Annotated in this window: 66 protein-coding genes and 1 pseudogene (2 of these 67 cut by a window edge); 25 read left to right on the plus strand and 42 right to left on the minus strand. The window is 39.8% G+C overall.

The window, feature by feature from the left end; translation table 11 throughout:
• The 3 genes from ACRYKC_RS03020 to ACRYKC_RS03030 all read right to left on the minus strand — a co-directional run.
• On the minus strand, nt 1–413 hold the start of the coding sequence (locus ACRYKC_RS03020; RefSeq protein WP_433805187.1) for an ABC transporter ATP-binding protein. It extends 1,345 nt beyond the left edge of the window; only the first 413 of its 1,758 coding nucleotides appear in the window; it begins with the start codon at nt 411–413; its stop codon lies off the left edge, out of view.
• 446 nt (nt 414–859) lie between these two features.
• Nucleotides 860–1,312: a redoxin domain-containing protein gene (locus ACRYKC_RS03025; protein ID WP_433805188.1), complete on the minus strand. Its 453-nt coding sequence runs from the start codon at nt 1,310–1,312 to the stop codon at nt 860–862.
• Nucleotides 1,313–1,402: 90 nt separating this feature from the next.
• Nucleotides 1,403–1,945, minus strand: coding sequence for a peroxiredoxin (locus tag ACRYKC_RS03030; RefSeq protein WP_433805189.1), 543 nt, complete (start codon nt 1,943–1,945; stop codon nt 1,403–1,405).
• 314 nt (nt 1,946–2,259) lie between these two features.
• Here ACRYKC_RS03030 and ACRYKC_RS03035 point away from each other — a divergent pair, with 314 nt between their 5' ends.
• A complete protein-coding gene (locus ACRYKC_RS03035; protein ID WP_433805190.1) occupies nt 2,260–3,108 on the plus strand; it encodes a mechanosensitive ion channel family protein in 849 nt (282 codons plus the stop codon).
• A gap of 43 nt (nt 3,109–3,151) precedes the next feature.
• Here the strand turns inward: ACRYKC_RS03035 and ACRYKC_RS03040 are convergent, their stop codons facing one another.
• The 6 genes from ACRYKC_RS03040 to cbpB all read right to left on the minus strand — a co-directional run bounded on the left by ACRYKC_RS03040 (nt 3,152) and on the right by cbpB (nt 8,790).
• Nucleotides 3,152–4,441: a hemolysin family protein gene (locus ACRYKC_RS03040; protein ID WP_433805192.1), complete on the minus strand. Its 1,290-nt coding sequence runs from the start codon at nt 4,439–4,441 to the stop codon at nt 3,152–3,154.
• Nucleotides 4,442–4,494: 53 nt separating this feature from the next.
• A complete protein-coding gene (locus ACRYKC_RS03045) occupies nt 4,495–4,737 on the minus strand; it encodes a YkuS family protein (RefSeq protein ID WP_433805193.1) in 243 nt (80 codons plus the stop codon).
• A gap of 76 nt (nt 4,738–4,813) precedes the next feature.
• Nucleotides 4,814–5,929: an N-acetyldiaminopimelate deacetylase gene (locus ACRYKC_RS03050; protein WP_433805194.1), complete on the minus strand. Its 1,116-nt coding sequence runs from the start codon at nt 5,927–5,929 to the stop codon at nt 4,814–4,816.
• Between the two features lie 52 nt (nt 5,930–5,981).
• Nucleotides 5,982–6,701 (minus strand): 2,3,4,5-tetrahydropyridine-2,6-dicarboxylate N-acetyltransferase, encoded by a 720-nt coding sequence (gene dapD, locus ACRYKC_RS03055; RefSeq protein ID WP_433805195.1) that lies wholly within the window; start codon nt 6,699–6,701, stop codon nt 5,982–5,984.
• A 70-nt stretch (nt 6,702–6,771) separates the two neighbouring features.
• Nucleotides 6,772–8,247, minus strand: a complete 1,476-nt coding sequence (locus tag ACRYKC_RS03060; RefSeq protein ID WP_433805196.1) for an MDR family MFS transporter — start codon at nt 8,245–8,247, stop codon at nt 6,772–6,774.
• 87 nt (nt 8,248–8,334) lie between these two features.
• Nucleotides 8,335–8,790 carry a cyclic-di-AMP-binding protein CbpB gene (gene cbpB, locus ACRYKC_RS03065; protein WP_433805198.1) on the minus strand — a complete coding sequence of 152 codons (456 nt, stop codon included), beginning with the start codon at nt 8,788–8,790 and terminating at the stop codon, nt 8,335–8,337.
• Between the two features lie 256 nt (nt 8,791–9,046).
• Here cbpB and trhA point away from each other — a divergent pair, with 256 nt between their 5' ends.
• Nucleotides 9,047–9,685: a PAQR family membrane homeostasis protein TrhA gene (gene trhA, locus ACRYKC_RS03070; protein WP_433805701.1), complete on the plus strand. Its 639-nt coding sequence runs from the start codon at nt 9,047–9,049 to the stop codon at nt 9,683–9,685.
• Nucleotides 9,686–9,732: 47 nt separating this feature from the next.
• Here the strand turns inward: trhA and ACRYKC_RS03075 are convergent, their stop codons facing one another.
• The 6 genes from ACRYKC_RS03075 to fadH form a co-directional block, all read right to left on the minus strand.
• The gene (locus tag ACRYKC_RS03075; protein WP_433805199.1) at nt 9,733–10,167 is read right to left on the minus strand and encodes a DUF5392 family protein; all 435 of its coding nucleotides are present in this window, start codon (nt 10,165–10,167) and stop codon (nt 9,733–9,735) included.
• Nucleotides 10,168–10,739: 572 nt separating this feature from the next.
• Nucleotides 10,740–11,549 carry a DUF2935 domain-containing protein gene (locus ACRYKC_RS03080; protein ID WP_433805200.1) on the minus strand — a complete coding sequence of 270 codons (810 nt, stop codon included), beginning with the start codon at nt 11,547–11,549 and terminating at the stop codon, nt 10,740–10,742.
• A gap of 131 nt (nt 11,550–11,680) precedes the next feature.
• Complete coding sequence (locus ACRYKC_RS03085; protein WP_433805201.1) at nt 11,681–12,016, minus strand: hypothetical protein; 336 nt, start codon at nt 12,014–12,016, stop codon at nt 11,681–11,683.
• Nucleotides 12,017–12,086: 70 nt separating this feature from the next.
• Nucleotides 12,087–12,236 carry a hypothetical protein gene (locus tag ACRYKC_RS03090; protein ID WP_433805202.1) on the minus strand — a complete coding sequence of 50 codons (150 nt, stop codon included), beginning with the start codon at nt 12,234–12,236 and terminating at the stop codon, nt 12,087–12,089.
• A 112-nt stretch (nt 12,237–12,348) separates the two neighbouring features.
• Entirely contained in the window at nt 12,349–13,923 is a 1,575-nt protein-coding gene (locus tag ACRYKC_RS03095) for a BCCT family transporter (RefSeq protein WP_433805203.1), read from the minus strand.
• Between the two features lie 303 nt (nt 13,924–14,226).
• Nucleotides 14,227–14,994: a 2,4-dienoyl-CoA reductase gene (gene fadH, locus ACRYKC_RS03100; protein WP_433805204.1), complete on the minus strand. Its 768-nt coding sequence runs from the start codon at nt 14,992–14,994 to the stop codon at nt 14,227–14,229.
• Between the two features lie 158 nt (nt 14,995–15,152).
• Between fadH and ACRYKC_RS03105 the strand changes: the two genes are divergently transcribed.
• From ACRYKC_RS03105 to ACRYKC_RS03115, 3 genes are all read left to right on the plus strand, one after another.
• Nucleotides 15,153–16,007, plus strand: coding sequence for a metallophosphoesterase (locus ACRYKC_RS03105; RefSeq protein WP_433805205.1), 855 nt, complete (start codon nt 15,153–15,155; stop codon nt 16,005–16,007).
• Between the two features lie 223 nt (nt 16,008–16,230).
• A complete protein-coding gene (locus ACRYKC_RS03110) occupies nt 16,231–16,698 on the plus strand; it encodes a YkyB family protein (RefSeq protein ID WP_433805206.1) in 468 nt (155 codons plus the stop codon).
• A 73-nt stretch (nt 16,699–16,771) separates the two neighbouring features.
• Nucleotides 16,772–16,984 carry a hypothetical protein gene (locus tag ACRYKC_RS03115; RefSeq protein WP_433805207.1) on the plus strand — a complete coding sequence of 71 codons (213 nt, stop codon included), beginning with the start codon at nt 16,772–16,774 and terminating at the stop codon, nt 16,982–16,984.
• Nucleotides 16,985–17,241: 257 nt separating this feature from the next.
• Here the strand turns inward: ACRYKC_RS03115 and ACRYKC_RS03120 are convergent, their stop codons facing one another.
• The 4 genes from ACRYKC_RS03120 to ACRYKC_RS03135 all read right to left on the minus strand — a co-directional run bounded on the left by ACRYKC_RS03120 (nt 17,242) and on the right by ACRYKC_RS03135 (nt 19,561).
• Nucleotides 17,242–17,643 carry a hypothetical protein gene (locus tag ACRYKC_RS03120; protein ID WP_433805208.1) on the minus strand — a complete coding sequence of 134 codons (402 nt, stop codon included), beginning with the start codon at nt 17,641–17,643 and terminating at the stop codon, nt 17,242–17,244.
• Between the two features lie 67 nt (nt 17,644–17,710).
• Nucleotides 17,711–18,409: a DNA alkylation repair protein gene (locus ACRYKC_RS03125; protein WP_433805209.1), complete on the minus strand. Its 699-nt coding sequence runs from the start codon at nt 18,407–18,409 to the stop codon at nt 17,711–17,713.
• Nucleotides 18,410–18,428: 19 nt separating this feature from the next.
• A complete protein-coding gene (locus ACRYKC_RS03130) occupies nt 18,429–19,280 on the minus strand; it encodes a patatin-like phospholipase family protein (RefSeq protein ID WP_433805210.1) in 852 nt (283 codons plus the stop codon).
• A gap of 134 nt (nt 19,281–19,414) precedes the next feature.
• Nucleotides 19,415–19,561, minus strand: a complete 147-nt coding sequence (locus ACRYKC_RS03135) for an FbpB family small basic protein (protein ID WP_433805211.1) — start codon at nt 19,559–19,561, stop codon at nt 19,415–19,417.
• A 107-nt stretch (nt 19,562–19,668) separates the two neighbouring features.
• Here ACRYKC_RS03135 and ACRYKC_RS03140 point away from each other — a divergent pair, with 107 nt between their 5' ends.
• Nucleotides 19,669–20,829 carry an aminotransferase A gene (locus ACRYKC_RS03140; protein ID WP_433805212.1) on the plus strand — a complete coding sequence of 387 codons (1,161 nt, stop codon included), beginning with the start codon at nt 19,669–19,671 and terminating at the stop codon, nt 20,827–20,829.
• A gap of 431 nt (nt 20,830–21,260) precedes the next feature.
• On the opposite strand, the gene ACRYKC_RS03145 is transcribed toward ACRYKC_RS03140, so the two are convergent.
• Nucleotides 21,261–21,422: a Spo0E family sporulation regulatory protein-aspartic acid phosphatase gene (locus ACRYKC_RS03145; protein WP_433805213.1), complete on the minus strand. Its 162-nt coding sequence runs from the start codon at nt 21,420–21,422 to the stop codon at nt 21,261–21,263.
• 279 nt (nt 21,423–21,701) lie between these two features.
• Here ACRYKC_RS03145 and lepB point away from each other — a divergent pair, with 279 nt between their 5' ends.
• Nucleotides 21,702–22,223, plus strand: coding sequence for a signal peptidase I (gene lepB / locus ACRYKC_RS03150; RefSeq protein WP_433805214.1), 522 nt, complete (start codon nt 21,702–21,704; stop codon nt 22,221–22,223).
• 81 nt (nt 22,224–22,304) lie between these two features.
• On the opposite strand, the gene ACRYKC_RS03155 is transcribed toward lepB, so the two are convergent.
• The 3 genes from ACRYKC_RS03155 to ACRYKC_RS03165 all read right to left on the minus strand — a co-directional run bounded on the left by ACRYKC_RS03155 (nt 22,305) and on the right by ACRYKC_RS03165 (nt 22,984).
• Nucleotides 22,305–22,448 (minus strand): YvrJ family protein, encoded by a 144-nt coding sequence (locus ACRYKC_RS03155; RefSeq protein WP_433805215.1) that lies wholly within the window; start codon nt 22,446–22,448, stop codon nt 22,305–22,307.
• A 66-nt stretch (nt 22,449–22,514) separates the two neighbouring features.
• Complete coding sequence (locus ACRYKC_RS03160; protein WP_433805217.1) at nt 22,515–22,727, minus strand: DUF2922 domain-containing protein; 213 nt, start codon at nt 22,725–22,727, stop codon at nt 22,515–22,517.
• Nucleotides 22,728–22,759: 32 nt separating this feature from the next.
• Nucleotides 22,760–22,984, minus strand: coding sequence for a DUF1659 domain-containing protein (locus ACRYKC_RS03165; protein ID WP_433805218.1), 225 nt, complete (start codon nt 22,982–22,984; stop codon nt 22,760–22,762).
• Nucleotides 22,985–23,499: 515 nt separating this feature from the next.
• Between ACRYKC_RS03165 and ACRYKC_RS03170 the strand changes: the two genes are divergently transcribed.
• The 5 genes from ACRYKC_RS03170 to ACRYKC_RS03190 all read left to right on the plus strand — a co-directional run bounded on the left by ACRYKC_RS03170 (nt 23,500) and on the right by ACRYKC_RS03190 (nt 28,100).
• Nucleotides 23,500–24,000: a DoxX family protein gene (locus tag ACRYKC_RS03170; RefSeq protein WP_433805219.1), complete on the plus strand. Its 501-nt coding sequence runs from the start codon at nt 23,500–23,502 to the stop codon at nt 23,998–24,000.
• 95 nt (nt 24,001–24,095) lie between these two features.
• On the plus strand, nt 24,096–24,863 hold the full coding sequence (locus ACRYKC_RS03175) for a carotenoid biosynthesis protein (RefSeq protein ID WP_433805220.1): 768 nt from the start codon (nt 24,096–24,098) through the stop codon (nt 24,861–24,863).
• Nucleotides 24,850–25,509 (plus strand): lysophospholipid acyltransferase family protein, encoded by a 660-nt coding sequence (locus tag ACRYKC_RS03180; protein WP_433805221.1) that lies wholly within the window; start codon nt 24,850–24,852, stop codon nt 25,507–25,509. Before ACRYKC_RS03175 ends, ACRYKC_RS03180 begins: the two co-directional genes overlap by 14 nt.
• An 18-nt stretch (nt 25,510–25,527) precedes the next feature.
• Complete coding sequence (locus ACRYKC_RS03185; RefSeq protein WP_433805222.1) at nt 25,528–26,634, plus strand: glycosyltransferase family 2 protein; 1,107 nt, start codon at nt 25,528–25,530, stop codon at nt 26,632–26,634.
• Complete coding sequence (locus ACRYKC_RS03190; protein ID WP_433805223.1) at nt 26,631–28,100, plus strand: phytoene desaturase family protein; 1,470 nt, start codon at nt 26,631–26,633, stop codon at nt 28,098–28,100. Before ACRYKC_RS03185 ends, ACRYKC_RS03190 begins: the two co-directional genes overlap by 4 nt.
• 75 nt (nt 28,101–28,175) lie before the next feature.
• Here ACRYKC_RS03190 and ACRYKC_RS03195 read toward each other — a convergent pair whose 3' ends face one another.
• From ACRYKC_RS03195 to ACRYKC_RS03205, 3 genes are read right to left on the minus strand one after another with little or no spacing between them, the layout of a single operon-like run.
• A complete protein-coding gene (locus tag ACRYKC_RS03195; RefSeq protein WP_433805224.1) occupies nt 28,176–29,012 on the minus strand; it encodes a phytoene/squalene synthase family protein in 837 nt (278 codons plus the stop codon).
• A gap of 2 nt (nt 29,013–29,014) precedes the next feature.
• The gene (locus ACRYKC_RS03200) at nt 29,015–30,496 is read right to left on the minus strand and encodes a phytoene desaturase family protein (protein WP_433805225.1); all 1,482 of its coding nucleotides are present in this window, start codon (nt 30,494–30,496) and stop codon (nt 29,015–29,017) included.
• Entirely contained in the window at nt 30,493–31,977 is a 1,485-nt protein-coding gene (locus tag ACRYKC_RS03205) for a phytoene desaturase family protein (RefSeq protein WP_433805703.1), read from the minus strand. Before ACRYKC_RS03205 ends, ACRYKC_RS03200 begins: the two co-directional genes overlap by 4 nt.
• 258 nt (nt 31,978–32,235) lie before the next feature.
• Between ACRYKC_RS03205 and ACRYKC_RS03210 the strand changes: the two genes are divergently transcribed.
• Together ACRYKC_RS03210 and ACRYKC_RS03215 are read left to right on the plus strand one after the other, a co-directional pair.
• Nucleotides 32,236–32,442 (plus strand): hypothetical protein, encoded by a 207-nt coding sequence (locus ACRYKC_RS03210; protein WP_433805226.1) that lies wholly within the window; start codon nt 32,236–32,238, stop codon nt 32,440–32,442.
• A gap of 137 nt (nt 32,443–32,579) precedes the next feature.
• A pseudogene (locus tag ACRYKC_RS03215) lies at nt 32,580–32,660 on the plus strand (YjcZ family sporulation protein); the annotation flags it as partial.
• A 117-nt stretch (nt 32,661–32,777) separates the two neighbouring features.
• Here ACRYKC_RS03215 and ACRYKC_RS03220 read toward each other — a convergent pair.
• From ACRYKC_RS03220 to ACRYKC_RS03250, 7 genes are all read right to left on the minus strand, one after another.
• A complete protein-coding gene (locus ACRYKC_RS03220) occupies nt 32,778–34,136 on the minus strand; it encodes a TrkH family potassium uptake protein (RefSeq protein ID WP_433805227.1) in 1,359 nt (452 codons plus the stop codon).
• 141 nt (nt 34,137–34,277) lie between these two features.
• Nucleotides 34,278–34,706, minus strand: coding sequence for a YwpF-like family protein (locus ACRYKC_RS03225; protein WP_433805228.1), 429 nt, complete (start codon nt 34,704–34,706; stop codon nt 34,278–34,280).
• Between the two features lie 117 nt (nt 34,707–34,823).
• Nucleotides 34,824–35,837 (minus strand): GTP 3',8-cyclase MoaA, encoded by a 1,014-nt coding sequence (gene moaA / locus ACRYKC_RS03230; protein ID WP_433805229.1) that lies wholly within the window; start codon nt 35,835–35,837, stop codon nt 34,824–34,826.
• 27 nt (nt 35,838–35,864) lie between these two features.
• Nucleotides 35,865–37,127, minus strand: a complete 1,263-nt coding sequence (locus ACRYKC_RS03235; RefSeq protein ID WP_433805230.1) for a molybdopterin molybdotransferase MoeA — start codon at nt 37,125–37,127, stop codon at nt 35,865–35,867.
• A gap of 221 nt (nt 37,128–37,348) precedes the next feature.
• A complete protein-coding gene (locus ACRYKC_RS03240; RefSeq protein WP_433805231.1) occupies nt 37,349–37,483 on the minus strand; it encodes a hypothetical protein in 135 nt (44 codons plus the stop codon).
• A 106-nt stretch (nt 37,484–37,589) separates the two neighbouring features.
• Nucleotides 37,590–37,727, minus strand: a complete 138-nt coding sequence (locus ACRYKC_RS03245; RefSeq protein ID WP_433805232.1) for a hypothetical protein — start codon at nt 37,725–37,727, stop codon at nt 37,590–37,592.
• A gap of 362 nt (nt 37,728–38,089) precedes the next feature.
• Nucleotides 38,090–38,617, minus strand: a complete 528-nt coding sequence (locus ACRYKC_RS03250) for an HD domain-containing protein (RefSeq protein ID WP_433805233.1) — start codon at nt 38,615–38,617, stop codon at nt 38,090–38,092.
• A gap of 128 nt (nt 38,618–38,745) precedes the next feature.
• Between ACRYKC_RS03250 and ACRYKC_RS03255 the strand changes: the two genes are divergently transcribed.
• The 3 genes from ACRYKC_RS03255 to ACRYKC_RS03265 all read left to right on the plus strand — a co-directional run bounded on the left by ACRYKC_RS03255 (nt 38,746) and on the right by ACRYKC_RS03265 (nt 40,612).
• A complete protein-coding gene (locus tag ACRYKC_RS03255) occupies nt 38,746–39,495 on the plus strand; it encodes an SDR family NAD(P)-dependent oxidoreductase (protein ID WP_433805234.1) in 750 nt (249 codons plus the stop codon).
• A gap of 64 nt (nt 39,496–39,559) precedes the next feature.
• Nucleotides 39,560–39,898 (plus strand): hypothetical protein, encoded by a 339-nt coding sequence (locus tag ACRYKC_RS03260; RefSeq protein ID WP_433805236.1) that lies wholly within the window; start codon nt 39,560–39,562, stop codon nt 39,896–39,898.
• A gap of 153 nt (nt 39,899–40,051) precedes the next feature.
• A complete protein-coding gene (locus ACRYKC_RS03265; RefSeq protein WP_433805237.1) occupies nt 40,052–40,612 on the plus strand; it encodes an FAD-dependent oxidoreductase in 561 nt (186 codons plus the stop codon).
• Between the two features lie 439 nt (nt 40,613–41,051).
• Here ACRYKC_RS03265 and corA read toward each other — a convergent pair whose 3' ends face one another.
• Nucleotides 41,052–41,999, minus strand: coding sequence for a magnesium/cobalt transporter CorA (corA, locus tag ACRYKC_RS03270; protein ID WP_433805238.1), 948 nt, complete (start codon nt 41,997–41,999; stop codon nt 41,052–41,054).
• A 112-nt stretch (nt 42,000–42,111) separates the two neighbouring features.
• Between corA and ACRYKC_RS03275 the strand changes: the two genes are divergently transcribed.
• On the plus strand, nt 42,112–42,696 hold the full coding sequence (locus tag ACRYKC_RS03275; RefSeq protein ID WP_433805240.1) for a GNAT family N-acetyltransferase: 585 nt from the start codon (nt 42,112–42,114) through the stop codon (nt 42,694–42,696).
• A gap of 58 nt (nt 42,697–42,754) precedes the next feature.
• Here the strand turns inward: ACRYKC_RS03275 and ACRYKC_RS03280 are convergent, their stop codons facing one another.
• Nucleotides 42,755–43,681, minus strand: coding sequence for a manganese-dependent inorganic pyrophosphatase (locus ACRYKC_RS03280; RefSeq protein WP_433805241.1), 927 nt, complete (start codon nt 43,679–43,681; stop codon nt 42,755–42,757).
• Between the two features lie 107 nt (nt 43,682–43,788).
• The gene (locus ACRYKC_RS03285) at nt 43,789–44,184 is read right to left on the minus strand and encodes a hypothetical protein (RefSeq protein ID WP_433805242.1); all 396 of its coding nucleotides are present in this window, start codon (nt 44,182–44,184) and stop codon (nt 43,789–43,791) included.
• Nucleotides 44,185–44,408: 224 nt separating this feature from the next.
• Here ACRYKC_RS03285 and glnA point away from each other — a divergent pair, with 224 nt between their 5' ends.
• Complete coding sequence (glnA, locus tag ACRYKC_RS03290) at nt 44,409–45,719, plus strand: type I glutamate--ammonia ligase (RefSeq protein ID WP_433805243.1); 1,311 nt, start codon at nt 44,409–44,411, stop codon at nt 45,717–45,719.
• A 50-nt stretch (nt 45,720–45,769) separates the two neighbouring features.
• On the opposite strand, the gene rsgA is transcribed toward glnA, so the two are convergent.
• The 3 genes from rsgA to ACRYKC_RS03305 all read right to left on the minus strand — a co-directional run bounded on the left by rsgA (nt 45,770) and on the right by ACRYKC_RS03305 (nt 48,769).
• Entirely contained in the window at nt 45,770–46,810 is a 1,041-nt protein-coding gene (rsgA, locus tag ACRYKC_RS03295) for a ribosome small subunit-dependent GTPase A (protein WP_433805244.1), read from the minus strand.
• 212 nt (nt 46,811–47,022) lie between these two features.
• The gene (locus ACRYKC_RS03300; protein ID WP_433805245.1) at nt 47,023–47,802 is read right to left on the minus strand and encodes an ABC transporter permease; all 780 of its coding nucleotides are present in this window, start codon (nt 47,800–47,802) and stop codon (nt 47,023–47,025) included.
• Nucleotides 47,792–48,769, minus strand: coding sequence for an ATP-binding cassette domain-containing protein (locus ACRYKC_RS03305; protein ID WP_433805246.1), 978 nt, complete (start codon nt 48,767–48,769; stop codon nt 47,792–47,794). The genes ACRYKC_RS03300 and ACRYKC_RS03305 overlap by 11 nt, the downstream gene beginning before the upstream one ends.
• 388 nt (nt 48,770–49,157) lie before the next feature.
• Here ACRYKC_RS03305 and ACRYKC_RS03310 point away from each other — a divergent pair, with 388 nt between their 5' ends.
• Nucleotides 49,158–49,406 carry a hypothetical protein gene (locus tag ACRYKC_RS03310; RefSeq protein WP_433805247.1) on the plus strand — a complete coding sequence of 83 codons (249 nt, stop codon included), beginning with the start codon at nt 49,158–49,160 and terminating at the stop codon, nt 49,404–49,406.
• A 5-nt stretch (nt 49,407–49,411) separates the two neighbouring features.
• Here the strand turns inward: ACRYKC_RS03310 and ACRYKC_RS03315 are convergent, their stop codons facing one another.
• Complete coding sequence (locus ACRYKC_RS03315) at nt 49,412–49,762, minus strand: hypothetical protein (protein ID WP_433805248.1); 351 nt, start codon at nt 49,760–49,762, stop codon at nt 49,412–49,414.
• A 457-nt stretch (nt 49,763–50,219) separates the two neighbouring features.
• Between ACRYKC_RS03315 and nfsA the strand changes: the two genes are divergently transcribed.
• From nfsA to ACRYKC_RS03335, 4 genes are all read left to right on the plus strand, one after another.
• The gene (gene nfsA, locus ACRYKC_RS03320) at nt 50,220–50,957 is read left to right on the plus strand and encodes an oxygen-insensitive NADPH nitroreductase (RefSeq protein WP_433805249.1); all 738 of its coding nucleotides are present in this window, start codon (nt 50,220–50,222) and stop codon (nt 50,955–50,957) included.
• Nucleotides 50,958–50,979: 22 nt separating this feature from the next.
• Complete coding sequence (locus ACRYKC_RS03325; protein ID WP_433805250.1) at nt 50,980–51,702, plus strand: NAD-dependent protein deacylase; 723 nt, start codon at nt 50,980–50,982, stop codon at nt 51,700–51,702.
• Between the two features lie 98 nt (nt 51,703–51,800).
• A complete protein-coding gene (locus tag ACRYKC_RS03330) occupies nt 51,801–52,130 on the plus strand; it encodes a hypothetical protein (protein ID WP_433805251.1) in 330 nt (109 codons plus the stop codon).
• Nucleotides 52,131–52,230: 100 nt separating this feature from the next.
• Nucleotides 52,231–53,091 (plus strand): VOC family protein, encoded by an 861-nt coding sequence (locus ACRYKC_RS03335; protein WP_433805252.1) that lies wholly within the window; start codon nt 52,231–52,233, stop codon nt 53,089–53,091.
• A 39-nt stretch (nt 53,092–53,130) separates the two neighbouring features.
• Here the strand turns inward: ACRYKC_RS03335 and ACRYKC_RS03340 are convergent, their stop codons facing one another.
• The gene (locus tag ACRYKC_RS03340) at nt 53,131–54,351 is read right to left on the minus strand and encodes a cation:proton antiporter (protein ID WP_433805253.1); all 1,221 of its coding nucleotides are present in this window, start codon (nt 54,349–54,351) and stop codon (nt 53,131–53,133) included.
• A 652-nt stretch (nt 54,352–55,003) separates the two neighbouring features.
• Between ACRYKC_RS03340 and ACRYKC_RS03345 the strand changes: the two genes are divergently transcribed.
• Complete coding sequence (locus ACRYKC_RS03345; RefSeq protein WP_433805254.1) at nt 55,004–55,150, plus strand: hypothetical protein; 147 nt, start codon at nt 55,004–55,006, stop codon at nt 55,148–55,150.
• 78 nt (nt 55,151–55,228) lie between these two features.
• On the opposite strand, the gene ACRYKC_RS03350 is transcribed toward ACRYKC_RS03345, so the two are convergent.
• Nucleotides 55,229–56,519: the 3' portion of a penicillin acylase family protein gene (locus ACRYKC_RS03350; protein WP_433805255.1), read on the minus strand. It continues 1,100 nt past the right edge of the window; the window shows 1,291 of its 2,391 coding nt (coding positions 1,101–2,391); its start codon lies beyond the right edge, outside the window; the stop codon is at nt 55,229–55,231.

Genomic DNA, 56,519 nt, shown 5'->3' on the forward strand with positions numbered 1-56,519 from the left:
ATCAATTCAGAAAATCCGAAGGAAAGAAAAAAGCGGAACCCTTCTACATCTGCGGTCAAACGTGACATTAAGTCACCGGTTTTCGCATTATCGTAATATTTAAAAGAAAGACGCTGGAGTTTCTGATAAAGTTCATCACGCAAGGCATACACAGAACGAATTCCAAAATAATCTCCTAAGTATTGATGGAAGTAAGTGGCGACACCTTTGACAATCATCAAAACGATAAATATAGCACTAATGTAAGGGATAAGGTTGTATTGCTCTCCTATAATTACGTCATCAATTGTTCTTTGCAATACGATAGGATAAACAACAGTTATCGCTGTAACAAAAAGCAGTGAAAACAACGACCAAAGGAAAAACTTTTTATTCGGCCAATAAAACTGCTTTAACTTTTTAAAGGTATTCAAAGGTCTCCCTCCTCTAAAATAATTTTTAACGTAATTACTAATATATCGGGTATCGAAATATTTTTCCACCCATTTGATTCAATTTTTCCAAAATTTTATCGATTTCATCCTATGGTCTGAGGCCACTACTCATTCGTTTGCTGTATCTTCTATTTAATATCAATTATCACGACCCATATATTCCGCGACATAGGAGTATTCTTGAAAGCTTGGTTCGAGTTCTTTGGGCAATTTAGAGTCGTTGCCCCATCCACCATCACTCACACAAATGTTTCGAAACCGAGTATTCAGGATTGTGAGGCTAATTTTGATTAATTAAGATTTTTTTAACATTAATTATGTAGTTTCATTTCCTTTTGAAAACAGCTCTCTAAATAGAGAAAGTATAACAACAATAAAAAAAGCAATCCCTCTACTATTATGGGGATTGCTTTTAAAACATTCGTTTATTTTTGGTTGACTCCCAATACACGGTTTACACGCTTACGAAGCATTTTCATACCGCCACCTCCTGCTTGAAAGTGACGAAGGTTTCCTTCTTCATCAAAAACATAGTATGCAGGCACGTATTGGTTTTCAAACGCGTCCGTTAACGCGTGCTGGTTATCTACGTAAATCGGTTGGGTAATTCCATGCTCTTCTGCTACTTGTTTGATTTGGTCAAGGTCCAAATCTTTCTCAGAACGTGGCATGTGGACTGCGATAACATTTAAATCGTCTTTATACTCATCACGGAATTCATTAACGTTAGGCATCGCTTCCTTACATAGTCCACAGCTGACAGACCAGAAGTGAATCAATGTAGGCTTGCCTCCAACTAAATCCTCTTTCTTAAGGGGATCGCTGTTTAACCACTCGGTTGCTTCTGGCAGCTCCGGCATTGGTGTTCTTAGTTTCATGAAGAACATCCTCCTTTGTAATAGGTAGAGAAAAGGGTCTAACGCTCATGGTTAGACCCTAAAAACTTTGTGATTCAATTCTAATGATGCTTATAGGGTTTCTTGACCTGGCTTCCAGTTTGCTGGGCAAAGACCGCCAGTTTGGAGTGCTTGAAGCACACGTAATGTTTCATCAACATCACGACCAATGTTGTTGTGGTTTACAACTTGATACTGTAGCTCGCCTTCAGGGCTAATGATAAATAGTCCACGAAGAGCTACACCTTCATCTTCAAGAAGTACACCATAGTCGCGAGATACTTTGTGGTTCGTATCTGCCGCTAGAGAATAATGAAGGTCTCCAAGACCATTGTCCTCACGAGATGTGTTGATCCACGCTAGGTGCGTGTGAATTGTATCTGTAGATACCCCGATCACTTCTGCATCTAGATCCTCGAACTCATCGAAACGATCAGAAAGTGCTGTGATTTCAGTCGGGCATACGAATGTGAAGTCCATTGGGTAGAAGAAAAGGACTGTCCATTTGTCGTTTTTCATGTTCTCTTCAAGAGATACTTTACCAAATTCTTTGTTAGGAAGCACTGCATCCATTTCAAAGCGTGGTGCTTGTTTTGCTACCATACGTTCTGCCATTTGAAATCCCTCCGAAAAAAATGTTCATGTATTTTTTCTCACATACACTAGTATAACGAGCAGGCTGATTATAGTCAATGTTAAGTAATAGTAAATTTAATTTGCTGAAAATTAGCTGTTTACCTGCTCATTCTTCTAGTATGGATACATTTGGTTCTCATTAAACAATAATTAGTCAGGAAAGTAAAATCATTTGCATAGAAGACCCTTTCGACAATAATCTTGATTTATTTTACATTATTAATTGAAAACCTGCACACGATTCCGATATTCTATTAAAAGGGTACTTAGGCTATTTGGAAAGGAGTTCTATTATGAATTTATTTGAAGAAGGTTTTGTCTTCAACCCATCTGTGGTTGTTGAATGGCTGATCACAGGCGGTTTGAAAATTCTTGTTTTACTTATCGCTTTTGCAATCATTAAACCAATAGGTACAAAAGCAATAGAAGCAGCGATTAACCGAATGAGTACACAAAGAAAGTTATCTGAAAGAAGAAATAAGACACTCCAAAAACTTACTGTTAATATTTTCTCCTATTCGCTGTTCTTCATACTAGTGATTATGCTCTTAAGCACGATTGGTATTAATATTGGCCCACTTCTGGCTGGTGCAGGAATAGTCGGCCTGGCAATCGGGTTTGGCGCACAAGGGTTAGTGTCAGATATCGTTACAGGTTTCTTCATTCTTCTCGAGCGTCAAGTTGAGGTGGATGATTATGTTACAGCTGGCGGTTATGATGGAGTTGTAGAAGAAGTAGGTATTCGTACAACAAAAATACGCAGTTTTGATGGTACATTGAATTTTATACCTAACCGTAACATCTCAGGGGTTGCTAACCATTCGCGCGGCAACATGCGCGCTCTTGTCGATATTGGCATTGGTTACGATGAGAATATTGATGAAGCTATGAAGGTACTTAAAGCAGTTGCTGATCGTTTTACTGAGGATGAACGGTTTAAAGAAGGCCCTGATGTCCTTGGTGTTCAAAGCCTTGGTTCCTCTGACGTTGTTATCCGTATTCTTGGGAAAACGGCGAATATGGAACAGTGGGGAGTTGAACGTGATTTAAGAAAAGCAATGAAAGAGGCTTTGGATGAGGCAGGAATCGAAATCCCTTATCCACATCAAGTCTATGTAAACAAAAATGAGAGCGAAGAGTAGTCACTGACACACCAAGAGCCCGGTTATAGAACCGGGCTCTTTCTTATTCTGTAGCTTCCCATACTTCCACTTTTCTGATCTGTCCATTTTCCATATCGACGATCTTGAATTGAAGCTCTTCCCCGCTCACCACAGTCCCTTCTTTGGCATCATAATCCTTGGTATAGATCCAACCTGATATTGTGTCAATATCATCGTGACTCAATTCAACATCAAAGAAGTCATTAATGTCGGCAATCGAAGTTTTTCCTTCTAATAAAAAATGGCCATTCTTTAAACGCTTGATTTCTCGCTCTTCCCCATGATCAAACTCATCACGGATTTCTCCTACTATTTCCTCGATAATGTCTTCTACTGTCACAATACCTGCCGTTCCCCCATATTCATCCATAAGAACAGCAAGATGAGTGCGCTCTTTCTTCATTTTTACAAGAAGGTCATTAATGGGTACATTTTCGAATACCTTGAGTGCCGGACGGAGAAATGGCCTAAGTGTTCCTTGCTGCTCTACATCTTCATAAAAAAACTCTTTCATATGAATAATGCCCAATATGTGATCTTTATCATCATCAACGACGGGGTACCTCGTATAGCGATTATTTCTCATTACCCGAATGTTCGTTGAGATTGAATCGTTGATATCCAACACAGCCATTTCTGTCCTAGGAATCATTATTTCTTTCGCCGTTCTGTTATCAAATTCAAAAATGCGGTCAACGTACGTATACTCAGAACGATTGATCTCCCCTTGCTGGTAGCTTTGGGTCAAGATGTATCTTAACTCGTCTTCTGAGTGGACTTCATCTGACTCTTTTGCTGTCTGGAATCCAAACAGTCTTACCAAAATGTTCGCAGATCCATTCAGTAACCAAATCAATGGATACATTAATTTACTGTATAGAACGAGTGGTCTTCCCAACAAAAGAGTGATACTCTCTGCTTTTTGAATGGCAAGTGTTTTAGGAGCTAATTCACCCAAGACCACATGTAAAAACGTAATGACGAAAAATGCTATAGCAAAACTAATGGTATGAGATATACCCGAGGGAAGCTCGAATCCTTCTAATAATGGATGAAGCAACACCTCTAACGTAGGTTCTCCCAGCCAACCTAAACCTAAAGCAGTGATAGTAATTCCTAATTGACAAGCAGATAAGTAATAATCCAAATCATTTGTTAGTTTAATTCCAGTTTTGGCCTTTTTATTTCCTTCTGCAGCCCGGGCTTCCAGTCTGGTCTTTCTCACCTTTACGATTGCAAATTCACTTGCAACAAAAAAAGCGGTTAATACAATTAATAAGGCTACAGCCAAGAGCTTTATCGTAGTTTCCATAAACATTCCTCTCCCTATTCTATGTACTGGAGGCAAGAGCCTCCAAAAGGCTATCAGGAGAAACGACTATCAATTTCTTGACAAATTTCATCTGCTGTACGGCCATGAGCATTGATGACAGACCCTTGAGTTTCTGTATCCATGACCCCCATGACATTCTGATCTTGACCTGAAATGACACAGCAATCACAGCCAGCAGCGTCCTCCTGACTTCTAAGTTCTACTAATTCATACCCTTTTTGCTGTAGCGCTGAACGTATATCACTTAAATTCTGTTCAATTCCTATCTTTTTCACAACATCCACCTCCTGCTTAGAGTAAACGTACACCACTAGTGTTTACTTTCAGCTTGAAGGTATTCATGTTTACGTTTTACAGTTTTCTTAGCCCCTGTTCTACAATCTCAACACCTACAAGTAATGCCTCTTCCTTTGGGGTGAGTGTTGCCTGATGGAGCCCTGCTTCTGAGTCGACACCAAGCCAGAACATAAACCCAGGAATTTCCCTTAACATATACCCGAAGTCTTCTCCGGTCATCGCCATTTGTGCTTCTTGGTACCTATAGTCTGTATCCTCTACAAGTGTTTGAAATGCATCAACTGCAGCTTCATCGTTGAACACTTGATAGTAAGTAGAGCCATAATCAATAGAAATTTGACAATCATTAGCGATCTCATACCCTTGAGCGATTTTTTCAATTTCTTTTTTCACCCTCTCCATTGATTCGGGTGATAAAGTCCGAATGGTACCTTCAAGCCTTGCTGATTGCGCAATGATGTTTTGTACAGTCCCGCTCTCGATTTTTCCAATTGTAATGACAGCACTATCCAATGGATCGACTCTTCGGGCTACAATCTGCTGTAAATGGGATACAAAAGAGCTGGCAGCGATTACCATATCATGAGTTAAATGAGGAAAGGCAGCATGACCACCTTTTCCTGAAAAGTCTATAAATAGTTCGCTTGTGTTTGCAAATAAGAGTCCTGGCTTTGTGGAAACCGTTCCTACCGGTAAGTCAGGAGCAATATGCAAGGCAAAGATTTTATCTGGTCTGAAATTTTTCATAACTTCAGATTGCATCATCGGTTCTGCTCCGCCTGGTCCTTCTTCTGCCGGCTGGAACAAAAAAACGGAATGATGCTCTGCAGGACGCTTTGCTAACCTTGTCAATGCTCCTAAGGCAATTGTCATATGAAAATCATGGCCGCAGGCGTGCATCTGGCCTTTATGATCGGAAGTAAAGGCATAGCCGGTTTCTTCTCTTAGAGGTAAGCCGTCAATATCTGCTCGATAGCCGACGGTTTGTTCACCCATTGTTCCTTCCACTTTTACAATAATTCCTGTCTCCCATGTTTCCACTGTTAGGTGTTCCTGAGGTAGCTTTTCTATATAATCTAACAAATACCTCTGAGTTTTGAATTCCTGGAAACCAAGTTCCGGAATTCTGTGTAATTCTCTCCGTATTTTGATTAAATTCTCTATTTTCAACTATATCTCTCCCTTAAAAGAAAAGCCTTGCTCATAAGCAAGGCCTTACCGTTTAATTATCTAATTTGCGTAGTTCTTGTTTGATTTCAGTCTTTGATTTCGTTTGATCATCGATATCTTTAATCACTTTTGCAGGCGTTCCAGCAACCAATGTATTTGGTGGTACATCTTCTGTTACGATTGAACCGGCGGCTACCACAGCCCCTTCGCCTACAGTGACACCTTCCAACACGACAGCATTCGCGCCAATGACTACTCCGTCTTCAATAACGACAGGCTTAGCAGAAGGCGGTTCGATGACGCCAGCTAGAACAGCACCAGCTCCAATATGACAATTCTTTCCTACTGTTGCACGGCCACCAAGAACGACGTTCATATCAATCATCGTTCCTTCCCCTACTACTGATCCAATATTGATCATAGCACCAAGCATAATGACCGCTCCATCTCCGATTTCAACTTGATCACGGATGACAGCGCCAGGTTCAATTCGAGCGTTGACATTTTTCAAATCAAGAAGTGGAATTGCAGAATTTCTGCGATCGTTCTCAATCACATAGTCATCAAGCTGGTCAGCATTCGCTTCTAAAAGTGGCTGAATGACTTTCCACTCTCCAAACAATACACCTGATTTTCCACTGATGAAGTCTTGAACTTGGTTACCGAAGTCAATATCCTCAAGTTTTTCCCCTTTGACATAAACTTTTACCGGCGTGGACTTTTCACTATTTGAAATGAAAGAGATAATTTCATTAGCATCCATTTGTTTCACAACATCGTCCTCCTTATGTACTGATAAAAAATCTTTTCCCCTTTACTTTATCAAAGGATTAAGACTATTTTCAATCTTCTTGTTTAGGTAATTTCAGGATTAATAAGAAACTTATAATCGCTAAGACTAACAAACCTATATATACCATATGCAGCCCGCTGGCTAAGGCTTCCTGTAATATATTAAGAGCTTTTGAGCCAAGTGCTTCTCTATCTGCTTCCTTGAGCAGCTCATTCGTGGAATCGACTGTGTAGGAATCAGGCAGACTGGAAGCTTCAATATTCGCCTTGATTCGTCCGTTTAGAATCCCTCCTAAAAGAGCTGCACCGATCGCACTCCCGATTGTACGCATGAACATATTTGTTGCGGTGGCAATTCCACGTGTTTTCCATCCCACACTATTCTGGATCGATACGATAAACGAAGTGGATGAGAGCCCCATCCCAATACCAATAAAGAGAGATCCAGATGCAGCAAACCACGGTCCTTTTTCAGGACTTAACATGGAAAAGAGAATTCCCCCGATAATTAATGAAATCCCGCCAAGGATAGAGGTCGATCTAAATCCTATCTTTAATAAAAGATGACCTGCGGAAGTAGAGGCTATCGGCCAGCCGATCGACATCGTAGTTAAGGTAAATCCAGCAACTATAGCTGGCTGTTCCATCACACCCTGAACAAAAGCAGGGAGATAACTTGATACACCGATAAGGATCATCCCTGTTGTTAATGAAGTAAGGTTAGCGTAACGTATCGATGGAATCGACCATATATGAAAAGGCATCATTGGTTCCTGGGCTTTCCGTTCCTGCTGCATGAATAAGAGAAATCCTACCACTGCAACAGTGAGTAAAATCAGCATCGGAAAGGAAACCCATGCTATTCTGACTCCACCTTCAACAAGAACAACCATGATCGAACTAACTGTCAGAACCACCCAAATTGAACCAGCTACATCCACCGAGCGCCTTTCTTTAATGACTTTCTCATCAAAAAAGTAAATAATTCCTATCATGGCAAGGAGACCAAGAGGAATGTTCATCCAAAACACATAGTGCCAGCTTAAAATATCAACAAAAAAACCACCAAGCGCTGGTCCTGTTACTGCAGAGATTCCCCAGACACTTGCAAGGTAGCCTTGAATCTTTGCGCGCTCTTCCTTTGTATAAATGTCTCCCACGATGGTTGTTGCAATAGGCATCAAGGCACCTGCCCCCAGGCCTTGAATTAACCTTGCCCCGATAAGTACCTTCATGGATGGAGCCATGGCAGATAGAATAGCTCCTACAAGAAACAAACTAATTCCAGTAAGGAATATGGGTTTACGTCCGAAGATATCAGAGAGCCGGCCAAACAACAATACCGTTGCTGCATTCGTCAGTAAATAAGCTGAAAATACCCAGCTATATAGACTGAAACCGCCTAAGTCTGAAACGATGCTCGGCATCGCTGTAGAGACGATGGTCGCCTCTATCGCCGCTAAAAACATAGCAAGCATGATCGCAGCTAATATATAACCGCGATTTTTTATGTAACGATCTTCCATACATTTTCCCCTTCATCCAAAAAAATAGATGGCATCATGATGATGCCATCTATTCTAACATAGGTTTATTCTTTAGTGGTTGTAGTTTTATAGATGTTTCAGTGTTTCGTGATAATGCTTACTAAACTGCTTCAAAATCGTTCGGCGAGTTACGATTCCATCAAATTCTCCATCCTCATTCGTAACACAAACAAAAGGAAAATCAATCAATTTATGCAGTGCATCGATCATATTGTCGTCCAAATTTAGACAAGGTACATCTGTGTCCATAATTTCTTTAACTTGAATTTCCGACAGACGATTAAGTTCAAAGTCTTCAATACCCAATGTTTCTTCTAAAATTTTTGTTTTGCTGATAACCCCTTGAAATTTATACGTAGGGTCAAGAACCGGAACAGCTGAGTATCCAGACTTAACAAGGACAAGCAAAGCGTGTTCCAAAGGATTTCCTACTTGTACGTGGGCTACTTTTTCAGAAGGTATCATAATATCCGATACCTGAGGAATTTCTAATTCCAATCTTTCTTTTTCTAAACTTACCATAGTAATCTTTCACTCCTTTATATCGAGCAACTGAAGGAGCAGTTAGAGACGCTCTTGTGAACCATGAATAGTTTAACATACATCGAAACACATATCGACCTGCAAATTCCGACAAACCTCTCCTTACAAACTCTTTAGCCCTATTCTTTACCCCGAGCACCCAAATGGATAAACCTGTAAAATACATTTTCTCTTTGATAAGTTTTTTTAAAGGCGTATAATGGTAACAATCCAACGATATTGGAGCTGAAAAAGAATTATGACAACTCATACATTTTCAAAACGTGAAGAAATCGCGAATGCAATCACGCACGGCATCGGTGCTGTTTTAAGCTTAGCGATGCTCGTCCTCTTAATTGTTTTCGCAAGTATTGAAGGGAATGCCTGGCACTTAGTCTCTGTAACAATTTATGGAATCACCATGCTTTTACTTTATGTATCTTCGACGCTCGTTCATAGTTTCCCCCCAGGAAAAGCCAAAGATCTCTTTGAAATTTTCGACCATTCAGCCATTTACTTATTTATAGCTGGAACCTACACTCCGATTTTACTCGTCCCACTAAGAAGCACTCTTGGATGGACACTTTTTGGTATCGTCTGGGGAATGGCGATACTTGGGATCATATTTAAAGTATTTTTTGTAAAAAAATTCGTTATCCTATCTACCATTTTTTACGTGCTGATGGGCTGGCTAATTATCCTGGCATGGGGGCCATTGACTGCAGAAGTTCCAGCGGCCGGCATTACTTACCTAGTTGTCGGTGGCGTAATGTACTCCATAGGTGCAGTCTTTTACGTTTGGCGAAGCTTTACCTATCATCACATGGTCTGGCACTTGTTTGTTCTTGGAGGATCAATTCTCCATTTCTTCTCCATCTTCTTTTACATCACTTAATGAAGAAACGCTCAGACATTCGTCTGAGCGTTTTTTTAAAAAGGCAATTACTTGTTTGTTTTCAGACGTCGCTCTTCTTCCAAAAATTCCGCAAAAAGGTTTATGGATGAAAAGGGTTCCTTAACAACCGATTCCATGTAACTTTTTCTCTTATGTTCATGCATGACTTCAGTTTTCTGTATTCGTTCCTTAATAAATTGAACACTTGTGGCTTGAATATCTTGATATAGAAATTTAACTTCTTTTTGAAGCGCAAGACCAAACGCCCCTATGATGCTAAATAACAAGAGTGGCAGAATGTAAATCTGGTCTGTTTTTTGAGCCAAAAATAAACTGAGTATATTAATCAAAGAAACAGGTATGGCAATGAAAGATAGTAAGGCGTACCGTCTCATTTTCCTAAAGATCGGTTTGGTGACCCTATCCAGTTCTTTAAATTCATCTACAATATAAGCAGGTAAATGTTTATGTTTAGATTTCATGTGCTCCCAACTTTCTTTAAACTAATAGCCCTCATTTATCAACATTACCCATAAAAAAAGCGATCTATACTATAATATACAGATCGGCTTTTATATTTTATAGCACTTAATTAGTTGCCTCTTATCCAATAGACATATGAAAAAAATTTTGAACCTGCATTTTAAATAGAAGATTAATTTTAGCAGGTTATATTCTTTGCGCCTGGCTCTTCACGGTTTCTCACCCTACTTTGAAATCAAGTCATTAAATTTCCCGTTACAAACTTATTCTCCATTTTACCACTGTCACCATTCTTTATTTTATATTATCATTAAGCTTTGGCTGGATGCCGCTGCATTTGAAGAACATACTAATGTTTTTTTCGGTCGCTATTCTCACCAATATAGTTATATAAGTTCGCTTTTACCTGCATATCAAAAATATACCTAATAAAATGAATCGTGAACTAAAACACATCAAATAAGCTATACCCTAAGCTAACCTTAACAAGGGTTTAGCTGTTCTTTTTCTCCTAAAAAACACCCATCCATAAATAGATGAGCGTTTAGTTGGCTATGTATCTTATTGTAGTTTAAAAAGGATCCTCTGTCCTTGGTTGTGTCGGGTCACAAGCAGGGTATGGCTTCTGTGTAGATTCAGCCAATTTATACAGGTAATAGCATTCTTCACGAAACATGTGGTCAGCCATTAATCCCGAAAATGTACCTAACAAAGTTTCTGATAACTCCATTTCTTCTAACTCACTGAGAAAAGTTTTAAACAATTTCATTTCAAGTTCTACATCATTATTAAACCTTCCAAGAGCCGGAAATGAATTCAAATTAGTTCGTAAATATCCGGTTAGTTCTACTGATTTTAAATAAAATTGATTAAAATGCTTCATGAACTCTTCACTCTTCTTTTTCAGACGTTTCTCTACACCGTCTAACTGATCATTAATTGCACCTGCGTGGCCTGAAGCATCCAATAACCATAGCATATGGTGATGCAGTTCATGAAAAATTGGAGGAATATCTCCTTTACCAAGAAATCCGATAACTAATAAATACTCCTCAAGCTCATTAACCATATGATTGAAAAAAGTAGGAGATAAGTGGACACCAACCTTTCCCTTTAGTTGGCGTTCAAGTAGTGACAGCTTAAACTTGCGAAATTCACGTACAACTTTTCCTACTTGATTAGTAAACTCCTGTAAATCCCCCATCTCATCATTACGGACGGCTCTTAGGAATTGATCAAACACTTCTACATATTCTTTTGCCTTTTGGATCCCCGTTTCTTCCGATGGATATAAAGCATCTCGAATAAAGCGTGCATGATCGCCAAGGATTTGTAACCAAAACAAATGCTCAAATTTGGCACTCTCCCTATAATTCTTCATCTTTTACCTTCACCTCCTTCATCAATATATGATTTGGATTACAAATTTAATTACTTAAATATTCGCACAATAAAAGACGCCTGGGTCATTCCCCATTGGGCGTCCAAATAAATGGAAATTTTCCAAAAAACTCAGATAAACCACTGCTTACACTTTAGAATAATCTGTGAGATCTTGGATTTTCTTTTGGATTCTTCCAATTGTTTATTTATTTGATCGATTTCACTTCTTAAGTCAGTGACTTCTTTTTTCAGCTCTTCCATTTGTTTAGTATTAGATTTTTCATAAGACTGATTGAAAACTTTTCCCAAGTTTTTACTAAGATTGAGATCGTCATTACTTGATATTCTATCTAGAAACGATTGATCTTTAAACATAGAAGTTGCAAATTTCAACAGAGCATCGATATTGACCGTATTTTGGGACGACTCGGCTGACTTTTCATTATATTTTTTCTTCTCCTCCAAATTTTCCTTACTCCTTTTTCACTAAATAAATTGGGAAACGTCAGTGAAGTGACGTTTCCCCAAAAACCTATTAACCAATTGTACCGAGAATTTCATTGATACAATCAATAACAATTTGCTGTTGTTCAGGTGTTCCCAAAAGCACAGCAACAAGTAGCGCCACCAAGAATAGAAGCGCGATTACTACAGCAACTAAAGTCATTGCACATTCCCCTTTCATTTCATAAAAGTTTGTAAGTGACGTCGCTTACATTTAATAATCTATGAAATAAAAGAGAAACCGCTTGTACATCTGCCCCTTTTAATAGAAAAGACTCTTATCCCTGATAGATTTAACCTGTATTTGTGCTTTTACTTCTTAGATTTGTGTTCTTACTTCTTACATTATTTTTCCAAGCCTGATCAACATCTATCATCCGTTTCGCAGCGTAAATGAGTAAAAATTGCACGATGATGATTGGCAGTCCCATCAACCCTGAAATCACTTCAAGCGGTGGCAAACCTCCAATTCTCATCAGCACTAATGCCATGAGTGTAATAACAGCAGCAATGACGATTCGCAGCACTTTCGGTGGTTCAAATTTACTCATGTCCCTTGTACTTGTATAAGCTGCTACTGTATAAGTGGTAGAATCAAGCGTCGTTGTCAAAAAGATAAGCGCTACAATCATAAAAACAATAATGGAAAACTCGGCAATCGGCAAAGTAGATAGAATTTCAGGAATCGCCGCCATTCTTTCATTTTCTTCAACTAAATTTAAAACAGAAAGATCTCCATTCAAATACCTGTGCACACCCAATCCTCCAAGTACTCCTGTTGCAATCCACGAAATTAGCGTCGGAGCAAGAAGATACGTTAGAATCATTTCTTTAATTGTTCTTCCTCTTGAGATTTTGGCTGCAAACACACTATGCAGCATAGCCCATGTAGCACTATAGGCATACCAAAAAACCGTATTACTTTGAATGTGAGAAGCCTTTCCTTCGTACACGGAACCTGTGTTAAGAGAAATGTTCAAGTAATTAGATAATAGAAAATAAACACTATCTGAAAAATAATTCAAGATGAACACGCCTGGTCCTGCGATAAGAATGAATATAGCAAATATTCCTGCCAAGTACATATTCCATGTACTTAAACGTTTGATTCCTTTTTCAATTCCTAAGTATGCACTCAGTGAAAACAAGAATACCCAAACAATCGTGACAATAATGGTCATCCCAAATGTCACGTTCATACCTAATAGTGCGGATAAATTATGTGTAATTATTGGAGCTCCAAGTCCTAACGTAACAGAAGCACCAGCCAATATACTGACTAGGAAAAGAATATCAAGGACTTTTCCCGCCCATCCATCTGTCAGTTTATCTCCAAAAATAACACGACAGGCTTCAGAAATTCTCATTAACGGACGTTTACGGACATGCAAAATATATCCCATTGCAGGAGCGATCATTACGAATATAGCAAAAACCTGGAAACCCCAAAGAAACATGCTATAAGCGTTACCCCATAACAAGGCTTCTGTCGACCCAGGTTCGACTCCTGCTGGTGGATCATTTGCTACAGATGTCCACTGCAGCATGCCTGTTCGCATGATGGTCGAGCCAACTCCCATGGCGATTAAAATGGATGCATATTCGAAGAGTGTAAATCGGGGCTTCTCTTTCGGATCACCGAGGACAACTTGACCATATTTGGAAAAAGAGAAATATAGTCCTGCTGCAACGAGTATGATCCCGTACCATAGATACCCCCAGCTGAACACTTCTACAATATAATCGAATATAGAATTTAATAGTTTCAGTGACTCCGCTTCATATAATGTAAACGGTATACTGATGGCGATGATAATGATTAACGAAGGAACAAATATTCCATAGTCAATCAAGTTTTTCTTTCTCATGGAATCCTCCTCTTTTTTTCTTTGGTTTCCCACGCGTTCTCTTAATACCCCATAAATGTCTATTTATAACAGAAATTTTCTATTTTAATATAACTCTTTAGTTCAACACCGATGTTCAAATAGCAGGATAGGGGGCTTATTTACAAATCACGGTAAAATTCTTTTCTTACCAAAAAGGACTATATCTTATTGCAAGATATAGTCCTCTCTATTATTTGTTTTTTGTTAACAAATGAATTTCACATAACTTCTTCAATGCTTCAGATAAACTGTGCCCCTTCTCAATAGTAAGTCGACCTTCTATTAAAATGGGAATTTGTTGAGCCACTGGCCGCCATCCAGGGTAACTACTTCTCCGTTCATGTATGACGCCTCTTCAGACAAGATAAACCGTGCAAGACCTGCAATCTCTTCTGGTGTTCCCAATCTCCCAAGAGGTACTGAACTTAAGGTACGTTTTGCAGCTTCTTCTGATTCAAACAGCCGATCTGCTCCTCCTGTGCGCTCGATTGGTCCGGGTGCAATTGCATTCGCTCGAATGCCATACTTTTTACCCCACTCAACAGCAAGAGTACGTGTCATCGCTAGTACACCTGCTTTAGCTGATGCGGAATGAATGACCCCAGCTCCAGCATTCCACGCGTACGTAGCAACCATATTTAAAATCGAGCCTTTAATCTTGTTTTCAATCCAGTAATTACCTACCGCCTGACTGCAGTAGAATGTGCCATTCAGTACGATATTGATAACCGAATTCCAACCGTTAGGCGAGAGCTTTTCAGCAGGCACTATGAAATTTCCAGCTGCATTATTGACGAGGTGGTCTATTCTTCCAAAAGCTTCATGCGTTTCATCAACCATTCGCGTAACATCTTCAACTTCTCGAACATCCATTTGAACCAATAACAGCTGCTCTTCTTTTCCTTCTGCGATCTGCCGTTTCGCTTCTTCCAGTCGCTCCATGTTTCGACCTGTAATTGCAACTTTCGCTCCTTCATCTAAGAATCGTTTTGCCATATAAAGGCCCATTCCACTGGACCCTCCTGTTACAATGACTACTTGATTTTTCATTCCCATGACCTCCTAACTCTTCTCTCTCATTACATTCCACATAAAAAAATGAATTCCTGTTCATTTTTAAAGAAATATTTTCTATTAGGCATGTTATGAAGGTTGAATCATAGAATTCGTGGTATAATGACCAAGAATTTTAGAGGAGAGGTCACCATATGAAATTAACAAGGCGCAAGTTTATTAAGAACAGTTTGCGTAGTGTTTTCGGGATTATAGGCTTAACTGGTGCCAGCTATTATTATGCAAGATACGTTGAACCGAGGATGATTGCGATAAGGAATTTCACGTTAGAGAGTGTCAAAATACCAACTAGCTTGCATGACGTTAAAGTTCTTCAGTTCTCTGATACGCATGTTGGCTATCACTATGACTTAAAACAGTTTAAAAAATTAATAAATGAAATAAACAATCAAAAACCAGATTTGATCTTATTTACCGGAGATTTAGTTGATGCTCCGCATTTGTACGATTTTCCTGATGAGCTTCCCATTCTATTGAGCCAACTTTCCTCCCCGTTAGGGAAGTTCTGGATATACGGGAATCATGACCATGGCGGGAATGGGACGGAGAAAATTAAAGAAGTGATGAAAGCTGGGGGTTTCAAATTACTTCAAAATAGCCATACAAGAATTGGGGACAATAAAGGATCTTTTATTCTTGCTGGATTGGATGACGTGATGCTTGGAAGACCAAATATTGATGAAGCACTTCATCTTGTTGATCCGGATATATTCACGTTACTTATGGTACATGAGCCTGATGTTGCTGATGAAATTCAGCATTATCCGGTAGATATACAGCTTTCTGGTCATAGCCACGGAGGTCAAGTCCAACTTCCTATCTATGGGTATATGATTACACCTCCATATGCAGAGAAGTATGTAGAAGGAAGTTATCAGCTTGGTGATCGGCTGCAGTTATTTGTGAGCCGTGGGGTTGGGACTACACGGATGCCGTACCGATTCTTGTGCAGACCAGAGATCTCAGTTTACACACTGAAATCGAAGTAATTATAACAGTTTTGTGACAACCTTCCTTACCTTTATCAAAGCTTTTACAAACGTGATACGATAGCACTATCTAACAGGCAGATTTACTAACAGAAACGGGATCAAACCCGCCATAATTAGAAATGAATGGAAAAAGCGTAACTTTGACCTATATACCATTTTTTTGAAATTTGTTTAAAATAGACGTAATAGAGAAATAAATATGGATGAAAGGAGTTTACTAATGAAAGACCTGAAGACAACGAATCGTGAACTGGCCGAGGCCTTATTCATAGTGAATCGTCATGCAAAAACAGCACCCGAACCCAAACATCTGTATGACATTAAGAAGCATACAATAGACAAGCTTCTCGAGGAAAACCGCGCTAAAAAAATTGGCCTCCACTTTTCCGATCATCCCAAGTTCAGTCAGCAGCATTCCACTCTCCTCATTGAAATCGGTGGGTTCTACTTCCACATTCCAGCTAATAAAAGTGATTTCGATCAGCTTGAACATCTAGGCAAGGTAGATCATTCATATCGCAATCCCAAGCCTAAACTATCTCTTTCAAAAGCGAAACGGACACTCTATCGATATTTGGACTGGGAACAGCCTAAACCGATGACTCAATCCTTCCAATCCACACTGCAGCCTTCTTTTCTTGGACAAACTGATATCACTCCGTGGAACCAAAGAAGGAAAAAGAATTAACTATTCCTATCGTCCTCTAAATGTTTCATAACTATTGGAAAAAGGTATGAAAGAAATAGAGGAGGATGATACGATGTCGATGAACCATATGGAGGATTTCCTGTATCAATTAAAGGATTACATGCAGTATACTACCGAGCTTCGCTCATCTTATGAACACTTGTCAGAGCATGAGAAAAAGCTCGTTGTAGAAGCATCACCAACAAAACAAAGTCCTGAAGTAATGGCTAAACAAGCCTACGCCTGGCATGATGAGCTATTTAAATCATTGAATAAGTCAAGATGAGACAAGCCGCAGATCATGCGGCTTTTTCTATTTTTATCAATGATTACCAATGACTTTACTAGATCAATAACCATCATTTTGGAAGCTTGGACGCCAACTTTGTCACCCAAAGCATCTGTGACTCTGATTTCTATTTTCGAACTCGATGGTAGACCCTTTTTCATCTTCCAACGTTATAGTCGATCTGGAAAAGGAGACTTTTTTAAAGATTTCCATAAAAAAACCACCTGATTATAAGGCGGCAAATAAAAAGTAAATTATGCTGCTCGTTTTTTGGAACGTTTAGAAAAGTGAACCCACGTTCTTTTAATTACCTTCAAAAGCGAATATAGGACACCGTAGCTGCTGATTGCCAATAAACATAAAGGCCAATAATATTCCGGCAGCATTGATTCTTTCTGAACCATCGCATACCGATCCACAAGTTGAAGAAAAGCTAAAGCTAAAAGTACGCTTGTCGTATAGCTGGCCATCGTACTCCAGTGATTTAACATAATCCATTCAATGACTGGACGAACAACCCACATTAGCGAAGTCACCAATAAAAGCACTAATGAAAATTGAACATATTCGGGTTTTAGATTGAACACCTGCAATAAGTCTTCATCAAGTAATCCTAATGTCTGATCCAAAAAGGTAAAATCAAACCAATTGTTCATCATTGCTTCCTCCCATACATCCGCTTGCCTTACCATTATGGACATAGGGAGGAACGTGTAAACCCTCTTATTGATGAACCATCCCTTTATTCTTTAGCCACTTCAAACCTTCTCTCCGGCTCAAAGGCCGGCACTCTGTGTAATCTAAATAATTCACCACAGCTTCAGAATTTGTTTTGCTATACTCTCTTAGCGCCCAGCCTATCGCTTTTTCAATAAAAAATTCTTTTTCATCTTTTAGAACATCGATCGTCTCAAATAGAAGCTTTTCATTTGTTTGACCTTTATATTTAAGTTGATGCAAGATGCTAGAACGTCTCACCCATAAGTTCCTTGAGTGCCTCCATTTTTCTGTAATTGGCTTAAGCATGTCGGGATATTTCTTGAAGTATTCTCCACATAGATTAGAACCAATCATATCAACCGTATCCCACCATGACTTGGTCACGAGTAACTCCTTATAAATACCAATCTCGGATCGTGAAGCGCGCTTTTTGCCTTTTTCCAATAAAGCGAGAGCAGCGTATTGACACTCTCTTGCTGCTTCCTCAAATAATAACAATGCAGTACGTATTCGATCAGTTTGAGAAAGCAATTGATATTCTTTCAGTATCGGAGTTAACAATTTTTTTCGCTCTGGTGTCTTTATTCCATAGAACAGAAACTGATTTTTCATATACGCTTCCATGCCATCTCGATTTTCTTCATTTCTATGGTTTTGAAACGTATGTACAATTTCATTTTTTATTTGTTCAGGTACACCCACAACATTCAACTCCCAAGGTTTATTTTTGTAAAAAATCTACTAACCGCTCGGCCTGATTTTGAGCTTCGCTATAGCCTTGCATATAAAGGTGGTGAAGCCTCTCTTTATTCCTCTCAATACGGCTGACCTGAAGGGGTTCAGAGGGTCTTAAAACTAATGCCTCCCCGTTTTCTTCCATTTCTTTCACCCTTTTAAGCTGCTGATTATATCGAACATGACGATTCAACAGCGCTTGTGCAAAATAAGGAAACTGTCGGTATTTTCGGTTTAAATACCAGCTTAATTTCATTTTCTTCTTAATATAGCCGTCATTTCTTGTTAATACGATAATATGTTTCCGATTGCCCTGATCAACTGACGGCTGGATTGGAATTGGATTGGAAATACCTCCATCCATCAACTGCTTGCCATCATATGTAATACTTGGTGCGATCAATGGTAGAGAGCTGGATGCACGAATCACCTTTAATAGGCTTTCACGATCGGGAAAGCGATCGATAAATAAAGGCTCCCCGCTGTCCATATCAGTAGTTCCTACAGCGAATTTGGTCGATTGGCTGCTAAAAGATTCATAATCAAATGGAACTAGCTGATTTGGCAGTTTATCAAATATGAAATCCATTCCAAACAGTTGGCGATGAGTAAACATTCGTTTATACGATATGTATTCTGGGTGATCACCATAGCCAACGATAACTTCGTAGTTTCGCTTTTTTTGCTTCGCCACATAAGAACTTCCATTGCAAGCTCCAGCAGAAGCTCCGGCGACAAAAGGAATATGTATATCTTCATCCAATAAAAACTCTAGTACGCCGGCCGTATATGCGCCTCGCATACCTCCACCTTCCAATACTAACCCAACATCTTCCATCTAGAGGCTCCTCCTTTATTTGCCATGTACTTCCATTATATCAAATCAACAGTGGCGTATCATGAAGTAGAACTTAATATAAGTTTAAAAAAGCACCTGCATAGGTATGCGGGTGCTTTTGGCATGTGATATCATCAGTTTACATATGAAGTTGAAGACAATTTCTTAACGTGTTTTTCATCTATTTCACGTTCAATTTTATCTAAAGCTTCTTGGTCTTTTAGCAATTGTTGTTTATTTTGATCTACTAAATCTTCAAAAGAAATACGATTGGGTCTCATAATCAAACTCCTTTCAGATTAATACAATCAAATCATAACAGATTTCGACATTGAATATGTTTCAATTGTTTGAACATTTTGTTAAATCTATATAAAGAGGTGCTTCCATGGAACAATTGATCAACCAATATGTTAAAGACATCCAAATCTCAGGAATACGCCAGTTTTTTAATATGGTCGGACAATACGAAGATGTTGTGTCCTTAACAATCGGGCAACCTGATTTCTATACCCCTGATCATGTCAAAAAGGCTGCGATTCAGGCCATTCAGAATAACCACACTAGTTATACACATAATGCTGGAATCCTTTCTCTGAGAAAAGCAATTGAAAATCATGTTCAAGAAAATTTTCAGCTGGCTTACGATGCCGATACTGAAATCATCGTAACTGTCGGTGCTTCTCAAGCGATTGATGTTTCACTTCGAACTCTGCTTACACCGGGAGATGAAGTCATCCTCCCCGGTCCCGTTTACCCTGGTTATGAGCCGTTGATTCGACTTGCTGGGGCAACACCTGTTCACGTGGATACTCGTGGTAACCAATTTAAGTTGAATGCCAAATTGATTGAAGAAAAAATCACACCGAAAACCAAAGCGGTTATTCTTCCTTATCCATCCAATCCTACCGGTGTTTCCTTAACAGGAACGGAGCTCAAAGACATTGCTAGTGTGATTGAGAAGCATCAAGTTTTTGTCATCGCTGATGAGATTTACAGTGAGCTTGTTTATGAAAAATCACACGTTTCAATTGGTTCATTTTCTACCATCCGGGATCAAGTAATCATCATTAACGGAATTTCTAAGTCCCATGCTATGACCGGCTGGAGAATTGGATACATTCTTGCTCCTGCTTGGCTGTCAAAGCATATGCTGAAGGTACACCAATATAACGTATCCTGCGCAAGTTCTATCAGTCAGTATGCTGCACTTGAAGCATTGACTAATGGAAAGGAAGATCCTTCACGTATGAAAGCTGCCTATATGGAAAGAAAAACATATGTTGAAGAGCGATTAACTCAGATGGGGATTGAATACACTTCACCAGACGGCGCTTTTTATATATTCCCTAAACTACAGATTGAAGGGAAAACAACATTCGAACTTGCTCTACAATTAGTCAAGGAAGCCGGGCTGGCTCTCGTTCCTGGAGATGCGTTTTCACAATATGGAGAAGGTTACTTGAGACTTTCATATGCCTATAGTTTAGAAACACTCCAAGAAGGACTAAACCGCCTCGAGAACTTTCTCAACATAAATTCGGTATAAGCATTTGGGCAACTATTAGAATAATAGTACTCAGTTTCGTAATAAAGTGAGTTTGGAAGTTTCTGTTGACATAGAAAGATTAAGGAGGTACGAGTAATCACTTCCTTTCCATGGGCATGTGCTGAGCCTCCTTAGACTACGTCTTCCGGGGTCTCACCTATCATGTTAATCCCACAGGAATCTTCCGCGGAAGAAGGACATAGGCGAAGACCCCACAGAGAGCGAAGCGAACGAGAAGGCTTGCCGGTTCCCCCGCAGGAAAGCGAGTTGTTTTCCTGCCAACCCTAACACTTATCACGCAACGAACGTGAAAGTGTCGAACCTGAGTCTTCAGAATATGTAAGCTATATTGAGAAAAAGGCTTTGAATATAAGGTAACTCAGCTTTTGTTAAAGAAAAAAGACCATGGAACTTAAAAGCTCCATGGTCTTTCATACGTCATTACTTTGAATTAGAATCAGCAAGTCATCTAATTCCTGACTTAATTGAACGGTTTCTTCACTGGAAAAACCATTCTCAAGCGCTGCTTCACACATCTGTTCACGAAGCTGCTCGATTTTGACAAGTAGAGGATGATTTGTGGTTACTTGCACCTGAGGTTCCCCCTTGCTCTTTTCTATTTAATTTAATTGTATTGCACTTAAAAGAATGTTTGTTCGTCTAATGGTTTAGCACGAGAAAAATTATCTCAATTATCTATGACTTTGTAAAGATGGTTGATAAAACTTCTAATAATTCGACAATCATTCCGTTGTGTTAAGTGTGTATTAAATGACAACTCTCTGTCTTTTCTTTTACCTCACTTGTGATAAAATAAAGAGTGAAATGGACATCATTCTAAAGTCATGTTCATTAAGAAAGGAAGATCAAAAGTGTCAGAACAAGCTAAAAATGAATGGCTCGAGTGGATTAAAGCCATTGCTGTAGCCATTACATTGGCGTTTATTTTAAGGACCTTTTTCTTTGCGACTTCTATTGTCGAGGGAGCCAGTATGGATCCGACACTTGAGAACGGTGAGCGAGTCATGTTCAACAAGATCATTTATTATATAGATGAACCTGACCGCGGAGATATCGTCATCATTGAGAGACCTGTAAAAAGTTATGTTAAACGAATTATCGGCCAGCCTGGTGATTCGATAGAAATTAGAAATCATACCCTATTCATTAATGGTGAAGAACAGACGCAAGGTTATCTTAATGATGAAGCCATCGACGCAACCAGAGACTTTGGTCCTGTCGAGGTACCTGATGGTAAATACTTCGTAATGGGCGATAACCGTTCCATTAGTAAGGATAGCCGTAATGGGCTTGGGTTTGTTAAAGAAGAGGAGATAATCGGCCGAACCGAGTTAGTCATCTATCCACTTCAGGAATGGGGATTGACTAAGTAACCATATTCCCTCATAACCTGTTTGTAGGCTAGACAAATTAAAAACGCTCTACGTGGATCTAATTTCACGTAGAGCGTTTTCCTATTTTGCTGCAGTGATTTTTTCTGACAACTGGTGCAGTGTGTCAATCAAGAGGTCCAACTTCCCTTCCATGCGGTGCAGTAAATAGAATGTCACCGCAATAGGAAAACCGACATCTGTTATGAGTGCCAGCCATGTCTCCACTTCATCCACCTCACTTATAGAAGTGAAAAGCCGCTATGCGGATGGATAGCGGCTCTTCTGGTTAGATTAAAGTTCTACGTCAAAGACGTTACGTTCTACTATTCTTGCTTCTTTCTTCTCAACAAGATCGCCTCCGCTGGAGTAAAAGCAATTCTGAGCAAGAATCGCATCCATCGCTGCGGTGATCGCTGCTGGATCAGCAGGCTCGATTGGTTCATCTAACGAAATGGTAACCGTACGTCCCTCTTCATTCAAAAACTTAAGCTCTAACTTCTTCAAGTGGATCCCTCCTTTTCTATTCCTTTAAAAACTTAAAGATCTGCGATAACAAAACTATCGTTACGTTCTACTGTGTAGAGAATACGCTGCTGAAGCTGGGAAAGAGCAGTTGATACAGTATACAGTTGTTCTGGTGTTGAAGCTGGTTTAACATTGTTAAACGATTTAGTTCGGAAGGTTGGATTTCCTTCCCCATCAACTCCATTTTCAAAAACCATTTGAAGCTGTGTGCCTACTTTTTCAGAACTGATTGCCATGTTTAAACACCTCCTTTCATACTTATAATCGATGCCAGTATAAAAGAGGTGTCAAAAAAGATCGAACCGGATGCCCTATTCTGCATCTGGTTCGATCTTCAAATCAAGCCTATGAAATTATGATATCTGTTTTCTGTAATTAAGTACGGTTTAACCGTGGTCGAAGATACACATTCCGATCAATCCCAACGAAACAATAACACAGACCACAAACATAATGACCTCAGCCATACCTTCACCTCCTCGATCAACTTTATTTTATCAAAAAAATCGAATTACCGCTTTATCTATTATACATGATAGCATGTGCATTATACATCCTGAAATTCCCCCCTATTTTCCTTAGCAAACACTTTTTTTCACAAGAATGCCATATTGTTATGGCATTCTTGTGAAGTATTGAACAAACTATAGAAAAAACCTTAGATAGTAAAGTACACTATAACTGTAGCAAAGATCAACAGTACCTCACTAATCATGTGAAATACTGAACAAATTTACAAGGAGTGTTTAAGATGATTCAATGGCTTAGAGATAACCGAACCGCAGCAATTATTTTAACTGTTTTACGTGTTTACTTAGGGTACACATGGTTCATGGCAGGTATAGGCAAAGTAACAGGTGGATTTGAAACGGCCGGTTTTCTGAATGGAGCGATAGGTAAGGCCGAAGGTGCACATCCAGCTGTACAAAACTGGTGGGCAGTGTTTTTAGAAACTGTTGCCCTTCCAAATCATGAATTATTCACCTTTGTGGTCATGTGGGGAGAAGTACTTGTTGGACTCGGACTTATCATTGGATTATTCACCAACGCAGCTGCCCTAGGTGGAATCATCATGAACTTTGCCTTTTTGTTCAGCGGTACGATAAGCACAAACCCGCAAATGGTACTTTTGACCATTTTCGTTCTTATCGCAGGGGTGAATGCAGGTAAATACGGATTGGATCGCTGGGTTCTTCCACTTTTACAAAAACAAGTGATTGGCATTAAAAATAGACGTTTGGCTCATCAATAACATAATCATCCTGAGGATCTTTGATCCTCAGGTCTTTTTTTGTTTATTCGCAAACAGTTTGAGGTATCATGAAGGGAGAAACAAAGGAGGTACTTATGAGCTCTCTCATCTATCGATTCTTTATATTTTGGTACATTTGCGGTGTCATCCTGCTTGCCTTTGACCTCCTTCCTCCTTGGCTGGAATGGGCAAACAGTGTTTTCTTGATAACAGCTGGGATTGTAGCAGGTATCTATTTCTGTAAGCAATACGGGACCGCTGGTGGACTTACATACAGTTTGATAATCATTATCGTAAGTATCTATGTCGAACATCTTGGTGTTGCCTATAATTTCTTATTTGGATCTTATAGTTATAACACGAATTTCGGCATAAAAATTTTTGATACACCTTTAACGATTGGATTTGCTTGGCTTTTGATTATGGGGTGCTCGCATGAATTAGCGAAAGTTATTACCCAGGATATTGGAAAAACTGCAAGGCCGATTGCTTTTATTCTGGTAGGTGCATTGATTGCTGTTACAATGGACCTTATTCTTGATCCCGTTTCTTTTAAAGTTAAAGAGTATTGGTTATGGCAGGAACCTGGTTTTTACTATGATATTCCACTTTCTAATTTTATCGGTTGGTTTTTGCTTTCGTCCCTCTTTCACTTGTTCTTTATTCTATGGTCTCCACAATCAAAAACAAGAGAGAGAGTCTGGCCAAATCGCATGAGTCTGATGTTTGGACTCATTATCTTTATGTTTTGCCTAATCGCCTTCACAGGGGGAATCGCTGGCGCAGCCATTCTCGTAATCTTCCTCACTGCCTTTTGGTATGGAATGTATTTTTGGAGGAGAAAAGTATATGTTGGAAGCTAATAAAAGTTCATTTATAGAGTGGGGATTCAAACGCTTCAATCGGATCTTTCTCAAGGCTCACTTTAAAAATATTTGGTTGATGAAAACAGACTCCCCCCCTTCTCAAAAAACATTGTTTCTCATGAACCACTCTAGCTGGTGGGATCCACTAATGATCTATCATATTAATGACCGAGTTATCCAGTCTGATGGTTACGGTATGATGCATGAGGACGGGGTCAAACGATTTCCGTTTTTCAGAAAAATCGGTGCATTCTCTGTAAACCCTGCTCACCGCAGGCATTTAGTGGATTCCCTTCAGTACAGTTCGAAGCTTTTACATCAAAATAAAACAGTCTGGATGTTCCCTCAGGGAAGCGAGCAGCACTTGGAAAAACGACCGCTCCAATTCCTCTCAGGCATTTCTTATATCGTAAAAAAATGTCCGGAAGTTAATGTTGTGCCGATATCCCTGTATTATTCTCATGAGCATACAAGAAAACCAAATGCGTATATCAAAATTGGTCCTACACTAGATAAAGAATCTTATCTTGATCTAGGACGAAAAGATATGACTCAAGTATTTGAATCGGCAGCAACGGCTCAATTGAACAGTTTCCGTGAGCTTATCATTCAAGAGGACCATCGTTCTTTCGAAAAGATTTGAAAGAAAGCGAGGAATTCCATGTTATTTACTATTCTTTTAATTGTCACGATTCTGCTGAACATTTGGACGATCATCAACAGCCTTTTCCTACTGCCTTTGGTATCACCGAATCAATTATCAGCTTCCCCAAAGGTTTCCCTTCTTGTACCTTTAAGAAATGAAGAAGAAAATGTAGAAGGTTTGATCAAGTCATTGAAGAATCTGACGTATCCTACTGTAGAAGTTATTCTTTTGGACGATCACTCGACAGATGCGACATACTCCCTTCTATTAACTGAAACGGAGAAGGACCCTCGTTTCACCATTTATAAGGGAAAAGAGTTACCGAAAGGCTGGAACGGAAAAGTCCATGCTTGTCATCAACTTTCTCAAATGGCGAACGGTACATACTATTTATTCTTAGATGCAGACGCCAGAGTCGCTCCCTCCGTAATCGAACAGACGCTTGCCACTATGGAACGGCATAATGCCAGTATGTTGAGCGGTTTTCCTCATTACCCCAATAATCATTTTCTGAGCCATATGCTTGTTCCATTACAACACATGGTTGTCCAGCTTCACCTACCACTTGCTGTGGCAAACTTTACGAAACGCCCGCTCTTCACTGCTGCATGCGGTATCTTTATAATAATTGAGCGAGAAGTATATGAATTCATTGGAGGCCACGAGTCCGTAAAAGACTCATTAGTAGAGGATGTTCATTTAGCAAGAGAAGTGAAAAGACATGGATACAAGATGATACTCGCCAACATCACTCCTTCGGTTCTTTCCTATATGTACGATTCTGCAAAGGAAACGTGGGAAGGTTTCACCAAAAATATTTACACAGGGTTAGGTCGTTCAGTCCCCATGGTCATTGGGTTGTCCTTATTTTATTCTTTTGTCTTTCTCGTTCCAGTGGGCTTCGTTATTGTAGCTCTCATAGAAGAAAGTTGGCTATATATACTTCCTTACTTGCTCACTGTAGCATTTAAGATGTTTGTGGATGCAAGAACAGGACATCCGCTATGGCTTGCTCTTTTGATTCCAGTTTCAATCCTTTTACTCATTTCAATCATGATCTCTTCGATGCTTGTACATCTTAGAGGCCGTACTTATAAGTGGAAAGGGAGGTCTTACGAATGAAAGCTATTATAATAGGCGGTGGGCTTGGTGGTTTGTCAACGTCTGTCACTCTCGCCAAACATGGAGTAGATGTCAAACTTTACGAAAAAAATGACCACTTTGGAGGAAAAATGATGCCGGTAGATGTAGACGGTTATCACTTTGATTTTGGTCCAAATACAATTACGATGCCAGAAGTTTTTAAAGAAGTTGTTAGAACCGGCGGACTCGATCCAGATCAAGAGCTCCCTTTCACTAAGCTTGATTATCATACACGAAATCAGTTTAAAGACGGTACCGTGTTTGATTTTTCTACGGATAAGGCTTTTATGAAGGAGCAGATTTCCAGACTTGACCCTAAAGGCTATAAGAAGTTTGATTCTTTTTTGCAGGAGATTGAACGGCTATTTCACCTGTCTGAAAAATACTTTTTACATCGAACCTTTTCTGGCTGGAGGGACTATATTTCCCCTACTCTTACAAAAAGTATGACTCAAGTGAGACCTTTCCAGTCTATGGATCGTTTTTTTAAGCAGTATTTTTCAAATCCTCATATCTTGCAAGCCTTCAACCGGTATTCAACGTATGTGGGCTCTAGTCCATATAAGACGCCTGCCACATTTGCGATGATTGCTCATCTGGAATTAAATGATGGTGTTTATTACGTCAGAGGTGGCAATACAAAGATTGCCGAAGCTTTTGTAAAAGCAGCTGAAAAGCAAGGAGCAGCTTTACATACGAATGCCAGAGTAACTAGGGTCATAACTAGAGGAAAAAAAGCGACAGGTGTGGAATTAGAGAACGGAGAGATTGAAGAAGCAGATCATATCATCGTGAATGGAGATCTTTTGAAAGCTGTGCCTGAATTATTAGCGACTGAACCGCGTTCCCACTTATCCAATGAAAAGATTGCTTCTTTCGATCCGTCCATTTCCGCTTTCGTTATAATGGCAGGTTTGGATACAATGTTGAAGGATCTGCATCATCATCACGTTTTATTTTCTAAGGATTATCAAAAAGAATTTAAAGAGTTGAAAGCAGGCCACTACGCTGAGGAACCGACCATTTATATCGGAACCTCTTCCAAAACTGACCCTAAACTTTCCCCCGGAGGTGACAATTGTTTTATTCTAGTCAATGCGCCAGCTACGGGTAATCAAACCATTAAAGCGGAAGATTACAAAGAGTTGATTTATCACCAGTTAGCTGAGGCCGGGATACCACTTAGAGAACACGTTCATTTTGAAGACACCATGGGACCAAGAGAAATCGAGGACAAGTTCGGTGCTTACAAGGGGGCATTATATGGTCCTTCTTCCAACAACCGTATGCAAGCCTTTATGCGCCCGTTTAATAAATCACAGGACATTGATGGCCTCTATTTTTGTGGAGGGAGTACGCATCCAGGCGGAGGTTCTCCCATGGTTGTTTTAAGCGGACAGAATGTAGCGAATCAAATCTTAGGAAAAATCGTTCATATTGAATAGGGATGACCTTCCGTGTCTAGGCGCAAGACCTTAATGTAGCCCCATATTACATTTCCTAGACAAAGAAAAAGCAGATTATTGCATCTCGGCAATAATTTGCTTTTTCTCTTGATCTGACACATAATTTCTCTGATTAAATACTCTATAGTCATTTTTTCGAACAGAATGCAGAATAGCGCGGTACATTTTCGCTGCGCCACCGACTGGACCACGTGAATAGAGAGGATAATAAGGAATAGTCTTCAATGCCCTCGCGTAATAAACTTCCGCATCTTTGGCAAGCTCTTCCCATAGCTGGATAAAGGCAGGGGTGATTTTTTTATTATAAAGATCATAGTTGGTGTACTCATACTTCTCCATCAGATCGGAAGGAAGGTAAACTCTGTCCCGCTCAAGGTCTTCCCCAACATCTCGAAGGATATTCGTGATCTGCATGGCATAACCGAGTTCGATCGCACCATTTCGTAAAGCTCCCACTTTTCCCGGAGCTATAACAGGCAGAAGCATCAGTCCAACCGTACTTGCCACGTGATAACTGTAATCCAAAAGGTCCTCTTTTGTAGCGACCGGCTGTGGGTATAAATCCATTCGCTGACCTTCAATCATATCGTAGAAGGGTCTTGGATCCATCGTGAAGTGTGTAAACACATCTTCAAGCGCAATCCAAGCGGGATGAGTACTTGAAAGCTTCCCTTCCATAAACTGGTCAAACTCCTTAGCAAATAACTCCAGCTCTTCCCTGGGGTTCTTTCCTTCATCTACAATATCATCTGCCCGGCGGCAAAAAGCATAAATGGCCCAAACGGCTTTTTTCTGTTGTTTAGGTAACATGGCGAAAGCTTTAGAGAAGGTTTTGGAATGTTGTTCTATAATCTTGCGGCAATATTCGTATGCTTGATTTAAGTCCGTCATCACTAAACACCTCGCTTGTAATTATGCCTTTCAGCTGAATGATATTGCAAATGATTTGCCAGAAGCTTTGATCCTTGCATAACAATAGGAACTCCTCCCCCAGGGTGAATAGATGCTCCTACCGCATATACATTATCGAATGGATAGGGCTGCAGCTGTGGGCGAAATACTCCTGATTGAAATAGAGTCGGAGCAATTCCAAAGCTTCCTCCTTCATATAACCCATCTGCTTTGGCATCTTCTGGTGTTCTTACTTTCATCCAGTTGATCCGACTGCGGAGATCCTTAAATCCTCTTTCCTCCATTTGATTTAAGACATAATTAATTAGATCCTCTTTTCCGCTCCAATCCACCTCTTTTCCAACTGGAACGGGGACAAGGGTATAGAGCACTCCTTTTCCTTTAGGAGCAAGGGAATCATCAATTAATGATGGATGAAACGTATAAAAGGATGGATCATCGGGCAGCTGCTTTAAATCAAAAACCTGTTTCATGTGCAGATCAAAATTGGATGACATAAAAAATTGGTGAATTGCTGAATTCGGATAATTTTCGTCAAGCCCTATATAAATGAGCAAACATCCTGAGGAGGGTGTGTACTTCCGGTTTAGCCGCTTATCTGCCGGTAGGAGACGATCCATTGTAGGAAAATCCCCATTAAGAATTACCTCATCGATTGGTTGACTTAGTCCGTCAACGTTTACTGACTTTGCTTGATTACCTTCCAACTGAATGTTCTCGACTTCAGCATTCGTAAAAATGGACACTCCTCTAGATTTAAGGACCTCTACGATGATTTCCACCAGGTGAGCGTATCCGCCTTTCATATACCAGATTCCGTGGTCATGCTCACTATAAGAAACAAGGGAGTACATCGCTGGAGACTGCTGAGGATGACCACCAATGTATAGGGTTTGTAGAGTATAAGCTTCTACAAGGGCCTCATCTTTAAAATAGCTCCTCATCATTCTTTTGACATTCTGGTACGCTTTCAATCTCATAAGCGTGTGTAAGTTTTTCCTGGAGAAAAATTTTCGCTTATCCACAAAGGATTGTTCGAGAAATTGGGCTTTGCCTTGCAAGAAACGGACTTTCATGTCTGATAAGAAACGATCAAACCCCGCTTCGTTTCCAGGAAACCGCCTTTTTAATTCAGCCTTTTGCCGGTCAGGATCGGTATATTTATAGAAAGGCTCACCGTCTTTAAAATGAATCTTATAAAGTGGATCACAAGGGATAAGTGGGATGCTTTTTCGATCGATTCCTCCTTCCTCTAGAATACTTAAGAGCATTTCTGGAAGGAGCACAATTGTTGGTCCTTGGTCAACCTTGTAATTCCCATGTCTCTCATAGGTCAAACGGCCTCCAAGGTAAGCATTCTTTTCAAAAATGGAAATATGGCGGTCGTCATTTTTTGAGAGAATAAGGGCGGTTACCAAGCCCCCGATTCCACCTCCAACAATGGCTGTTTGTCTCTGGTTCATGAGGTTTTCACCTCCTTTTCTTTAATCCAACCTGTAGTAATTCTTGCTGATTCAAGGATCGTCGGCAGACCGCTTCCTGGATGAGTCCCGCCCCCAACAAGCCAGCAATGATCAAGTTCCTGAAAGCGATTATGAGGTCTAAAGTACATCATTTGAGATAGCTGATGCCCTAAGCTGAACGTTGCTCCTTTATGAACAAAGTGATTCGTTTCCCACTGTTTAGGTGTCAATACTTTCTCTGCAACAATGTGATTTCGGATGTCTGTGAACCCGGTCTTCCTTTCCAATTCATCATAAATCAGCTGCTTGAAAGTTTCTTGTTTTTCATCCCAATCGATTTCTGAATAATTGTTAGGCACAGGTGCTAATATATATACAGCTGAGTGGCCCTCTGGAGCAAGCGTATCATCGGTTACACTAGCATTATGGATATAAATAGAGGGCTCCTCTGAGAGCACTAAATCCTTAGTCATTTCGTTAACATTTTTTCTGTAATCTTCTGCAAAAAGAATCGTATGATGCGGCATGTCATAAAGCTTATCTAATCCGACGTAAATCATAAAAGTAGAGCAAGAATACTTCTTTTTCTCCAAATTACGCTTTGAGTATTTTTTCAGCACGTCATCCTCAAGCATATGCTGCATTGCATTGGCAAAATCAGCATTCACAATGACTTCATCAGCGTAAAAATCATCTCCAGAGTCTAGTTCCAAGCCGACGACTTTTCTTCCGTCTAACTTAAACTTTTGGACGCCGTTTGCAAGATGTATTTTTCCTCCATGTTCTTTAGTCACTTCGGCCATAGCTTTAGACAGCTGGTTGACTCCTCCTCTAGGATGAAAAACACCATATTCATGTTCCATGTAAGAGAGGATGGAAAAAGCTCCTGGGCATTCCCATGGTGACATACCTAGATATTTAGCTTGAAATGTAAAAGCAATTTTCAGCTTTTCATCATTAAAATACTGTGACAAAACATCATACACAGACTTACCTAGCGACAGCTTAGGAAGAGCTTTTAAAGAGCGCTTGCTTACATAATCCCTTAACCTATAATGACGCGTTTGCAGCAAAGGAAGCAGAGCCTGCATTTTTTCTCTTGTATCCTTCATGAAACGCTGATAACCCGCCTCATTTCCGGGGAAATGTTTAGATAAAACTTCGAGCATTTTTTTTCTATTTCGATACATAGGAACTCGTTTTCCATCGAATTGAAGTTCATACATTGGTGATAATTCGATTAAATCTAAGTAATCGTGAACGTTTCTTCCTGACGCTTGAAAAATTTCTTCGACAATATGAGGCATACTCAAGAATGTCGGTCCTATATCAAAGGTATAATCACCCAGAGAAAAATGCCCATTTCTACCTCCGACATAATTTTGCTTTTCAAATACATGGACATTGTACCCTTGAGATGCCAGCATCATAGCGGAGGCCAACCCGCCGGGTCCTGCTCCAACGACTGCGATGGTTTTCAAGAGCTTCACCTTCTTCCTCTTGTACATTAGTTATACAATAATTATACATAAATAATATGTAAAGACCGAATAAGAACTCTCTTTCAATGTGTTTTAGGATTAAATTCCACGTTCTTATGTCCCATTCCTTTACCCTTTTCTAGTTTTTTATAACCATCCTTACAGATATTGATCCATATAACTGGAATTATTATCAATTTCATCCATTTCATAAAATTAATTTGATCGGAAACAATATGAGCTAAGGAGGCTATGTTCATGTATGCCAATCAAAGAATCTCAGGGCCTTACTTTCCTTCCCATGCTGCTTCAGCTCCTGATCATGATCAAATGATTAATGAACAGCTTAATCATTGGTGTGAAGAAATTGACAGGTGTCCACACCGACACAATGAAAAAGTAAACAGCGGGATGAACCAGCGAAGCAGGATCATTAAGCTTGCTCCTACAACCTTCATGGATTGATAACCGACTAGGTATCTAACCATACAAATCCCTGCTTCTGTGCATAGGCTGAAATGTAAACAACAGGAGGTGAGCTTATGTACGGAGGCTATCCTTATTATGGAGGACGTCGTTGTAGAAGAGTCGGTGGTTATCGCGGAGGTTACCCTAACAACTTCGCCTTAATCGTCGTATTGTTCATCCTATTGATCATTGTGGGAGCAGCATTTTATTGCTAGGGACAAATAATTGAGGCCCATCCTCAGTATTGTACCTTAAAGAGATAAAGGAATTATGCTCAAAAAAAGTACACAGCCGTCGGGGGCTGTGTACTTTTTTCGTTTATTTTATTTAAACTAACCAATAATGATTCTTTCTTTAGGATAATGATACTTCCCTTTTTTCTTATCGTTATGGAAAGTAAATAAGAACGTTAAGATCCCTATCCGTCCTAAAAACATCAATAACATCAATACGGTTTTGCCGAAGACGGTTAAACCTGGTGTGATACCTAGAGAAAGCCCGACCGTTCCAAACGCAGAGGTCACCTCAAAGATGATTTCGTTCAAAGTGAAGGGTTCAGTGATCGACAAAGCAATGACAGCCAAAAAGCATAGGAATAGAGCCATCAATGTCACGACAACGGCTTTGTTAAGATCCTCATTATGGATTTCCCTGCGAAAGATCCTGATATGATTTCCCCCACGAGCAAATGTAAGGATAAAAATAAGCACCAACGCAAACGTCGTTGTACGGATCCCTCCCCCTACACTACTAGGAGATGCACCGATAAACATCAACGAAGACATAAATAGCTGGGTCTGTTCAGTGAATTGGTTGATATCCATTGTAGATAGACCACCACTTCGCGTTGTAATCGATTGGAACAAAGCATAAAAGAAGATTTCATGCCAGTCCTTATCTGCGAAGAAATTATTGAATTCAAGCAACACAATGATGATTGTTCCTAATACAACTAAAGCAAAGAAAGTGATTGTTGTTAATTTAGCGAACAATGAAAATTGGATCGTTTGCAGTTGATTATTGTTAAATAAATATTGTTTTAATTCAATTAGGACAGGAAAACCAATGGCTCCTGCTATAATCAATATCATATTGATAAATTGAACAAAATAATCATCTTTAAACGGAATGAGGGATTGACCTGTAATATCAAATCCGCCATTCGTCATGGCGCTAATTGTGCCGAAGAATCCCTGCAGGTAAGCTTCACCCGGTTCATAATATTGTAAAAAATAAGTTCCGAGCGTTAGGAAGCCTACAAATTCTATCAGTAATACTACTAGTACAATCTCCTGCACCATCCGAACCATACCCTGGTAACGTGTTTGGTTTTGGTCCGTCATGATCAAACGACGTTCTTTCAACCCTATTTTTTTACCGAGAACAAGCCAAACTAAAGTGCCCAGAGTCATTACGCCGATCCCGCCAAATTGAAGCACTAAAGCAAGAATAAATACGCCTGCTGTACTGAATGTATCTGCAGTTGGGACTGTAGTCAGGCCCGTTACACTCACGGCACTGACTGCTGTAAATAACACATCGATGAAAGCCATATTCACACCTGGTTTATGAGCCACCGGCAATGCAATAAGAATGGATGAAATGGTGACCGCAACCAAGTAGTATACTGCGATTAATTGAAATGGCGATAATTCATTGAGCCAACGCAGGCTTTTTCTTCTCACCCACATATAATATCTCCTTTAATGCTACTTTTTCTGGTTCATGTGTTCGAACACCATTTCTAATTATAGCAGGATGATTCTTTAATTTCTTTACTCCCTCTAAATTCTTCCTCTTTTTTGCAAAACGTTGGCGAAACGCGTCGAACATTATCTCGAATTGGACTCTGCCCCTCTTCGCTTGAATTCTTCTAGAAGCTCATCTCCCTGATATCCTTCATCAAGCAGTTGTTTAAGTGTTTTTTCAATGTATTCTTGCTGACGATCAACAATCGTTCCTATGAATATAATATTGATACGATTGCCTATCCTATTGAAATCAATAGGCTTGACGAGAAATGTAGCGGGACGGTTGCTTTGGGTAGTAATTTTAACCTGAACCATAATTTCTTCATCATTATCGTACATCGCTTGAAAAAACTCGTCATAATATTCATCTACAAAAGCTTCAATCACCCATCGGCCATGATCGTCTTCACGATTAATAATTAATCCGTCTTGTAGTTTGATCCGCCTTTGTGTGATGTCATCATTTTTTTCCTCTACAATATCCAAAGAAATTAATTTAAAGGTTTTCATAGGTAACCTACCTCCAAGGGCGAATTGTCATACTAATATTATAGGGTACAAAACCACTCTGGGCAAAGGGACGTTCGCCTATAAAAAGCCGAATTTCGAGCGGAAATCGGCTGTTGTTCATCCTCCTATATAGGACATTTCAATTTTCTTATCCTTCTGCGGTTTCTTTTGGGCCCGTTCCACAGAATATTGGTCGTCTCTTCCAGTCCATATTTTAATCAAGTGGGAAGTAATCTCCTGGTCGCTTTTGCCGCTTCTTATCATTTCACGAATATCGTACCCTGTTGAAGCAAACAAACAGGTAAACAACTGACCATCCGCTGACAGCCGTATTCTTGTACAGCTGTTGCAAAAGGCATCGGTTACAGAAGAAATGATTCCGATTTCTGCACCACTATCCTCATACCTATACCTTGAAGCTACCTCACCGTAGTAATTCGCATCAAGTGGAACTAACGGCATCTCCTTATGAATATCTTCAATAATTTTCTTCTTCGAAACTACTTCGCTCATATTCCAACCGTTATGGTTACCAACATCCATAAATTCAATAAACCGTAACGTGTCACCTGTTTTTTTGAAATAGCGGGCCATCGGCAGAATCTGGCTCTCATTCATGCCTTTCTTTACAACCATGTTAATCTTGATTTCAAGACCTGCTTCCCTGGCGGCTTCAATTCCTTTTAATACAGGTTTCGTTTTTACTCCTCGTCCATTAGTTATCTTAAAAACTTCGTCTTCTATGGCATCCAAACTGATATTTACCCGTCGCAAACCAGCTGCTTTCAACTTTTTAGCCTGTTTAACTAAAAAAACAGCGTTTGTCGTAACGGCTATATCCTTAATCCCTTCGATTTGATTCAATCGATAGATTAACTCATCCAAATTCTTTCTCATTAACGGCTCTCCGCCGGTCAACCGGATCTTTTCTACGCCGAATTGAGCAAAAATTTCTACCAGACGGATGATTTCATCAAAGCTTAACAGTTCGTCTTCATGCATAAATCGGTAATCTTCTCCGAATATCTCAGCTGGCATACAGTATGTACATCTAAAATTGCATTGATCGATTACAGATATCCTCAAATCCTTCATCGGACGGTCGTATTGATCCAATACATAATTACTCATAACCTTGACTCCTTTCCTCTAAGGTACTTAGAAATGCTCCTGTCCATTAGGATGCTCCAGCAATAGAGCTTCGACTGTGGCTCCTTTTTCAAATCCCCTTGTGCCAGCAGGCAACATAATAAAAGCATCCGTACGAGCAAGCGAGGTAACTATAGCAGATTTATCGATTCCAGCTGGTTTTACTACTACTTTCCCTTCTTCGTAGTCGATAAATCCTCTAACAAAACGAGTGAATGGATTAGGCTTTTTAAAGTCATTGCCTAAGGTAGCCTGTATGTGCCGATGATGGATATCCTTCCTCCCCAAATAACTTTGAATGAGCGGATATGTAAACAGTTCAAATCCTACGTAACAGGCGGAAGGGTTGCCGGACAGTCCGAACAGCAGTTTTTCACCTGAAAGAGCTACAGTCGTGACGCTTCCGGGTCTCATCGCTACTTTATTGAAGAGAACACTCGCATTTAATTTTTCATAAATGGCCGGCATGAGGTCAAAATCTCCTACTGACACACCTCCTGTAGTTATTAACACATCTACTTCAGCTAAAGCATTATAAACGGCCTCAAAGCACGTATTAAAATCATCCATTAGTTTGCCATAATAAGACGCCTCTCCTCCTGCTCGCTCAATTTGGGAGACAATCATATAAGCATTCGAGTTTCGAATTTTTCCGGGAACCAGTGGTTCGCTCACTTCAAGCAGTTCAGTTCCTGTAGCAAAAATCCCAACCTTTGGCTTTCTATATACAGAGACTTCTGAATAACCAAATGTGGCAAGTAACGCCTTTACTCCAGGATTGACTTTGGTCCCTTCTCTAACAAGACATTGCTCCTTACTTGTTTCCGATCCTTTTGGTATGATGTTTTGGCCTTTTTCTAGAGGTCTCTTTAAAGTCATCCATGCTTGTTCATTCTTTTCATAAGTCTGGCAGATCTCAAACATGGCTACACAGTCAGCACCAACCGGAATCTCTGCACCAGTCATAATACGGATAGCTTCCCCTTTCTTAAGAGGGCGGCTTGCAAGATGACCGGCACCCACGGTTTCAGTCACAACGAACTCTCCAGGGTTTTCTCTCGATAAATTGATTGTGTCTTCGGACCTCAATGCGAAACCATCATAAGGTGATTTATCGAATGGAGGTATTGGATGAGTAGCAAGGATATCCTCTGCTAAAATCCTCTGGTCACTTTCACTTATATCCACTTTGTCTATTTCTCCTGTCTTTTTATGCTCCATCACAAGCTCTACGGCCTCTTGAACCGGAATCGGTTTTCTATGTAAATTCATCTTATTCAGTCCTTCAATTAAGTTATTGATCTTTCATTGACCATAACGAAGTTGTCCCACTTTTTCAAAGGTTTTGATTTCAATTACTACCTATTTTTAACTCGATATGGGTTCCGTTCATTAAATGAGAAAGATGCGTCAGGGAACCGGCTCACTAACCATGAACGTAAGTTGAACCTCCAAAACTAAAAACTCCCCGCTCATTAAGCAGGGAGTTCTATTTACAATTGCTTGTGTTTCATTTTTATTTCATTAATGCGATTACTAATCAAACGGGCGCGTTCAGCATAACGATCTCTAGCTTCTGGGGCCATTTTCTCAATGGAAATCGCAAAAATCAAAAAGTTAATTCTCATCGTATTTTCCTCCTATGTGGTTGTCACTAAGCGGTATCCTTCTCCACATTTAACCAATTCATAAATTCAATTCTCAATAGTTCAGCCATCGGTTACACTCCCTTTCTTAGATGATATTTTTAGTCATTGCTTTACGGTCAAGCCATTGGTCCTGGGCACTCGGCCGGTAACCGGGGAGTGGTGAGTAATGTTGTTTTTGACGACGGTTCACACGGACAGTAAAAATAAAAAAATGAATTGTCATAATCTTTATACCTCCTTTTAATTGTAAATTTATATCAAAAGAGTAAAAATACCCTTTGATTCCATATGAAAAAGCCACAGGTGTCCTGTGGCTCTGCTTTAAAGACGCTCCAATATTAAGGCGCAAAAAAGCCACAGGAATACAATATGCATCACCTGCGGCTGTTATGAACCTATTTTTAAGAAATTTTATTAGGATCTAATAAATAGCGCAGGTCGATTTAGTTGTACAGTTTGAATCCACGTTAAAGTGTTCATCATTGGTTTCGACCTCGCTTTCTGAGAATTTTTTCTTTCACTGGAAATTATATAAGAACCTTATCTTAAAGTAAAGCCCAATTTTCAAAAAAGTCATACAAATTATCATCCTGCCTGGCCGTCATAAAATTCCTCGATTTTAAGATCCAGCATATTAAGCCGCTGAATTGCTTCACTTTTATCCATGTTTTTGTAATGATGCAGTCCCAAAGGCTGTTCGTCCTTTTCATCCGCTTTTGCCACCACGTCCTGTAACTTGGTTCGTTTATCATCCAATTCAAATGGCAGATAACTATCCGTATGCAGTAGTACAGCTAAGGAAACTTCTTTTGCTACTAATCGATCCTCTCCAAGACGAATCAAAAGCTTGTGTGCACGTTCTGCTCCTTTAATGGCATGAATATCATGTTTCCTGTACTCTTCATAATCCCATTTTCCATCCCGATACCATTCATAGTGACCCATGTCATGCAGCAGAGCTGATTTAGTTGCAAGATCAGGATCCACTCCTGCCTTTAACGCCATGTCAAACGCATATCCGCTGACGGTGACCGCGTGATGAATGCCTGATCGTTGTAAGTATTTCTGAGTAATTCTGTGCTTAAATACGTCAACAAGTGTGACTCGTTTCATCCGATCACCTCCAATTTTTATAGATGATACCATCTTCCTATAGACTTCACAAGTAATAGCAAGCCGCCGACCAGGCAGGTTTATGATATGAAAAGGTAAGGTAAAACGAAGTGAGGAGGGTTTATACTATGAATTTTGAAAAAGAAACGGTACTTATTACAGGTGCAAGTAATGGAATTGGACGCGGGCTAGCTTTATCCTATGCAGATCGAGGAGCAACAGTGATTACTTGCGATATAGACGAAGAACGTGGACGTCAGTTGATTGGAAAAATTAGAGAAAAAGGTAAAGAGGCCTTTTTCTTCTCATGTGACGTTCGCAACCCAGACAATATAGCAAATTTATTTCAAAGAATAGATGAGCAAATCGGTACCATTACGATTTTGATTAACAATGCGGGAGTTAGCACATTTACTTCTATGTTTGAACTTGAAGTGGAGGATTGGGAAAATATCATCCATACAAATCTAAGGAGCGCATTCCTTTTTTCAAAACACGCGAGTTTTCGGTGGAAAGAAAAGAACATACAAGGGAGGATCATCAACATGGCTTCAACAAGAGCTTTCATGTCAGAGCCTGATTCTGAAGGATATGCAGCAACTAAAGGAGGGCTTGTGGCCTTGACTCATGCAATGGCTGCTTCCCTATCCCAGTTTGGAATCCGGGTAAACTCAATCAGCCCTGGTTGGATCCAAACGAATAAATACGACCAACTTCGTGGGATTGATCATACACAACATCTATCGAACAGGGTAGGGAAAGTAGAGGATATCGCCAAAGCCTGTATGTACTTAACAGAGGCGGAAAATGACTTTGTAACTGGGGAAAATATAGTCGTTGATGGAGGCATGACTAGAAAAATGATCTACGAGCATTAAACAATAGAGGTTTAATACAAGTTTTGTCAGGGAAGGGATATACCAACAAATAACATCGGAGGTGATGGCAGTGGCAGAATTAAATTCATATGAAATTCTCTTGCATCAACCTTTAAAGACAAACCAAATTATGAGAATGTACAAATGTATCAGTAAACATGGATGTGACATTTACCTGCACCAAAATCACTTAATCGCTGATGGAGGTCATTTACCGAAGCTTTTATCTTTTTTCTTATTTGTAGACCTTCGCGAACCGATTTTGATGATTATTGATGGCGATAACGTTGGGGCAGCTTTTGAGGAAATTCAGAATTGTTGGGCAGAAAATATTATCTCTACGACTTGCCGTAGGAAATATTCTGGAATTATGGCGAACAGCAATACTTCCATTTTAGTATAATACTTGTCCAGAGGATAGCCCACAATAAGCATACTTAGAGTAGATAACGAACAAGATTGAAACCCACTTACTTTTTCATGAGGAGTGGGTTTCTGTTTTTCCGCACTCACGCTACACTAATAGTAAAAGAATTAAGAAAAGGAGAGATACCAAATGTATGATATAGCGATTATAGGCGCGGGTCCAGCAGGAGCAAGTGCAGGTCTCTTTGCTGCAAAAGCAGGAAAAAAGACCGTAATGTTTGATAATGGAAAAAGTATCACGGCAAAAGCCTGGGTTGAAAATCACTATGGAGTTGAGCCGATTGAAGGGCCAAAGCTCCTTGAATCTGGACAGAAGCAAGCAGGAAAGTTTGGCGCAGAGATAGTTAAGACCGAGGTCAACTCGATCGAGGAAAACGGAGCTATGTACTCTATTGAAACTCAAGAAGGTACCTATGAAGCAGAACACGTAATTTTTGCTACAGGAATGTCTGTCAAGCTAGCTGAAGAGTTTGGACTAGAGGTTATCGATGGAGTTGAACCACGTGTAGCCAAAATCATCAAGGTAGATGAGCATGGCCATACTTCCTTCCCTAAAGTATGGGCAGCGGGAACCGTAGCTGGAGTCAGTGTCCACACGATTATCACTGCGGGTGATGGGGCCAAAGTCGCTGTGAATGTAATTAGTGAATTAAACGGAAAGCGGTATGTCGATCACGACATTATGAAATAAAAAAACAGCTAAAGATATTGATCACTTCTCTTTAAAAACTCAAAAAAGAAAGCTATCCTCACTAATTCTGGATAGCTTTCTTTAATACGAATCTTTATAAATTAGCAAGGCCGACTGCTTCAATGAAACGACTTCCCTCCCCTCTTTATTCATTTTGTACGCCGCTCTTGCACCAAGTTCATAAGTTCAAATTCGTTTAACATTCTTCCTTCACCTCCATTTATATTGACAAGTATTAGCGTGGACGTCTTTGTTCAACATCAAGACTTACTTCATATTCGTTCCACATATTCACTTTCACCACCCTTTTTTTATCTTACTTAAATTATAGACGCCGACTTCCTTTTCTATAACGGTCGACCGGGTGATTCTTGCTCAGTCCTTAGACCGAAAAAAATCCCACCTCCTGCCTTAGGAGATGGGATTTTTTTTTACTTTATCAATCAAACCAACCTTTATTCTTGAACCAACGGTACATTCCATAAGCTATAGAAATCATGACTACCCAAACCACAAAATAGCCATAATCTGTCTTCAACTCCGGCATGTTCTGAAAGTTCATACCATAAATGCCGACGATAAACGTCAACGGCATGAAAATGACTGAAATAACGGTCAGGATTTGCATTGTTCGATTGGTTTGATGCGAGTTTAGAGATAAATAGCTGTCACGAATATCCTGAGTCATTTCCCTGTTGGAAGCTATCATGTCTGCTACTTTGATCAAGTGATCGTGAATATCAGCGAAATATTCTTTACGTTCTCTTACACCGTCCAAATGATGAGTATTCAAAATTCTATAGAGCAAATCTCTCATAGGATGGACAGTTTGCCTTAATGTAAGGAGTTCACTTCTCCTGTCAAACAGCTCATCCAGCAGCATTTCCATAGATAAGTTTCGTCTATTATCTTCAATTTCGTTAATATGATCCTCGATTTTGTACATAATTGGAAAATAATGATCGACAACTTTATCCAGAATTTGATAAAAGATAAAAAATTCGTCTACCTCATCCATTGAACTCTTTTTCAAAATCCTCCTCGCGGTCTCCAAGGCAGGTGCTGGCTGCTTATGGAACGTAACGATCGAGCATTTCCCCATAAAAATATCAATTTCTTCTCGAAGAAGTTCAGCTTGATTGACAGCATGGATGACGAAAAATGTATGGTCGTCATAATAATCAAGTTTCGGACGCTGAAGATTATGCAGACAATCTTCAATGGCCAGCGGGTGAAAGTTGAAATATGTATCCAGCAGCTTTACTTCTTCATCGGTTGGTGCCTCAAAATCCACCCAGTACCAATCCCAGTCCATTGCTGTCAGTTGATCAAGAGAAAGCCCTTCTCTCAATCCTTCTGTTTTTGAATAAGCCGTGACATGTATCATACCATCATCCTTTTTATGTAACCTTCTACAAGTTATACCCTCTTCAATTGAGAAAAAAACACAAGGATTATGATACCATAAATATACAAGAACAGGTGAAGGAGAAGGTTCTATGACTAAATTCAGCAACCCTACCGTTTTACAAAATGAAACCTTAAAGCTGCGCTCCATTGAAGAAAAAGATATCCCTGTTTTATATAATCTAATCTATGGAAACGGGGAACCCGAATGGAAGAAATGGGATGCTCCTTATTATCCCCTTGAGCCTCATACACTGGACAGCTACAGAAGTCATGAACATGCTCGAAAAGAGCGTCTCACTGTTGACGAACCTGATTCAAGACTGTTGATTGAGGTAGATGGGCAAATCATCGGAACTGTCACTTATTATTGGGAACATAAACCTTCCCTCTGGCTTGAAGTCGGAATTGGCATCTATGATCCTGCTTGTTGGAATGGAGGATATGGAACGCAAGCTTTAACTTTATGGGTCGACTACTTATTCAGAAATCTTCCTATTGCCAGAGTTGGACTGACCACCTGGTCAAAAAATGAACGAATGATGAAAGTCGGTCAAAAACTAGGCATGAAATTAGAAGGACGAATGAGAAAGTGCCGCATTTACGAGGGTGAATATTACGATTCTATACGATATGGTATTTTGAGAGAGGAATGGAATAAGCTGCACCACACGTAATCATCATTTATTTATCAAAAAAGCGGTCTCCTAAAGTAGAAGACCGCTTTTTTGCTATTTAGGCGAAATGTTGGTTTAATGGTGGAACAATTTGCTTCTTACGGGATACGACACCTTCAAGTACCGCCTGGTTCCCTTCAAGTGCCACATCAAAGGCTTGAGAGACAGCTGCTGCTTGTTCGCCGACAGCAACAACAGTGGAATTGTTTGTCAGGATATCTGTTACCACTAACAGGAAGAGGTCAAGACCTTTTTCTGAAACGGTCTTTTCCATAGCTGCCTCAAGTTCTGCTTTACGAGTTAATACATCATCTGTATCCACTGTGTTGACTTGTGCAATTTCAACCTTTTTACTTCCCATAGTGAATTCTTTCGCATCACCTGTAATTAGTTCTTCAGCTGTTTTATCACTAATATCCGCTCCTGCTTTTAACATTTGCAGGCCGTATTCCTCAGCGTTGACTCCAGCAATTTCTGCCAGCTCCTTAGCAGCTTCAACATCTTCATCCGTACAAGTAGGGGATTTGAATAATAAAGAGTCGGAAATGATCGCAGAAAGCATCAAACCTGCCATCGGTTTAGAAACTTCCAGTCCTTTTTCTTTATAAATCTTATTCAAAATAGTTGCTGTACATCCTACAGGCTCCGCACGATAGTATAGAGGGCCTTTCGTTTCAAAATTTGCAATTCGGTGGTGATCGATAACTTCAGTCACTTGGACATCCTCAATATCATCGACACTTTGCTGGCGTTCGTTATGGTCGACAAGGATCACTTGTTCCACTTCGTCCGAAACACGCTCAACTAAGCGTGGTGCTTCCACATTAAATTGGTCCAAAGCGTACTGGGTTTCAGCGTTCACCTCTCCTAGTCGTACAGGCTCTGTGTCCAAGCCTAAAGAATTTTTCAGGTCTGAATAAACGAGCGCAGAGCAAATCGTGTCCGTATCTGGGCTTTTGTGACCAAAAATTAAAGTTTTACTCATTGTCATGCTCCTTTCTTCTATAAGAAATTATGTATCTTCTATATGGTTTACAGACACGATTATAATGCATATCCCTTTGTTCGTCCATTCCCGCTTCTAAGAGACACCTAACTCTTATGAAAACTAGTTATAAAAATATAACCCACCACAACCTGTATGACACCAGATAAAGAAGAATTTGTCATCATTAAAAGTGGAAATAGAGGTTCAACATTAACAATATAGGGTACTAGCAAGAAATAAAGTGCAGGGAGACCTATAATAGTTAGGCGAATTTTGTCCATTTTCCATGAACCTTCCCGCTTTTTCTGGGTAATCCAATACCCAAAACCTAGAATAAGTCCAATGGGAACATAGGCGAATTGATTAAAAAGGATATAGGGATAGACTTGAAAAGTTTGTTTGGCTATCTCTTGTAAGTTTTTATCGATGATTGAGGCTGAATAGGTAAAGAAAAAAATCAGCATCCCCTGTCCTAAAGTAAGAAAAATATATTTTTTCATTTCATCACCTCATCACATCTATACGCCTTTTTTGCCCTTTAGATTCATTGATTTAAAGTTTGACAGTTTGAGAATAGTATTCTATCATTTTCAAAAAATTTAAAAACACATTTGAGATTTCTCTACACAATGTGTTAGAATTCCTTACATAAGGAATTTTGAGGTACATATCCAGCCTTTTTTGGATAAATAAACTTATAAAACATTAAAAGAGAGGGTAATGTATGACTTACACAAAAGAAGCAATTAAACAGGAAGTAAAGGAAAATCGCGTAGAATTTATTTTACTAGAATTCACAGATATGTTGGGTGATACTAAAAATGTAGAATTACCTGCTGAAGAATTAGATATGATCCTAAATGACGAAGCAATGTTTGATAGTTCCTCCATTTCTGGCTTCTCAGAAATCCAAGAAAGTGATATGTATCTTGTACCAGATTTAGACACATTCTTAATCCTGCCTTCCCTGGTAGACGAAGACCGCAGTGCTCGTTTTATTTGTGACATCTATAAGACAGACGGTACACCATTCGAAGGTGACCCTCGATATATTCTTAAGCGTGCGATGCAGGAAGCAGAGGAAATGGGCTATACTGTAAATGTTGGTCCAGAGCCTGAATTCTTCTTATTCAAGCTTGATGAGAACGGCTATCCAATTCGCGAAATGAACGACCGTGGCGGATATTTTGATGCCTCTCCGATTGACAAAGGAGATAAAGTACGCCGTGATATCGTTCGAACATTGAAGAAATTTGGTTTTGAAATGGAAGCTTCTCACCACGAAGTTGCCATGGGACAGCACGAAATCAACTTCCGTTTCGATAACATGCTGAAAACAGCTGATAATATCCAAACGTTCAAGAGCGTTGTTAAGGATATCGCTACGAACCATTCTTATCACGCTACATTCATGCCGAAACCATTCTCAGGTGAAAACGGTTCTGGAATGCACTGCCACCTTTCCCTATTCCAAGATGGTGACAGCGCGTTTTACGATGAAGATGCTAAAGATGGCGTTTCTAAGACTATGAAACAATTCATCGCGGGTATCCTTCACCACGCAGATGGAATAACTGCCATTACAAACCCGAATGTTAACTCCTATAAGCGTCTTGTTCCAGGTTATGAGGCGCCAGTTAGCGTTGCTTGGTCACACTCTAACCGCAGCTGTATGATCCGTGTACCTAATACTCGCGGAAATGGTACTCGATTTGAAGTACGTAATCCGGACCCTACAGCAAATCCTTACTTGACGCTTGCTGTTTTGATTCAAGCTGGTCTTGACGGCATTCGTAACGAGTTGAATGCCGGAGAAGCAGAAAGCCGTAACCTTTACGAAGTGACGGACGATAGTGTACCGACGCTTCCTACAAACTTAAAAGAAGCAATACAAGCACTTCAGAAAGACGAACTGCTTATGAATGCTCTAGGTGATCATACATCTCAAGCTTATGTAGCTGATAAAAAGCAAGAATGGAAAGAATATTCCCTGCGTGTCAGCTCTTGGGAAATCCATCGTTATATGAACAAGTAAAATAAGAAGTTGCTAAAAAAGCAGGACTCGGTTTCGAGTCCTGCTTTTTCTTAATTAGAAAACTTTTTCTTGTTTGGTCCATGCAGCATTCGGTTAGTAATATGTTGTCCGTGCAAGTCTTTTAGCTCCAAACGATACAATTCCCGCTTTAGCTTATTATAGCTCTTCAACCTTCCTTCATCGATCTCTCCAGCTTCAATTGCATGTTGGACAGCACAGCCAGGTTCAGAAGTATGTTCACAATCTCTGAACTTACAATCAGGACTCAACTTCTCAATATCCGCAAAAGTGGCTTCCACTCCAAGTTCTTCCCCCCACAACTGAAGCTCGCGCATGCCCGGTGTATCAATAATAAAAATGTCATTAGACAAAGAAAACAGCTCTCTGTGAGTCGTCGTATGGCGACCACGGTCATCACTCTCTCTAACCCGGTTCGTCTTCTGCACATCGTCGTTCAGCATCCGATTAATCAACGTGGATTTGCCGACACCGGAGGAACCGATCAAAGAAATTGTCTCTCCCGGCTTCACTTCTTCAAGTAGTCGCTCTACCCCTTCGCCATTCAGATTGTCGATGGCATGAACGGGAACACCTGGTGCACTGAGTTTTGCAAGTGCGATTTTATTTTCAACGTCTTCACACAAATCACGCTTCGTGCATACGACAATAGGTATGGCGCCACTTTCATAGACCTGTTGAATATAACGTTCTAGACGACGAACATTAAATTCTTGCGTTAAAGCTGTTACAATAAATACTTTGTCAACGTTAGCTGCAATCACTTGTTCATGCTTACTCGTACCCGCCTGCTTTCTGGATAACAACGTTTGTCTTTGTAATAAATGGTGGATGACCGCTTTTTCTCCATTCTCATAGGGCTGAAAGACGACCCAATCACCGACAGCTGGATAGTCTCTTGACGTCACAATTTCGTAGTGGTAGCGTCCGGACAGATTTGCCTTATACGTTTGTGTATCGTCTGCAAGAGTGTATATCCCGTGAGAGAAACGTGTGACTCTCGCAATATGTTCCTCCCCTTTTACTTGCTCTTGAAAAAATGAGTGAAAATCTTTACGTTCCAATTGATTCAATAAAATTCCTCCTGTTTTTGGAGGACATTAAGAGATGATGTGCCCTCCATTGAATGTTTGTTGATTGATTATAGATAGGCGTATATTCAAATCTCTCATAAAACATCAGCTCCTAACTTTTTTGAGTATGTTACTAGTATATCAAAAGTCTCCCAAAAAGGACCGTCTGACAGAAAAAACCACAACCTCAAAGGAAACGTGACTTCTTTCAATTATCCCCGCGAGACAGCCTTCTTTGCTGAAACCGCGGCAAATGTAATCGTAATCGTGCAGGCAATAACAATTGCTATAACTCCTTGCATCAAATCCCAGAATATCCAGCCATCAATAAGTGCGGTACGCATACTTTCAAAAATATAGGTCGTCGGATTAATCGTTGCCGCTACTTTTAACCACTGTGCTTCAATCAACTCATATGGAACAAAAGTTGTGCTGAGAAAAATTAGTGGGAAAAAGATGAACGTGCCGGCTTGAGCGGCCTGGGCGTTTTTCGTTCTTAGTGCGACTCCTGCGGAATACCCTGCAAAAGCAAGTCCCCATCCAATTGCAATCAGAAGAACAAATAGAATTCCTCCAAATCCAGTTTCTACTTCTAGTCCTAACAAAAAGCCAATCCCTATAATTAATATAGTCTGAATGAATAGCTGCAACATTCCGGCAATAATTGGTCCTAATACTATCGCCAGCCTGGAAGCAGGTGTCAATAAGAGCCGGGAGAAAAAGCCATTCTCAATATCTTTGACAATCCCTTGACCTGCTCCACCTGCTCCTCCAATAGCAGCTGAAACGATAGAAACAGGCAGAATAAAAGCGAGATAGTTTGCTCCTTCAAAAGTCGGCAGTTGAGAAATACCGCTCAATCCTCCTTCATATACAAGTAGAAAAAAAGCTGAGATCATAAGGTTCGGAATAAATGAAAATGGGTTTCGCAAGGTTGTTTTAATATTTCTGACTGTAATTAGCCATGTATCTTTCCAAACGTTATTCCCCAACCGACTCGCTCCTTTCTACTTGCTCATTAGTGATTTTAAGGAAGATGTCATCAAGCGTCGGTGATGATAGATTGATGGTTTCCACCTGGATATCCCGTTGAACCAGTAACCGAACAATTTCCAGTAATTTTTTCGTTCCATCCTCTACATACACTGTAAGTTTCTTATTTTGCAAAATAACCTCACTTTGACCAAACTGTTCTATTAATAATTGTTCTGCTTTCTGCTCGTCTTCTTCCGAATAAAAGGTCATGGTTACTAGATCATTTCCTATTTGGGCTTTCAATTCTTTAGGAGTTCCCGTTGCAACAATTTCCCCATTATTAATAATGCTGATCCTTTGAGCAAGCGAGTCTGCTTCTTCTAAATATTGAGTGGTTAAGAATATCGTAGTCTGGTTTTCTTCATTTAACCTCCGCAATTCTTTCCAAATCGCCATTCGGTTAGATGGATCAAGACCTGTTGTCGGTTCATCCAGGAAAAGGATTTTTGGCTCATTTACTAAAGTCAGAGCTAGATCCAGCCTCCTTCTCATCCCACCGGAGTAATTCCCTACTCTTCGTTCTGCCGCCTCTTTTAGCTGGACGATATCTAACAGTTCGTTGGCCCTCTTTTTGGCAGCGTTTTTCGAGAAACCAAATATACTTGCATGCAGTTCCAACATTTCGCGACCTGTTAAGTCAGGATCTACGCCTGTTTCCTGAAGAGCAACTCCAATATATCTTCTTACTTTTTCTGGTTCTTTGATTACGTCGTGACCAGCTACAATCGCTTTTCCGCCAGTCGCATTGATCAACGTTGTAAGGATTTGAACAGTAGTTGACTTCCCTGCTCCGTTAGGACCTAAGAATGCAAAGAATTCTCCTTCATTTACAGTAAAACTGACATCTTTTACAGCTTGAACGTTTCCTTTTCTAAACGTCTTTGAAAGGTGTTCCACCTCAATCTTCCCATTCAAACGAATCACTCCTACAATTTATATTCGGCATCAGTGTCAAAAAAATTCTTACCTTTAACATACCGAACTTTATATCCATTTTCACCTAATAATTTGCCATTTAACACATTTAAGATATAGAACACCTCACTTACCATCCGAAACTAAAAAAATACGGAGTAAAATTTCACACCGTACTGAGATAAAAATATTTAAGTGTTAGAGATATAACTTATTTTACATAATAAATTTCCAAAGTAATATTTTAGGAGTTTTCGATCTGGGAATCATTGAGTTTAGCTGCCTTTTTACCGTTCGCAAAACTAGACGTTTTTCGCTCTTGTCCAGGCGACTTTACAAATGGTACCATATCAATATTATTAAACATTCAAAAAAATCTAAAAAGGAGTTGCCAGACATGCAAAATTTATTTGAAGTCAGTTGGTTTGTGCCAGCTTTGTGGGTAATGTTTGCCCTGTCCGTCTTCTGGGCGTATCATTCTTTCAGAGCAAAAAGATATGGGATGGTGTTAATTGCAGGTATGGTTCAAATCATGATCAGCCCTGCCTTTGCGGTCACTATCGGCCCGGTTATCTTGGCCTTGGGGGTCATCCAATTTTATGTGGGAATTGTGAATACGAAGAAGGGTGAAAGCTATGAGGCTTAAGGGTCTTATAGGTATTTCACCCTTTTTTCTATATACTTACATAAATCACCCAGAGTAGGGAACCTTTCAAATTCTCTGTTCATGGGAATTTCTCGATTAGGGTATGGTTCGATCTCCCAATACTTCACAAGAGCTGCGAAAGTTGCAATGAACCGGTCTCTGTCTCCATTGTATAGATGTTTCAAGTTGATGTCCGTCGTGAGATGTTCAACCGGATTTTCATAGGTTGGTTCAATGTAATGATGTACGAACTGGACCGTCGACATGTACACCTCGAATATCAATCCCCGGTTCCTAAAACGCATCTCTACGATTTTCTTCGTTTTGTAATACTGAAAGTCGAATACTTCTGCCAAGTCTCCCACCCCCTGCAAAGTTTTATTATTTAATTAGAATTCTTCATCTATCGACAAAATCCCTGCTAACCCCCTCAAAAACCCTCATCTATACTGTGTTTTTTTATCTAATAATGTTAGGAAGTAAAGTTTCTTATTAAATCATTTAGAATAGCAGAGTATTGATCAACCGGAAACGAACAAACAAGCTCAAACATTATCCATTTATGTCTTAATCTGTTACTTTTATGGATGACAAGAAAAACTTATCGTTTACCATTAGTGCTTTTAATTTTACTTGCTAAAGCTCATAATTTAAGTAGAGTTTTCACCAGTGTAGGAGGTCTTTTTAAATTTTTGGGGGCCTCGTTGCACCAAACCTGGGTGTTCTTGCACCATTTAGAACTTTGCTTGCACTAATTCAATAAAAACTTGCATCATTTTATAAGTTGCACATTAAACAGATCAGGAGGAAATCATGAATAAAACAATTGAAACCATATTGAACCACCGCTCAATAAGAAAATTCAAGGACACCCCAGTCACTAATGAACAGCTGTCCACCATCGTATCAGCAGCCCAACAAGCTTCAACGTCAAGTTATATGATGGCGTACAGTATAATTGGAGTAACTGATCCAGCTAAAAAAACAGAGTTAGCGGAGATCACCGGACAAGCTTATGTAAAAGATAACGGTCATTTGCTGATTTTCTGTGCTGATTTACATCGTCATACACTTAAAGCGAATGAAGAGCAGTACGAAAACATGAAGCCAAACCTCGAAAATAGTGAGCATTTTTTAGTTTCTGCTATTGATGCGGCACTGGCTGCTCAAAATGCCGCGATAACTGCTGAGTCTATGGGGCTTGGTATATGTTATATCGGAAGTATTCGAAACCATTTAGAACGAGTGGATGAAATACTTTCCTTACCCCCACATGTTATCCCTTTATTCGGAATGGTGCTTGGTGTCCCTGCACACTCACCAAACCAAAAGCCAAGGCTACCTAAAGAAGCTGTATATTTTGAAAATGAGTATAAAGACCATACGAGTGAACTTAAAGCCTTTGATAAAGAGATTGCTTCATATTATCAGTCCCGTTCGAGCAACAACCGTGTGGATACATGGACGGATCAAATGCTCAGACGTTTTACTAAACCGATGAGAATGGATGTTACGGACTTAGTGCAAAAAAAAGGGTTCAATAAAAGATAAAAGATAGTTGGAGAGTGATCACGTGTACAAAACATTAGCTCTACATTTAAGGAATGCAGAAAATGTCGTCGTACTGACTGGAGCTGGGGTGTCTACCGCCAGCGGCATTCCTGATTTTCGCTCAAGTGAAGGGCTTTGGAGTGAAGATAAGTCAAGGGAATATTATATGTCTTCTAATTATTTCTTTCATGATCCAGAAGACTTTTGGAAGAAATATAAAGCGATTTTCCGTTTAAAATTATTAAAGAACTATAGGCCTAACCCGGTTCACCAATTTATTTATGAATTGGAAAATAAGGAGCGAAGCGTTACAGTGATTACACAAAACGTTGATGGTCTGCATCAGATCGCTGAAAGCAGAAATGTGATTGAATATCACGGAACGTTAAATCGCTCAAGCTGTCCTAATTGCGGACGTTCTTTCTCACTAGATTATGTGATGGAAAATGCTATTCCACAATGCGACCAATGCGGAACGATTTTAAAACCTGATGTTTTATTATTTGGAGACTTAATTACAGCACATGAAGAGTCCGAAGCCGTTATCAAAGAAGCCGATCTGCTATTAGTGATGGGTACGTCGCTTTTCGTAACACCTTTTAGTCTATTGCCTTACTCTGCTGCAGAAGCTGGTATCACATCTGCGATAATAAATAACGAACCGACAGAGAAAGATAGTCTGTTCGATTACATCATCCATGATGATTTATCTCATGCTGTAAAGCGATTAAAAAATTTCCTGTAAGATTTTATCCCTGCATCATCAGATGGAGGGATTTTTCAGATTAGTGAAACCTTTTCCCTCAGCTTTTCGTATCTAGATAAAACCATTCTTAGGGGGAGATGAACATTACTAAATGGATAGCTTCCATCATTACCATTTTAGTACTCGGTGTGATTAACTATGGACTTGCTCTACTATTGGACACTCACTTTATTGATCTAAGTTTTGTCCTGGGTCTTGCAGCAGCCGTAACGATCAAGTTTTTTAACTCATCTGGGGGATACTCCAGTCGAAGTCTCGACTTAAGGGTTCAGTCTCAAACAGGTGTAAAACAGACAACTGTTGAAAAAAAGTTTACACCCTCAGCTAGTTTTTATACAGCCATTGCCTATGGAGCAGTGGGCCTTGTAGCCATTTTCGTTATTTATCGAGATTATTTTATAGGATAAACCCTAAGTTTCCTATTTCCCAGGGGGCATATTTCTTGACTATAAGTGCAGCCCTCCTCTATCGTACGTAATCAAATGAAGGTAAATGGGGGAATAGACCTTGGAGGAAAAGTTTTTTAAAAGTCCAAATACCTATATAGGTCGAGTTAAGATAAATGTCCAAGACCTCAAAAGATCGGTTCAATTTTATCAGGACGTGATTGGTCTTCAGATTTTAAAACAGACAAAAAGGAACGCTCATCTAACAGCAGATGGATCCTCCGTACTGCTAACGATTGAACAGCCTGATTTTGTGAAACCAATACAAGCCTCTGCAACAGGTCTTTATCATTTTGCCCTACTTGTCCCTACTAGAAAAGACCTTGCAAAAGTTCTCCACCATCTTACTAAAATCGGCATTCGCTTAGGGGCATCCGACCACCTTGTAAGTGAAGCTCTGTACTTAAGTGATCCAGATGGAAACGGTATTGAAATTTACACAGATCGCAACTCTGAAAATTGGATTTGGAATCAAAATAGAGTAAAAATGGCCGTGGATCCACTCAACACCAATGATTTGCTAAGCGAGCTTGAGAATAGTGATGGTCAAGGGTTGCCGGCACATACTAAAATGGGTCATATTCATTTGCATGTGGCAGAATTACAAACCACACAAACTTTTTACGAAGCACTAGGATTCGAAGTCGTAAGTCGCTTAGGAAATCAAGCTTTATTTATGTCTACAGGTGGTTATCACCATCATTTAGCATTCAATATGTGGAAAGGTGTTCATGCACCTTCAGCTCCAGAAGATAGTGCTGGATTAAATGCCTTTTCCATTATTTTTCCCGATAATGAAAAAAGAGAGATCGCGGCACATCTATTGGATGCTCTAGACTACCCTGTAATTAAAGACCCAGAGTTCTATAGAACAGAAGATCCATCTGGAAACAAAGTCCATTTGGTTGTAGAGAAAACATAAAAAATGTTCTCCCATCTGAGGAGAACATTTTTTGAATGATTAGGAGGGTTTTGTTATTCCTAACTTTTGAATCAAAGGTTTTATCGTCAACCCTTGGACGATTAATGAGAATAGGACAACAGAGAAAGTGAACAACAGCACTTGTTCTCTGCCATCGAACTCCATAGGAAGACTTAAGGCAAGCGCAATAGATAAGCTCCCTCTTAATCCTCCCCAATTTAACAGAATTCTTTCTCTAGAATTCAACTCTTTGATCCAACCTGTACTAATATAAAGAGCAATTGTGCGTCCGATTAACACAATTAAAATGGCCAGTGCGATAAACCCCCAGTTACCAGCAAAGTCAATATTTCTAATTTCAAGCCCAACCATAAGGAAGATTAAAGAGTTAGCTAGAAGCGTAATGACGTCCCAGAACGTATTGATATTCGTTCTTGTTTCAATCGACATCCCGATTTTTGCCCCGTAATCTCCAAATACAAACCCCGCCACGACAACGGCAATAACACCTGAAGTATGGAAATGCTCAGCAATAAAATAACTCCCGAAAAACAATAACGCACTAAAAGCAATCTCAAGTGGATAGTCATCAAAAACACGGATAACCTGCGAAAAAATGAATCCTAGCAACAGACCGATCAATGCTCCGCCAATTGCAAACTTAAGAAAAAGGAAAACACCACTCCCAAGACCTGCCCACCCCATCTCAATATAGGTTAACAAATAGATGCTGGCAATTTTAAAGAGAACAACAGCGATTCCATCATTGAATAAGGACTCCCCTTCCATAACTGTGGAAAGCTTTTGAGGAACACCAAGGGATTTGAAAATAGAAAGAACGCTAATAGGATCTGTTGCACTCATCAAAGCAGCAAACGTGAATGCTACGGCGAGCGGCAGATCTAGCAAGTAATAGGCTCCAGCTCCAATGCATATGAACGAAAGGAATGTGCCGACAAATGCTAGCCCAAGCACGGGCTTCTTCTGACTGTATAAATGATGAAACGGCAATTTTAACGTGGCATCACCTAATAAAATCGGTAGAAATAAAGAGATGACCGTTGCCTGAAAAACTTCCGATTGTGTTATGTAGAATTCTGCATCTTCAATGATTGGAAAATTCGTCAGACCTAAAATCAAGCCGACGATGACAAGAGCGATTGAATAAGGTTCTTTTAGAAGCTTGGCAATCCCGATGACGGTAACTGAAATAGCTAAAAGAATGAGGATCTGAATAAAAGCATCGTGAAATTCGTGCATAATCTCCCTCCATTTACAACTAGTATCCATATTGTGTCACATTTTACCTACATTTACTATTCAATATAGTTCTTCAGAAAAACAATTTATACGAAAAAAACGCCCTCAGTAAGAGCTATACAAATTAATATAGTAACTCGAGGATAATAGAAGACTTGATCCTAAGATAATTTGGGTTCGTACTCATATAGAGGTTAGGGTTGTCTGGAAAATAACTCACTTTCCTAAAGGGGAGCTTGCAATCCTCCTCGTTCGCTTCGCTCTATATGATGTCTCGCCTAGATCCTTCTCCGGCGGGAGTCACGTCATTTTCGAGCCATACCTACTTTCATGAAGTAAACGAACCCAGCAACACTAGAAAGCACTTCACATCAATCTACTGCTGTATTGATATCGTATCACTTCGTTTAAATAGCGATGAACGGCCTGGTATTTTCCTTCTTTCGTAAATGTTCTCAACCGAAGTCCCTCTTCAGGTTAGATAAATGTCCAACTATTTGAGGTAATTTAGCTAACCGAGTTATTATGAACGAAAAACTAGCTCCTTACCCGTAATATCGTAGGTTAATCGGGTATAGATAGGTAAGAAACCAAACCCAATCAGAGCTACATTACGGAAGGAGCTAGCTTACTATGGACAATACCTTAAAATATGTTGAGACGTGTCCAAAGAAAAAAATGCTGTGGCTATTGCCGATTAAGGTCGAGAGAAAGCCATGTACTTGACCATGAGGAGACTTGCCGTCACCCTCGCGGAAAGCAAGCGATTTCACCGAACACCTTGCCTGGTACTAAGTAACAGAATCATCCATACAGCCATATCAAAAGGGTTATAAGGCTATTTTGGAAGATGTGACCCCGCATATATTAAAGGTTTTCATGGGGCAGGGGACAAGGTTAATGATTGTCCTTCATAAACATCCGTTTTAGTCAAATGGTAATCCCCTTCTACCCAATCATCGAGCTGATCGTGGTACCAATCACTTCTCAAATGACCAGATTGACCTGGGCCAACAATATGATAGGCGTCGTTCATATTTTCTAAATCAATAATAAACCTCCATGACGCTCCGTGATTGACAAGTCCATTCTCTTTGAATCCAGCTGCTCTGACAGTCACTCGACTGCCGCTTACCGGCTGAGGATCTCCAGGATTAAAGAACCTTTCCAAATAAGAAATACTCGAAAGTGGATGAGTAAATTCAACTCTATGGTATTTACCCCACTTCCAGGAGGAAGGGTCCTCTCCATATTTCTTTGATAGATTCCGTATTGTCATGGTATATGCTGAGGTTAGTGCGTTTTCTATTCCGCCAGCCTCTTCAATCCATTTCGATTCTTCACCATTACGAACTTTTCTCAATAGCTCATCAGTCGTTTGACCAGCCCCGTGAAAAAGATCCATCATTTCAGCTGGAAGTTCATCTTCATAGAGTACCTTCTGGAGATTCAGCATCCACCGATGAAAAATAAGCGGTTGTGCTAAATCACGTTCATCTTCTCTATTCCACTCCTCCATTAAGGCGATTCCATCCTTTTCAATACTAGCTAATTTGGAACGATTAATTGTTTCTAACAAAAAAGGAACAAACTCTTCAGCCTGCAGATTCTTCACGTCCATTTGCATATCCATTACCTTTTGTTCATCCAGCTGATCGTTCGCTTCTAACATTTGTGAGATTTGTTCATAACGATAAGGCTGTGCCCAGTTATGACTAATGTGATATGGATAACTTTCATCAGTTATTTTATTGTTGGCTGTGGCTACATATCCTTTTGCGGGATTAACTATTTTCGGTAATTCGTCAAAAGGAATATAGCCTTGCCATAAATTTTCCTCTTCCCATCCTTTCATTGGAAGCAAGGCATCCTCAGGATTTTCATATATTGGAATTCGCCCATTGGCTTTATAGGCAATCGTTCCATCTTTGCTTGCAAATACAAAGTTTTGCGCGGGAGTCAGAAACTTTTCTAAACCCTTCTCAAATTCCTTCCAATTGGCAGCTTTATTGATGTCCAATACAGCCTCCAGTTCCGTTGTTGCGTTAAGAGCTGTCCAGCGAAGGGACAGGACATTGTCTTTGCCACTTTGTTCGGCAAACTCGCTAATTACAGGCCCATGCCTTGTTTCCACTACTTCATAGTCAATCGTTTCCCCATCTTTTACT

The organism is Halobacillus sp. A1-3 (assembly GCF_050971765.1).
Lineage (GTDB): Bacteria > Bacillota > Bacilli > Bacillales > Halobacillaceae > Halobacillus > Halobacillus mangrovi_B.

Coding starts and splice junctions, on each gene's coding strand:
- nfsA (WP_433805249.1), top strand. CDS start 50,220: ATGAATAAAACAATTGAAACCATATTGAACCACCGCTCAATAAGAAAA.
- fadH (WP_433805204.1), bottom strand. CDS start 14,994: ATGAAAAATCAAGTAGTCATTGTAACAGGAGGGTCCAGTGGAATGGGC.
- ACRYKC_RS03060 (WP_433805196.1), bottom strand. CDS start 8,247: ATGGAAGATCGTTACATAAAAAATCGCGGTTATATATTAGCTGCGATC.
- ACRYKC_RS03240 (WP_433805231.1), bottom strand. CDS start 37,483: ATGAGAATTAACTTTTTGATTTTTGCGATTTCCATTGAGAAAATGGCC.
- ACRYKC_RS03265 (WP_433805237.1), top strand. CDS start 40,052: ATGTATGATATAGCGATTATAGGCGCGGGTCCAGCAGGAGCAAGTGCA.
- ACRYKC_RS03075 (WP_433805199.1), bottom strand. CDS start 10,167: ATGAAATCTAAACATAAACATTTACCTGCTTATATTGTAGATGAATTT.
- ACRYKC_RS03175 (WP_433805220.1), top strand. CDS start 24,096: ATGAGCTCTCTCATCTATCGATTCTTTATATTTTGGTACATTTGCGGT.
- ACRYKC_RS03245 (WP_433805232.1), bottom strand. CDS start 37,727: ATGACAATTCATTTTTTTATTTTTACTGTCCGTGTGAACCGTCGTCAA.
- ACRYKC_RS03105 (WP_433805205.1), top strand. CDS start 15,153: ATGAAATTAACAAGGCGCAAGTTTATTAAGAACAGTTTGCGTAGTGTT.
- ACRYKC_RS03330 (WP_433805251.1), top strand. CDS start 51,801: ATGAACATTACTAAATGGATAGCTTCCATCATTACCATTTTAGTACTC.
- ACRYKC_RS03285 (WP_433805242.1), bottom strand. CDS start 44,184: ATGAAAAAATATATTTTTCTTACTTTAGGACAGGGGATGCTGATTTTT.
- ACRYKC_RS03035 (WP_433805190.1), top strand. CDS start 2,260: ATGAATTTATTTGAAGAAGGTTTTGTCTTCAACCCATCTGTGGTTGTT.
- ACRYKC_RS03040 (WP_433805192.1), bottom strand. CDS start 4,441: ATGGAAACTACGATAAAGCTCTTGGCTGTAGCCTTATTAATTGTATTA.
- ACRYKC_RS03080 (WP_433805200.1), bottom strand. CDS start 11,549: ATGAAGAATTATAGGGAGAGTGCCAAATTTGAGCATTTGTTTTGGTTA.
- moaA (WP_433805229.1), bottom strand. CDS start 35,837: ATGAGTAATTATGTATTGGATCAATACGACCGTCCGATGAAGGATTTG.
- ACRYKC_RS03275 (WP_433805240.1), top strand. CDS start 42,112: ATGACTAAATTCAGCAACCCTACCGTTTTACAAAATGAAACCTTAAAG.
- ACRYKC_RS03235 (WP_433805230.1), bottom strand. CDS start 37,127: ATGAATTTACATAGAAAACCGATTCCGGTTCAAGAGGCCGTAGAGCTT.
- ACRYKC_RS03200 (WP_433805225.1), bottom strand. CDS start 30,496: ATGAACCAGAGACAAACAGCCATTGTTGGAGGTGGAATCGGGGGCTTG.
- ACRYKC_RS03110 (WP_433805206.1), top strand. CDS start 16,231: ATGAAAGACCTGAAGACAACGAATCGTGAACTGGCCGAGGCCTTATTC.
- ACRYKC_RS03190 (WP_433805223.1), top strand. CDS start 26,631: ATGAAAGCTATTATAATAGGCGGTGGGCTTGGTGGTTTGTCAACGTCT.
- ACRYKC_RS03340 (WP_433805253.1), bottom strand. CDS start 54,351: ATGCACGAATTTCACGATGCTTTTATTCAGATCCTCATTCTTTTAGCT.
- glnA (WP_433805243.1), top strand. CDS start 44,409: ATGACTTACACAAAAGAAGCAATTAAACAGGAAGTAAAGGAAAATCGC.
- ACRYKC_RS03140 (WP_433805212.1), top strand. CDS start 19,669: ATGGAACAATTGATCAACCAATATGTTAAAGACATCCAAATCTCAGGA.
- ACRYKC_RS03120 (WP_433805208.1), bottom strand. CDS start 17,643: ATGAACAATTGGTTTGATTTTACCTTTTTGGATCAGACATTAGGATTA.
- ACRYKC_RS03260 (WP_433805236.1), top strand. CDS start 39,560: ATGGCAGTGGCAGAATTAAATTCATATGAAATTCTCTTGCATCAACCT.
- cbpB (WP_433805198.1), bottom strand. CDS start 8,790: ATGGTAAGTTTAGAAAAAGAAAGATTGGAATTAGAAATTCCTCAGGTA.
- ACRYKC_RS03090 (WP_433805202.1), bottom strand. CDS start 12,236: ATGAAAGGGGAATGTGCAATGACTTTAGTTGCTGTAGTAATCGCGCTT.
- ACRYKC_RS03210 (WP_433805226.1), top strand. CDS start 32,236: ATGTATGCCAATCAAAGAATCTCAGGGCCTTACTTTCCTTCCCATGCT.
- ACRYKC_RS03185 (WP_433805222.1), top strand. CDS start 25,528: ATGTTATTTACTATTCTTTTAATTGTCACGATTCTGCTGAACATTTGG.
- ACRYKC_RS03165 (WP_433805218.1), bottom strand. CDS start 22,984: ATGGCAATCAGTTCTGAAAAAGTAGGCACACAGCTTCAAATGGTTTTT.
- ACRYKC_RS03135 (WP_433805211.1), bottom strand. CDS start 19,561: ATGAGACCCAATCGTATTTCTTTTGAAGATTTAGTAGATCAAAATAAA.
- ACRYKC_RS03130 (WP_433805210.1), bottom strand. CDS start 19,280: ATGGAAGATGTTGGGTTAGTATTGGAAGGTGGAGGTATGCGAGGCGCA.
- ACRYKC_RS03095 (WP_433805203.1), bottom strand. CDS start 13,923: ATGAGAAAGAAAAACTTGATTGACTATGGAATATTTGTTCCTTCGTTA.
- ACRYKC_RS03310 (WP_433805247.1), top strand. CDS start 49,158: ATGCAAAATTTATTTGAAGTCAGTTGGTTTGTGCCAGCTTTGTGGGTA.
- ACRYKC_RS03345 (WP_433805254.1), top strand. CDS start 55,004: ATGTTGAGACGTGTCCAAAGAAAAAAATGCTGTGGCTATTGCCGATTA.
- ACRYKC_RS03220 (WP_433805227.1), bottom strand. CDS start 34,136: ATGTGGGTGAGAAGAAAAAGCCTGCGTTGGCTCAATGAATTATCGCCA.
- ACRYKC_RS03225 (WP_433805228.1), bottom strand. CDS start 34,706: ATGAAAACCTTTAAATTAATTTCTTTGGATATTGTAGAGGAAAAAAAT.
- corA (WP_433805238.1), bottom strand. CDS start 41,999: ATGATACATGTCACGGCTTATTCAAAAACAGAAGGATTGAGAGAAGGG.
- ACRYKC_RS03180 (WP_433805221.1), top strand. CDS start 24,850: ATGTTGGAAGCTAATAAAAGTTCATTTATAGAGTGGGGATTCAAACGC.
- ACRYKC_RS03195 (WP_433805224.1), bottom strand. CDS start 29,012: ATGACGGACTTAAATCAAGCATACGAATATTGCCGCAAGATTATAGAA.
- ACRYKC_RS03115 (WP_433805207.1), top strand. CDS start 16,772: ATGTCGATGAACCATATGGAGGATTTCCTGTATCAATTAAAGGATTAC.
- ACRYKC_RS03030 (WP_433805189.1), bottom strand. CDS start 1,945: ATGGCAGAACGTATGGTAGCAAAACAAGCACCACGCTTTGAAATGGAT.
- ACRYKC_RS03170 (WP_433805219.1), top strand. CDS start 23,500: ATGATTCAATGGCTTAGAGATAACCGAACCGCAGCAATTATTTTAACT.
- ACRYKC_RS03025 (WP_433805188.1), bottom strand. CDS start 1,312: ATGAAACTAAGAACACCAATGCCGGAGCTGCCAGAAGCAACCGAGTGG.
- ACRYKC_RS03250 (WP_433805233.1), bottom strand. CDS start 38,617: ATGAAACGAGTCACACTTGTTGACGTATTTAAGCACAGAATTACTCAG.
- ACRYKC_RS03280 (WP_433805241.1), bottom strand. CDS start 43,681: ATGAGTAAAACTTTAATTTTTGGTCACAAAAGCCCAGATACGGACACG.
- ACRYKC_RS03255 (WP_433805234.1), top strand. CDS start 38,746: ATGAATTTTGAAAAAGAAACGGTACTTATTACAGGTGCAAGTAATGGA.